At 54.5% G+C, this 57,671-nt stretch carries 48 protein-coding genes, 2 tRNA genes and 2 pseudogenes (1 of these 52 only partly in view); 26 read left to right on the forward strand and 26 right to left on the reverse strand.

What is annotated here, in order from left to right; all coding sequences use genetic code 11:
- Window positions 1–387, forward strand: the end of a protein-coding gene (locus R3C20_15205; protein ID MEZ6041853.1) for a pyridoxal-dependent decarboxylase. The gene continues 1,260 nt to the left of window position 1, outside the view; 387 of the gene's 1,647 nt are visible here — the last part of the coding sequence; its start codon lies beyond the left edge, outside the window; it ends in the stop codon at window positions 385–387.
- A 430-nt stretch (window positions 388–817) separates the two neighbouring features.
- On the opposite strand, the pseudogene R3C20_15210 reads toward R3C20_15205, so the two are convergent.
- The 3 genes and pseudogenes from R3C20_15210 to R3C20_15220 form a co-directional block, all read right to left on the reverse strand.
- Window positions 818–1,978, reverse strand: a pseudogene (locus R3C20_15210) (DUF1552 domain-containing protein).
- 320 nt (window positions 1,979–2,298) lie between these two features.
- The gene (locus R3C20_15215) at window positions 2,299–2,622 is read right to left on the reverse strand and encodes a four helix bundle protein (GenBank protein MEZ6041854.1); all 324 of its coding nucleotides are present in this window, start codon (window positions 2,620–2,622) and stop codon (window positions 2,299–2,301) included.
- A 91-nt stretch (window positions 2,623–2,713) separates the two neighbouring features.
- Complete coding sequence (locus R3C20_15220) at window positions 2,714–2,914, reverse strand: DUF1585 domain-containing protein (protein ID MEZ6041855.1); 201 nt, start codon at window positions 2,912–2,914, stop codon at window positions 2,714–2,716.
- A gap of 16 nt (window positions 2,915–2,930) precedes the next feature.
- Between R3C20_15220 and R3C20_15225 the strand changes: the two genes are divergently transcribed.
- Window positions 2,931–3,062 (forward strand): hypothetical protein, encoded by a 132-nt coding sequence (locus tag R3C20_15225; GenBank protein ID MEZ6041856.1) that lies wholly within the window; start codon window positions 2,931–2,933, stop codon window positions 3,060–3,062.
- Between the two features lie 68 nt (window positions 3,063–3,130).
- Here R3C20_15225 and R3C20_15230 read toward each other — a convergent pair whose 3' ends face one another.
- From R3C20_15230 to R3C20_15295, 14 genes and pseudogenes are all read right to left on the reverse strand, one after another.
- Complete coding sequence (locus R3C20_15230) at window positions 3,131–3,385, reverse strand: DUF1588 domain-containing protein (GenBank protein MEZ6041857.1); 255 nt, start codon at window positions 3,383–3,385, stop codon at window positions 3,131–3,133.
- On the reverse strand, window positions 3,360–3,491 hold the full coding sequence (locus tag R3C20_15235) for a hypothetical protein (protein MEZ6041858.1): 132 nt from the start codon (window positions 3,489–3,491) through the stop codon (window positions 3,360–3,362). Before R3C20_15235 ends, R3C20_15230 begins: the two co-directional genes overlap by 26 nt.
- 492 nt (window positions 3,492–3,983) lie before the next feature.
- Complete coding sequence (locus R3C20_15240) at window positions 3,984–4,466, reverse strand: hypothetical protein (protein MEZ6041859.1); 483 nt, start codon at window positions 4,464–4,466, stop codon at window positions 3,984–3,986.
- Window positions 4,467–4,620: 154 nt separating this feature from the next.
- Window positions 4,621–4,857, reverse strand: coding sequence for a hypothetical protein (locus R3C20_15245; GenBank protein ID MEZ6041860.1), 237 nt, complete (start codon window positions 4,855–4,857; stop codon window positions 4,621–4,623).
- Window positions 4,858–4,892: 35 nt separating this feature from the next.
- On the reverse strand, window positions 4,893–5,498 hold the full coding sequence (locus R3C20_15250; GenBank protein ID MEZ6041861.1) for a DUF1587 domain-containing protein: 606 nt from the start codon (window positions 5,496–5,498) through the stop codon (window positions 4,893–4,895).
- A pseudogene (locus tag R3C20_15255) lies at window positions 5,495–6,340 on the reverse strand (DUF1501 domain-containing protein). The gene R3C20_15250 and the pseudogene R3C20_15255 overlap by 4 nt, the downstream one beginning before the upstream one ends.
- Entirely contained in the window at window positions 6,280–6,645 is a 366-nt protein-coding gene (locus tag R3C20_15260; GenBank protein ID MEZ6041862.1) for a DUF1501 domain-containing protein, read from the reverse strand. Before R3C20_15260 ends, R3C20_15255 begins: the two are co-directional and overlap by 61 nt.
- Entirely contained in the window at window positions 6,578–6,916 is a 339-nt protein-coding gene (locus R3C20_15265) for a DUF1501 domain-containing protein (GenBank protein ID MEZ6041863.1), read from the reverse strand. The genes R3C20_15260 and R3C20_15265 overlap by 68 nt, the downstream gene beginning before the upstream one ends.
- Before the next feature lie 408 nt (window positions 6,917–7,324).
- The gene (locus tag R3C20_15270) at window positions 7,325–7,480 is read right to left on the reverse strand and encodes a hypothetical protein (protein MEZ6041864.1); all 156 of its coding nucleotides are present in this window, start codon (window positions 7,478–7,480) and stop codon (window positions 7,325–7,327) included.
- Window positions 7,481–7,517: 37 nt separating this feature from the next.
- Window positions 7,518–8,174, reverse strand: coding sequence for a DUF1553 domain-containing protein (locus R3C20_15275; GenBank protein ID MEZ6041865.1), 657 nt, complete (start codon window positions 8,172–8,174; stop codon window positions 7,518–7,520).
- Window positions 8,175–8,179: 5 nt separating this feature from the next.
- Window positions 8,180–8,623 carry a hypothetical protein gene (locus R3C20_15280; protein ID MEZ6041866.1) on the reverse strand — a complete coding sequence of 148 codons (444 nt, stop codon included), beginning with the start codon at window positions 8,621–8,623 and terminating at the stop codon, window positions 8,180–8,182.
- 208 nt (window positions 8,624–8,831) lie between these two features.
- A complete protein-coding gene (locus R3C20_15285) occupies window positions 8,832–9,356 on the reverse strand; it encodes a DUF1549 domain-containing protein (GenBank protein MEZ6041867.1) in 525 nt (174 codons plus the stop codon).
- A 236-nt stretch (window positions 9,357–9,592) separates the two neighbouring features.
- Entirely contained in the window at window positions 9,593–10,240 is a 648-nt protein-coding gene (locus R3C20_15290; GenBank protein MEZ6041868.1) for a c-type cytochrome domain-containing protein, read from the reverse strand.
- A 45-nt stretch (window positions 10,241–10,285) separates the two neighbouring features.
- Window positions 10,286–10,981, reverse strand: coding sequence for a FadR/GntR family transcriptional regulator (locus R3C20_15295; protein MEZ6041869.1), 696 nt, complete (start codon window positions 10,979–10,981; stop codon window positions 10,286–10,288).
- Between the two features lie 693 nt (window positions 10,982–11,674).
- Between R3C20_15295 and R3C20_15300 the strand changes: the two genes are divergently transcribed.
- Together R3C20_15300 and mfd are read left to right on the forward strand one after the other, a co-directional pair.
- Complete coding sequence (locus R3C20_15300; GenBank protein MEZ6041870.1) at window positions 11,675–15,604, forward strand: right-handed parallel beta-helix repeat-containing protein; 3,930 nt, start codon at window positions 11,675–11,677, stop codon at window positions 15,602–15,604.
- Window positions 15,605–15,645: 41 nt separating this feature from the next.
- Window positions 15,646–18,990, forward strand: a complete 3,345-nt coding sequence (gene mfd / locus R3C20_15305) for a transcription-repair coupling factor (GenBank protein MEZ6041871.1) — start codon at window positions 15,646–15,648, stop codon at window positions 18,988–18,990.
- A 46-nt stretch (window positions 18,991–19,036) separates the two neighbouring features.
- Here mfd and R3C20_15310 read toward each other — a convergent pair whose 3' ends face one another.
- Together R3C20_15310 and R3C20_15315 are read right to left on the reverse strand one after the other, a co-directional pair.
- Window positions 19,037–20,599, reverse strand: a complete 1,563-nt coding sequence (locus R3C20_15310) for a hypothetical protein (protein ID MEZ6041872.1) — start codon at window positions 20,597–20,599, stop codon at window positions 19,037–19,039.
- Between the two features lie 67 nt (window positions 20,600–20,666).
- Window positions 20,667–20,960 (reverse strand): hypothetical protein, encoded by a 294-nt coding sequence (locus tag R3C20_15315; GenBank protein ID MEZ6041873.1) that lies wholly within the window; start codon window positions 20,958–20,960, stop codon window positions 20,667–20,669.
- Between R3C20_15315 and R3C20_15320 the strand changes: the two genes are divergently transcribed.
- From R3C20_15320 to R3C20_15335, 4 genes are all read left to right on the forward strand, one after another.
- Entirely contained in the window at window positions 20,842–21,252 is a 411-nt protein-coding gene (locus tag R3C20_15320) for a YkgJ family cysteine cluster protein (GenBank protein MEZ6041874.1), read from the forward strand. The two genes, R3C20_15315 and R3C20_15320, sit on opposite strands and share 119 nt — an antisense overlap.
- 83 nt (window positions 21,253–21,335) lie before the next feature.
- Window positions 21,336–22,694 carry a histidine--tRNA ligase gene (gene hisS, locus R3C20_15325; GenBank protein ID MEZ6041875.1) on the forward strand — a complete coding sequence of 453 codons (1,359 nt, stop codon included), beginning with the start codon at window positions 21,336–21,338 and terminating at the stop codon, window positions 22,692–22,694.
- Window positions 22,695–22,745: 51 nt separating this feature from the next.
- Window positions 22,746–23,183, forward strand: a complete 438-nt coding sequence (locus tag R3C20_15330) for an NIPSNAP family protein (GenBank protein ID MEZ6041876.1) — start codon at window positions 22,746–22,748, stop codon at window positions 23,181–23,183.
- Between the two features lie 331 nt (window positions 23,184–23,514).
- Window positions 23,515–24,591, forward strand: a complete 1,077-nt coding sequence (locus R3C20_15335) for a hypothetical protein (GenBank protein MEZ6041877.1) — start codon at window positions 23,515–23,517, stop codon at window positions 24,589–24,591.
- Between the two features lie 475 nt (window positions 24,592–25,066).
- On the opposite strand, the gene R3C20_15340 is transcribed toward R3C20_15335, so the two are convergent.
- Window positions 25,067–25,255, reverse strand: a complete 189-nt coding sequence (locus R3C20_15340; protein ID MEZ6041878.1) for a hypothetical protein — start codon at window positions 25,253–25,255, stop codon at window positions 25,067–25,069.
- A gap of 66 nt (window positions 25,256–25,321) precedes the next feature.
- On the opposite strand from R3C20_15340, the gene R3C20_15345 reads away from it, so the two are divergent.
- From R3C20_15345 to R3C20_15380, 8 genes are all read left to right on the forward strand, one after another.
- Window positions 25,322–26,080, forward strand: a complete 759-nt coding sequence (locus R3C20_15345) for an isoprenylcysteine carboxylmethyltransferase family protein (GenBank protein ID MEZ6041879.1) — start codon at window positions 25,322–25,324, stop codon at window positions 26,078–26,080.
- A gap of 697 nt (window positions 26,081–26,777) precedes the next feature.
- Window positions 26,778–26,960: a hypothetical protein gene (locus tag R3C20_15350; GenBank protein ID MEZ6041880.1), complete on the forward strand. Its 183-nt coding sequence runs from the start codon at window positions 26,778–26,780 to the stop codon at window positions 26,958–26,960.
- 978 nt (window positions 26,961–27,938) lie between these two features.
- The gene (locus tag R3C20_15355) at window positions 27,939–28,481 is read left to right on the forward strand and encodes a hypothetical protein (GenBank protein MEZ6041881.1); all 543 of its coding nucleotides are present in this window, start codon (window positions 27,939–27,941) and stop codon (window positions 28,479–28,481) included.
- Window positions 28,478–29,002, forward strand: coding sequence for a hypothetical protein (locus tag R3C20_15360; protein MEZ6041882.1), 525 nt, complete (start codon window positions 28,478–28,480; stop codon window positions 29,000–29,002). Before R3C20_15355 ends, R3C20_15360 begins: the two co-directional genes overlap by 4 nt.
- A 28-nt stretch (window positions 29,003–29,030) precedes the next feature.
- Complete coding sequence (locus R3C20_15365) at window positions 29,031–30,266, forward strand: hypothetical protein (protein MEZ6041883.1); 1,236 nt, start codon at window positions 29,031–29,033, stop codon at window positions 30,264–30,266.
- A gap of 141 nt (window positions 30,267–30,407) precedes the next feature.
- Window positions 30,408–31,418: a hypothetical protein gene (locus R3C20_15370; protein MEZ6041884.1), complete on the forward strand. Its 1,011-nt coding sequence runs from the start codon at window positions 30,408–30,410 to the stop codon at window positions 31,416–31,418.
- A gap of 61 nt (window positions 31,419–31,479) precedes the next feature.
- Window positions 31,480–31,555 (forward strand) — tRNA-Leu (locus tag R3C20_15375).
- 734 nt (window positions 31,556–32,289) lie between these two features.
- Entirely contained in the window at window positions 32,290–32,880 is a 591-nt protein-coding gene (locus R3C20_15380; protein MEZ6041885.1) for an ATP-binding protein, read from the forward strand.
- Between the two features lie 340 nt (window positions 32,881–33,220).
- Here the strand turns inward: R3C20_15380 and R3C20_15385 are convergent, their stop codons facing one another.
- Complete coding sequence (locus tag R3C20_15385) at window positions 33,221–35,665, reverse strand: VIT domain-containing protein (protein ID MEZ6041886.1); 2,445 nt, start codon at window positions 35,663–35,665, stop codon at window positions 33,221–33,223.
- A gap of 247 nt (window positions 35,666–35,912) precedes the next feature.
- On the opposite strand from R3C20_15385, the gene R3C20_15390 reads away from it, so the two are divergent.
- Entirely contained in the window at window positions 35,913–36,698 is a 786-nt protein-coding gene (locus R3C20_15390) for a hypothetical protein (GenBank protein ID MEZ6041887.1), read from the forward strand.
- A 34-nt stretch (window positions 36,699–36,732) separates the two neighbouring features.
- Here R3C20_15390 and R3C20_15395 read toward each other — a convergent pair whose 3' ends face one another.
- The 4 genes from R3C20_15395 to R3C20_15410 form a co-directional block, all read right to left on the reverse strand.
- Window positions 36,733–41,019 (reverse strand): hypothetical protein, encoded by a 4,287-nt coding sequence (locus tag R3C20_15395; GenBank protein MEZ6041888.1) that lies wholly within the window; start codon window positions 41,017–41,019, stop codon window positions 36,733–36,735.
- A gap of 273 nt (window positions 41,020–41,292) precedes the next feature.
- On the reverse strand, window positions 41,293–41,772 hold the full coding sequence (locus R3C20_15400; protein MEZ6041889.1) for a DUF4419 domain-containing protein: 480 nt from the start codon (window positions 41,770–41,772) through the stop codon (window positions 41,293–41,295).
- Window positions 41,773–41,889: 117 nt separating this feature from the next.
- Entirely contained in the window at window positions 41,890–44,097 is a 2,208-nt protein-coding gene (locus tag R3C20_15405) for a HEAT repeat domain-containing protein (GenBank protein MEZ6041890.1), read from the reverse strand.
- Window positions 44,098–44,157: 60 nt separating this feature from the next.
- Window positions 44,158–47,664 carry a WD40 repeat domain-containing serine/threonine-protein kinase gene (locus tag R3C20_15410; protein MEZ6041891.1) on the reverse strand — a complete coding sequence of 1,169 codons (3,507 nt, stop codon included), beginning with the start codon at window positions 47,662–47,664 and terminating at the stop codon, window positions 44,158–44,160.
- 173 nt (window positions 47,665–47,837) lie between these two features.
- On the opposite strand from R3C20_15410, the gene R3C20_15415 reads away from it, so the two are divergent.
- The 3 genes from R3C20_15415 to R3C20_15425 all read left to right on the forward strand — a co-directional run bounded on the left by R3C20_15415 (window position 47,838) and on the right by R3C20_15425 (window position 49,778).
- A complete protein-coding gene (locus R3C20_15415; GenBank protein ID MEZ6041892.1) occupies window positions 47,838–48,455 on the forward strand; it encodes a sigma-70 family RNA polymerase sigma factor in 618 nt (205 codons plus the stop codon).
- A 254-nt stretch (window positions 48,456–48,709) separates the two neighbouring features.
- Window positions 48,710–48,904, forward strand: coding sequence for a hypothetical protein (locus R3C20_15420; GenBank protein ID MEZ6041893.1), 195 nt, complete (start codon window positions 48,710–48,712; stop codon window positions 48,902–48,904).
- Between the two features lie 352 nt (window positions 48,905–49,256).
- A complete protein-coding gene (locus R3C20_15425; protein MEZ6041894.1) occupies window positions 49,257–49,778 on the forward strand; it encodes a hypothetical protein in 522 nt (173 codons plus the stop codon).
- Here R3C20_15425 and R3C20_15430 read toward each other — a convergent pair.
- A tRNA-Pro gene (locus R3C20_15430) sits at window positions 49,760–49,834 on the reverse strand. The genes R3C20_15425 and R3C20_15430 overlap by 19 nt on opposite strands.
- Before the next feature lie 205 nt (window positions 49,835–50,039).
- On the opposite strand from R3C20_15430, the gene R3C20_15435 reads away from it, so the two are divergent.
- The 6 genes from R3C20_15435 to R3C20_15460 all read left to right on the forward strand — a co-directional run bounded on the left by R3C20_15435 (window position 50,040) and on the right by R3C20_15460 (window position 57,658).
- On the forward strand, window positions 50,040–51,557 hold the full coding sequence (locus tag R3C20_15435; protein MEZ6041895.1) for an AI-2E family transporter: 1,518 nt from the start codon (window positions 50,040–50,042) through the stop codon (window positions 51,555–51,557).
- 247 nt (window positions 51,558–51,804) lie between these two features.
- Window positions 51,805–52,320, forward strand: coding sequence for a hypothetical protein (locus tag R3C20_15440; GenBank protein MEZ6041896.1), 516 nt, complete (start codon window positions 51,805–51,807; stop codon window positions 52,318–52,320).
- Window positions 52,321–52,388: 68 nt separating this feature from the next.
- The gene (locus R3C20_15445; protein ID MEZ6041897.1) at window positions 52,389–53,711 is read left to right on the forward strand and encodes an NAD(P)/FAD-dependent oxidoreductase; all 1,323 of its coding nucleotides are present in this window, start codon (window positions 52,389–52,391) and stop codon (window positions 53,709–53,711) included.
- Window positions 53,712–54,137: 426 nt separating this feature from the next.
- A complete protein-coding gene (locus R3C20_15450; GenBank protein ID MEZ6041898.1) occupies window positions 54,138–55,178 on the forward strand; it encodes a sigma-54 dependent transcriptional regulator in 1,041 nt (346 codons plus the stop codon).
- A 413-nt stretch (window positions 55,179–55,591) separates the two neighbouring features.
- Window positions 55,592–56,302 (forward strand): molybdopterin-dependent oxidoreductase, encoded by a 711-nt coding sequence (locus tag R3C20_15455; GenBank protein ID MEZ6041899.1) that lies wholly within the window; start codon window positions 55,592–55,594, stop codon window positions 56,300–56,302.
- A gap of 18 nt (window positions 56,303–56,320) precedes the next feature.
- Window positions 56,321–57,658: an MFS transporter gene (locus tag R3C20_15460; protein ID MEZ6041900.1), complete on the forward strand. Its 1,338-nt coding sequence runs from the start codon at window positions 56,321–56,323 to the stop codon at window positions 57,656–57,658.
- The last annotated feature ends 13 nt before the right edge of the window (window positions 57,659–57,671 follow it).

Below are 57,671 nucleotides of genomic sequence, written 5' to 3' on the forward strand. Positions count from 1 at the left end.
CTGCGCAACCGACTTTCGGCTCAACCAGCCATCAGTGTGATGAACGCCGACAACTTTGGTCCCGTGACATTGTTTCGCGTCTATCCCGATGACGTTGACACGTTTGAATTCCCGCACCTTGAGCAAACAGATCAGAAATATGAACCGCTGCTGCATCAATTCAATGACTACAATCGGCGGATTTTCCAACGGGTTCATGCCGAAGCCCTGCGGGGAGAGGGCGTTGTTATTTCCATGACCGATCGATTTCGCGAGACCGATTACGGCCAGCCGGTCGTTGCGCTCAAGTCATACATCATGAGCCCGTTTTCTGACTCGCAGTATGTTCAGGCCGTCGTCGAATCCATCCAGCGGGCTCGTCTAGCAGAAGCGTCCCATCGAACCTGAAGATCGCTCAATCGCAGACAGGACAGTGTACACTTCTCTGGTATCGAACTGGGCAAGCCCCGCGAGTTCGCCTTCTGGGCAAAACCGCTGAGCTGGTCAGAACCGCAACAATTTGGGCGGTGGACGATAAAGAATGCAGGTACGTGTTTGCCCGGAAATCTGTCTTGAAAGATGTTGTCCGAAACAAGCAGCGTGTCACCGCCGGGAGGAATCGACTCCCTGCCGCCATCGTCCACCGCTTTTGCAAAGAGAGCCGCAATGGTGGCTCGGCCATTATTGTTGGGGGTGAACGTCCTGAGCCTGAATCACTTCTATCGGAAGCTGCAAGGCGACAGGAGCAGCATTCCAGAGTAGGACGGCCTTTCCAGGCCGTCGAAAGAAAACCGACGGCCTGGAAAGGCCGTCCTACGAAGTTGCGATCTCTATCGTCTCATGAATTCACCTCATTCAACGTGCTAGTGCTGCTTCCGAACGTGTCTGCTTCGATACCAAGCTGCTGCAGCATCGTGACAAACAGGTTGCACAGTGGTTTGTTCTGATCGCGCCGGAAGGCAGGTGCTGGCCGTGCTGGAAACCGCCACCAGCAAGAAGGATCCGGCAGGTTTGTGTTGTCGTGTGTGTTGGCGTCGCCCATGTTGCTGCCAAACAGGATCATTGTTCGGTCCAGTAACCGGTCTTCGCCTTCACGAGTTTCGGCAAGCTGTCCGAACAGCTTGCGGAGCAATGTCATTTGCTGATGATCGGCATCCTGCAGTTGCTGCACCTTCGATTCTGACTGGCCATGATGGCTGAGATTGTGGTAGCCATCGGTTGTGTTCTGATCGGGATGCAGCTTGAACGCGGGAGTCGCAAAGGCATCAACCATCAGCGTGACGATGCGCGTGGAATCTGATTCCAGCGCCCAGCCTCGCCATCGAAAGCATCAGGTCGAACTTCTCAAAGAACAACTTCTGGTCGTCAATGTCCTCCGGTGGCTGCTGATCGGTGGTTGGTTTCGGGCGCGTTCCCACTGTCGGGCTGTGTGCAGTCGCTCTTCGATTTCTCGGACAGATGTGAGGTACTGATCGAGACGCAATTGATCATCGCGACCAAGATGGCTGCGGAACTGCCGCGTATCGTCAAGCAACGTATCGAGAATACTGCCTCGTTCGTCGAGTTGATGGAGCTGGCGTTTTACAGCATCCTGATCGCCATGGACGAACATCTTTCGAAACAGAGCAGACGCACTGTCTTCGGCGAGCAACAGCACACCGTCGCGCGTCCGGGAAAGACTACGGTTCGCCTCGTCGATGTTCACGCCAGGTTGAGCGTAGGAAACCGCGTCACTGGTCCCAATCGTTCAGCGGCAAATTGATCGAGCGAGATGGTATTGCGAAAGCCGCTCTTTGTCGGGCCGCGAGCTGCCGTGAAAGCAGTTCTCCGTGCTGTGACCACCGTCAACATCCGGATGTGAGAGGCCACTGATCACGGTGAAGTCGTCGCGGAACTCAGCCAGATCAGCGAGGTACGGCGAGAGTTCGTAATCGCGTCCCGTCCCCTCGGGAAAAAACGGCCTGGGCAACACGCCAAGATTGTTGCAGATCAACAGCATCCGCCGCGGAAGTTCCGACTCCGGTTGGTTTGCTGATACTGAATGCAGGCTGTCCAGAAACGGTAGCTAGCGTGACTCCCGCCCGCGAAGAAAGCGACGACGGTTGAGAGAACGGACGGATTGATGATTGGCGATTGGTGATTTTTGATTGTTGAAGTGTTTCATGGTTGATGTTTCCACGCTGGTTCGTTGCGATTTCCTTCACTCCGAAAACCAACTGTCACCAATCGCCAAACATCAATCCGTTTCCCCTGCATCGATGATTCCTGATTGGTTAAGTTTTTCATCTTGCTGACTACGCTTCGGCTGTTTGACGCTCTTTACGAAGATCGCTGTGAGCTCGTTGCATTCTTTGATGATGTCCGCCAGTCGTTCGGGTGGACACAACTCTTTGCGTTCGATGATGCGCAGCAAATCAATGTCTCTCTGAGTTCCTTCAAACAGACCTTCATCTTGTGAACAAAGTCTCTACGGGACTCGGCAGCGCGAGCTTCTCCATAGTTCGGCGCGGCGATCATGCCTGACCGAACAAGCTGCCCTGCGATGTGATTCCCTGCCTTTGTGTTCGGTAAAGCCTCTGTCACGTTCAGTACGCGAACAGCAAAGTCAATCAGTCGATCTTCAATATCACCCGCTTTCGTCATTCTGCGACCTTACTTGCTGATTCCTTCTGATATCAAAAATCATCAATCGACAATCATCAATCATCAATCATCAATCATCAATCATCAATCATCAATCAATTGTTCCGCCGAGAAAGATCCGGCTCTGCACCAACGCATGCACAAGATCACGCGCTCGATATCCATCTGCTTCGCAGGCATCGAGCATCGATTCAATCTCCTCGCGATCCGAAAATCGGACCGGAGTTCCCGTCGCATAAAGTGTGAACTGATGCAGAAGATTGCCGGGCCAATTGTCGAGGATTGCCTGCAAGAACGGCCTTTAGTTCGTGGATGTTCTGAAAGCGGTGACCGTCCAGCAGTTGGCCGCTGGCATCGACGGGCTCAGCAAGTGCGTAGGCGAAATCGTGGCCGGCACGGTCTATCCCGGTAATACGTTCTCCGCTTCGAGTCCGCGATAACGTGTTCGCCAGCCGCCGAGGATGTCGAAGTTCTCCAATGCCAGACCAACGGGATCGAACGCCGCGCGTCAGCCGGCACAGGATTCCGATTTCGTATGCAGAGCCAACAGCTCGCGAATCGTCTTCGCCCCGCGAATGTCGGGTTCGACCGCAGGGACGCTCGCTGGCGGAGGCGGTGGCGGTCGCCCGATCAGACGTTCCATGATCCACGCGCCCGCGGACGACGGGTGGGTTGAAGTACCGTTGGCAGTCACTTTCAAAATGGCCGCCTGTGTCAACAGGCCGCCATGAGGACTTTCATTGGGCAATTGAACCTTTCGCATCTTCGACCCCGTGATCGGTTCCAATCCGTAATGCTGCCAGCCGATCATTGGCGTACACAAAGTCCGCATCGATCAGCACGCTCGACGGCAGGTTGTCTCGAATCATCGCAGTAAAGACTGTCCGCGTCTCGCGCTTGCATAGATTCAATCAGGTAATCATCGAAGCGATATTCAGGATGTAGCCGAATGTCAGGCTCGTCGCGTCGAATCTTTCGCAGGTCGAGCCAGTAGTCGGTGAAGTTTTGAACGAAGCGATCGAAGCCGGGAGTGTCGATCAGTCGGTCGGTTTCGCTGCGAAGCGTGTCGGCATCGCAGGTTTCTCGGTCGCAGCCAGCTCCATTAACGGTGCATCAGGACGGGTATTCGTCAGAAAGTGCGACAACCGCGAGGCGATGGCGTAGTGATCAAGGCAAGAACTGTTCGGCTCGTAGGACGGCCCTTCCGGGCCGTCGCTTGCATTCACTTTGTTGTCGACGGCCTGCAAAGGCCGTCCCACGACAGTGGACGGTTCGCGCAGATAAAGGAAGTGGCTGGAACACAGAAACGCCTTGTAACCGGTGAGCATCGCCTCAGGGAACGGGCTCCCTGCTCAAGCCGCTTAAGAATAGGCTGTTCGAACCGGAGCAGTGCATCTTCCGGTACAGGTTCGCGAGCAGCGATCTTTACGAAACGCCGAAATAGACGTTTCGCTTCTGTGGGAGAAGGCATCCTGCCTGTCTGGCTCGTTGGGAGCATCGACAGGCTGGAAGCCTATCCCACTATCATCAAACAGGACACGATGTGACGGAGGCGGCCATAACTCCGGCGCGATCGGCCCTTCAACTTCCAGCCATTGAAAAGCAACACCCGGCTGGCCGCCTTCAGGAAACGGTGGATAACGATACGTCGGCGGGCCACCGTTGACATTGCGAGCCAGCGGAACTAGCAGACCTAACAGGCTGTACTCGAACGTCTCCGTCGGAAGCAGGCGAATAGTGGTCTCATAGATTTCGGGCTCGGGCTGAATGTCGATGATTCCACCCGTTGCCCGAACGTCGCCAGAGACGTCCGGGCCCGACGGCTTTCGCGCGCGAAACGTCATCGGCACCGGCTTAGTTGCCGGTTTGAGCTGATACCCTTCCGTCTGCAACACAGCCCGCGGCTGGAAAAGCGGACCCGGTACTCGAAAGTGTTCCGTAGGACGGCCTTTCCATGCCGTCATGTCTGCTCTATCTGTGACGGCCGGAAAGGCCGTCCTACGTTATCTTTCGCCACAAATCCACGCGGATATCCGTAATAGGGCCAATGAGCCGACCGGAACAGCGCGGTTCAAGTGCCGGATCGTCTTTCAGGTTGTCGAGTTCCTTCGCGTCAACCGCCTTGTTGTCCTTCGCAAAGAACATTGCTTCGCGTTCACCGAACGTACTGGTGGCCGAAAACAGTTGCGTCCCCGCCGCTCGATATTTCGTGGCCGTTGGCAGCTCAGGGTGCACCGGCCATCGCCTGACACAACGCCGCGTCTGCGGCATCAGAGATACGCGGCCAACTGTACGCGGGACATGTCGAGTGCCGCGGCAGTCTTGTTGAACCGATGGGCCTCACGATCTTCCGGCAGCATGTCGCGAATATCCAGCAGCGGCAGTTTTAGTACGTCCCGCAAATTCTGTTCGTATTCGTCCCGATTGAGTCGTCGCAACGGCCCGCGACCGTTCTTTGTGACGTCGGTACGATCAGCGTCTGCGATCGTGTCGTACAGTGTCTTGAGCAGCGTTCGGCGATCGGGATCCGGTAACGCCTGCGGATCGGGCGGCATCTCACCAGAATCGATGCGATCATGAATCAGAATCCAGCGGTCGCGCAGCACTCGATCGTCTAACGTGAAAGCCAGTGAAGCAAGATCGAGCCCACCCTCTGCCGCTGCGCCAGCATGACAGTCGAGGCAGGTCTCCCGGATCAGTTCACCGAGCGGCTCGGGAAGTTCCGAGGCGGTTGATTCCGACGAGCCGAGCAACAGCAGCAGGCCCGCTCCGAGCTTGCGAAGGAATTGATGTGGGGCAGGTTTGCAACCTGCCAACCTCGTCAAAACAAGGCAGCTTACAAACCTGCCCCACAAGAAATCCACCGACCTGCTCACGCTAATATCTCCTCAATCACTTCGCCATGCACGTCGGTCAGGCGGAAGTCGCGACCGGCAAAGCGATAGGTGAGACGTTTGTGATCGTAGCCCAGCTGGTGCAGCATTGTGGCATGCAGGTCATGGACAGAAACAGGATTTTCGACCGCCTTAAAACCGAATTCGTCGGTGGCGCCGTAGATGGTTCCGCCTTTGATTCCGCCCCTGCCATCCACAGCCTGAATAGCCCCAGATGATTGTGGTCGCGACCTTGTGATGCGCCAGAACCGTTCTGTCCCATCTCGACAGACGGAGTTCTACCGAACTCGCCCGTACAGAATCAGCGTCTTACTCAGCAGCCCCCGTTGCTTCAGGTCGATGATCAAAGCGGCCAGCCCCTGGTCACACTGTTCAGCCACTTTGCGATGTTCGCCTTTGATGTTCGAATGGCTGTCCCACGGCTGCCCATCACCATGCCATGTCTGCACAAACCTGCACGCCGCGTTCCACCAGACGCCGCGCGTCAGCAATTGTCGATTCTGTGGTCCGTCGCCATACAGCTTCTGAATGTGCTCGGGTTCCTGTGTCACGTCGAATGCTTCCGTCGCTTCGGTCTGCATGCGAAATGCCATTTCGAAAGATTGAATACGTGCTTCGATGGCGGCTTCTCCGGGACGCTGTTCGAGATGACGCGAGTTCATCTTTTGCAGCAGGTCAAACTGCTGATGCTGTTGAGCACTTGTGAGACGTTCGTTGCGAATGTCTTTGATCAGCTTCGACGCATCTGTGCCCGAAGTGTCGATCAGCGTTCCCTGATATACGCCCGGAAGAAAAGCGGCTTCGCCAATTCCCTGCTCCGCCAACAGGCAAGCCGCCCGGACACAAGGCGACGAAGCCGGGCAGGTTCATCGTTCTCGCTGCCCATGCCCCACGTCAACCAGGAACCAAAGCTGGGACGCACCAACCGTTGATCGCCGCTGTTCATCAGCATCAGCGACATTTCGTGGTTGGGCAGTTCCGCATGCATCGACCGTATGACGGCCATATCGTCGACACACTTCGATAAGTGCGGAAACAAATCACTGACCGGAATTCCGCTTTCACCATGTTGCGCAAGGTGAATGGCGACGGCAAAGCGACACCGTTTTGCGTTCGGTTTGCAGGTTATCGAACGGCAACATCTGGCCGCCGCGTTTGGTCAGCTCCGGTTTTGGATCGAAGGTGTCGACCTGCGACATTCCTCCGTTAAGAAACACATGAATCACGTGCTGCGCGGGCCCTTCGAAATGGGTACGACCCGCAGTCAGTGGTTGATCCTCTGCTCTGCCATCGTCGCTCAGCAGGCCGGCGAGCGCCAGTGAACCGATGCCCATGCCACTGCGTGACAGAAATTGTCTCCGCCCAATGATGTGTGGCTTCTGCTTGCCAGGTTCGTTCATCTTCATTGCCTTTATCGGTAATGTCTTATGGTAGGACGTCCCTTCTGGGGCGTCACGTTGTTACCGACGGCCCGGAAGGGCCGTCCTACGGTGACATGTATTAAATTGTCTCCGCCGAATGATGTGTGGCTTCTGCTTGCCAGGTTCGTTCATCTTCATTGCCTTTATCGGTAATGTCTTGTGGTAGGACGTTCCTTCTGGGGCGTTACGTTGTTACCGACGGCCCGGAAGGGCCGTGCTACGGTGACACATGTATTAAATTGTCTCCGCCCAATGATGCGTGACATCTGCTTATCAAGTTCGTTCATCTTCATTGCCTTTGTCGGTAATGTCTTATGGTAGGACGTCCCTTCTGGGGCGTTGCTGTTACCGACGGCCCGGAAGGGCCGTCCTACGGTGACACATGTGTCAATCAACAAATACAAATTCATTGGCAGCCAGCAGCACGTGTGCTAACTGCTGCCAGCGGTCGCCTGCTTCTTCGTCTGCCTGATGGCTGACGAACTGCATCGCTGTTTCTAATTCTTCGTCCTGCGGCTCTCTTGAATACGCCTGCCGATACATGAATCTCACGCGTTGCTCGGCATCTTCGATGTTCGCGCTACGCTGGGAAAACGCAGCCGCCGCGGTCCTGAATGAACACCGAATTCAGAGCGAACAGGGTTTGTTGAGGAACAGTGGTTTCAGACCGCTTCGCCGTACACGAAGCGGCATTGGCTCCGTCAAACGTACTGGCCAGGCTGGAGATGATGTCGCGATTCACGAATCCATAAACGCTGCGTCGCGGCACGGCTGGGGTGGATAGAAAATCAAATGGACGACCGCCGATCGTGCTGACGTTCAGCTCGCCCGAAACTGCAAGCGTCGCGTCTCGCATGGTTTCCATTTCCATGCGCCCGACGAGGCATGCGCTCAACAGATGGTTGTCGGGGTCTTTTTCACGCGAGTCGGCGTTCTCAATCGCCGCCTGCTGATAAACGTCGGACAGCATGATTCGCTTATGCAGCTTCTTCAGCGACCAGCCGTCTTCCTCAAAACTCACCGCCAGATAATCGAGCAGTAAAGGATGCGTCGGTGGTTGGCTGCGAGCCCCGAAGTCGTCCGGCGTATTCACCAGACCTTTTCCAAAATGATGTTGCCAGACCCAGTTGACCAACACACCGCAACAACGGATTCCTGGATCGACAATGCTGCGTGCCAGCGCCGGTCGTCGCTGTCCATCGGGAAACGCAGGCGGTTCAGAAGTCGAGGAGTTCAACGACGTTAAGAAGTGCGCTGAACAACTTCACCCCGATCGATCAGGTTGCCTCGACGAAACACATGAAACGGCTGCTCGGGAATTCGTTCCTCCAGCACCATCGCACGTGGAGGCGAGCCGGGCGATGAAAGCTGCAGATTATGGATCGCTCCGTTCTTGCCACCGAGATTATCTCGCACGGTACAGTTCAGCAGCGTCGTCGCCAGGTCATCCGGCATCGCGGTTGGCGTTCCCGGCTCGTGAAGATGTCGCCTCAACTGGCTATTGACCGCGCTGTTGATGACTTCGTGGCGAGCGTCCTGATCGGTGATGATTTCTGCGCCGGCCGCTCCTTCCAGCGACGCTTCCAACAGAGACGTCATCCATTGTCGCTGTACGTCCGCAAACAGATTGCCGTAAGCATCAGCCACATCCAGCAAACTGGTGGGTTGTTTCTGAGTCAAGAGCATCCAGCACCCGGATTCCACTTCGGAGCGGCCGTGGACAGATTCTGAAGGTTCGCAAACTTTGCGGGATCACCGTTTTCCTTCGTCCAAGCCTCCACCAGTGCTGAACACCGCGTCGCAAAATCTTCGTCTGGCAGAGCGGCCAGTTGAAGCCACGGGCCAAAGACAGGGTCATCGGTCTGAATCTCTGCGAGATAGTCTCGCCAGCGATTCAGCACGAGCGGTCGCAGATCATCGGTGCGATACGACAGGAAGGTGGCTGACAGATCCTGTTCCGGCGTTCCTTTGGCGAGTTCACGAAGAATACAGCCCCACCTGCATTCGCAGCCGTCCACGCATGACTTCCGTCTGATCGCGCGCCCATGTCGCGATGAATCGTCTGTCGTTGGATCAGTTCTTTCTGATACTGGCGATAGGCCTCGGAATCCGGCGGCCGGCCCACGATCGGCAGCATATCGGGCTCTGTACTGCTGGCCAGAGTCGCGTACAGGGCGTAGTAGTCTGTCGTCGGAATCGGATCGTACTTGTGATCATGACAGCGAGCACATGCGACCGTCAGTCCCATCAGTCCGCGTGTCACAACGTCGATCTGGTCATCGATGACGTCATGTCGATTCCGAAACTGCATGCCGACCGTTAGAAAGCCCAGCCCCGCCAACGCAGGATCATTCTCGCCAAGTCCCAGTTGATCGGCCGCCAGTTGCTCGGTCACAAATCGATCATAAGGCGTCCGCATTCAATGCGTTGATCACATAGTCGCGGTAAGTATAAGAAAAAGGAAACTTCTTGAAGCCGATCGCACTGCCGCCATGAGTATCTGCGTAACGAGCGATGTCCAGCCAATGCCGCCCCCAGCGTTCGCCATAGCGCGGCGAGTTCAGCAACCGATCGATTAACTTCGCGAACGCATCCGGCGTATCATCAGCGATGAACGACTCGACTTCTCCCCATGTCGGTGGCAGTCCGATCAGGTCAGGAGGTGGCTCGGCGAATGAGCTGCTGTCGAGTGACCTTTGCAGAAAGCTTCAGCCCCTGTGCTTCCAACCTGGCGACGACAAAGCGATCGATTTCTGAAGTTGCTTTGGTTTGTGTTGTCGGCAGTTCCAGTTTGACGATCGGTTCAAATGCCCAGTGTCCCTGATAAGGCGCGGCGGCTTTGATCCACTGCCGCAGCAATTCAATCTGTTGGCTGCTGAGCGTCTTCCCGGATTCAACCGGCGGCATCCGTTCGTCCGGATCCTGTGATGTGATTCGGTGCATGAAGGTGCTCTTATCCGGATCACCTGCCACGATCACGGACGCTTTCGCAGCGTCCTCCGTGTCCAGCCGCAGTTCCCCTTCGCGATGCCTGTCATCCGGACCATGACAATGCAGACAATGTTCGGACAGAATCGGCCGAACGTGTTCATTGAAGCGAATCTCATCGGCAGAAAGCGGCGAACCCATCAAAAGCAGCAGGCACACACAGCTCCAGGCGATACCCTCAGCCACCCTCGTAGGACGGCCCTTCCGGGCCGTCGGCAATGCACGCACCACAGGCATGGTGTCGCTGGGCGGATTGACGGCCCGGAAGGGCCGTCCTACGAAACACGAGGCTCGGATTGCTGTTACGTTATTCATATTCGTATCCCTTCCAGATCTGGCAAGAGAGAAAGCGAAGTTCTTTCATGACCACTTCTCCAGACGCTCAAGGACCGCCTGCATATGTTTGCGCATTGCGAGTTCTGCCGCGTCGGGATCATGCTCGCGAATCGCTTTCAAGACCAGCTTATGCAGCTTACGTCCAAGTTGATTTTCACGCTGAGTCGGTGTTGTGCGAACCATCTGCGTCAACACGAATTCGTAAATCACTTCCATCAGGTTCTGCATCAAGACATTGCCTGCGATCTCGATCAACTTTCGATGAAAGCGGAAGTCGATCTCAAGCGCGTCGGCATAAGGCAGCTCCTCATCATCCAGTTGCCTGAGCAGCGCCGTGAGTACTTCGATGTCCTCCGTTGTGGCTTTCTCAGCAGCCTGTCGGGCGGCCTGAACTTCAATCGCCGAACGCAATTCTGCATACGACAGCAATTCCTGCGGCGAAATCGTCACTGCCGACTGCAGCAATCGCACACAGTTAGCCAGGCTGTTCGTATCCCCGACGAATGTACCCCGCCCGCGCTGTATGTCGACCAACCCGAGGCTTTGCAGTCTCGCCAATGCTTCACGAAGTACGGGACGACTGACCTGCAACTGTTCCACCAGTTCATGCTCGCCGGGAAGCCGCGAACCGGCGGCCAGCTTCTGATCTTTGATCACGCGCGCAATCCGGTCCACGACCAAATCCACCGTAGTCCGTCGCTCAATGGCTTCCAACTGCATCAACTCTCTCCCAATTCGAGGCCATTTGTCATCCAGTCAACTTGTAAGACAAACTAACAGGCTGCGGATCCTCGATCAAGCTGCGGGATCGTGATTCAGGCGTGGAATCACAGGCCATGAGTTCGAGAGCAGAAAGGAACCGTTTGTCGTGCCCGCAGCCTCGGCCGCAACCATACCTGTCTCGAGAGTCTTCACGAAAACGGTTGGTGCGATTCGATCCGGTGCATTCTCGTGCCGCGGCCTGGCAGGCCCAAAATTGCAAAACACAGCAAAGTCCCCGCCTTCCCTTGAAAAGGTGTGAACATATGAATCCATGACAAGTCCACTGCGTCGTTCCTTCCTTCGAATGGAGTGGCTGATTCTGCCGACTCCGTCACGGGACTGCGTTGAATCCGCAGGTTCAGCGCAACGCGGCTGTGCCTTGTGAAATTTTGGCTTTCGAATCCTGTCAAGCCGTGTTGCTGGCATTTTTAGCCACCGTTACAACCGCCGCGTCTCTCTCGGCAGGGATTCTGTACTCATCTCGGTGCGGGTCGTTGCCACTTGTCAGAGCCGGTTTGCTGGCAGGCAACATTTTGTCTTCAGTAAACCAGCTTACCCGTCATGTCGCATGATCAAGGGTGCTGTGTTTCAACACTTCAGTACCTGAATCGGCCCTGCTGATTCGTGTCATGGTCCAGTTTGAGGAACGTCATGAAGACTGTTCGCACCTACAAGAGCTGGCTGAAGAAACTGATTCAGTTCGCAACTGCATCCACACTGATGGTCTCGGCCAGCGCGGCGTATTCGCAATCGCCAACTTATGGACGAACTCCGTGGGACGGACCTGCATCTGGTGCGGCATCAGGTGTCATCGATTCGAATCAGCGCGGATTTGGCGTTGCGTTTCGAGCGGGGCATATTGCAGGACACACGGTAGGACGCCGTGAATCGATTTCAAACATCGCCCTGACGCCGTACGTAAGCCCTGTTGAAAACGGATTACTTTTCGGTGATTCTCGTTTGTCGATGGGAAACAACGGCAACCTGGTCTGGAGCTTTGGTAGCGGCTACCGTCATTACATTCCGGAACTGGACATCGTTGTCGGCGGTAACGGGTACGTCGACTACGATGAGCTGACCGGATCTCGTCTGAAACAATGGGGTGTCGGTGCTGAAATTCTGGCGAACCGATGGGAAGCTCGCGGAAACGCCTACCAGACATACGGGGTCACTTCTGCGATGACCGGCACCGCAATTGACCAGAACAGCGTGGCCTTCGTGGGACAGAACATCCAATTCACTCGCATCAATTATTTCGCGGAAGGTATGCGAGGCTTCGATTCAGAAATCGGCATGCTGTTACCGGGTGATATCGCCGAGCGATTTGACCTGCGGTTGTTCGGAGGCGGCTATTATTACGAAGGCCAGAACATCGATGGATTTGCCGGATGGAACAGCCGGTTGCAGGCTGACATATCTGATCGTGTCGAGCTTGGCCTGAATCTGACCAACGATCGCACATTCAACACCACCGTCTCTTTCAGCGTCGCGCTGCATTTCGGTGGATTCCAGAGTCAGGAACACACGCAGCGGTCTGCCATTCAGCGATTTGCTGATCCGGTTCGTCGTAACATGAATGTCGTGACGGCTGAAACCGGCGTTGCACTACCGGGCCAGGTGGCAACCAATCCACTGACGAACCTGCCATTCACGGTCGCTCATGTCAACAGCAACGATCTGATTGGCCCATTCACCGGTACTGTCACGGATCCGTTTAACTCGCTGACAACCGGCCTCGGGTCCGGAGCAGACGTCGTGTTTGTGCATGCAGGCAGCCAGTTTAACGCACTGCCAGACAATGTCGTGAACCTTGCCCCCGGTCAACAACTGCTCGGCGAAGGACTGATCACTGCAGTCAGCGGTGACCGAATCGTTCAGAACACCCTGAGCCTCGGTGGTCTGGGAACAATTCAGCTTCCCGGCTCGCCGACATTTCTTGCCAGCAACCAGACATTGGCGCGACCGACCATCCTGAACAGCGTCGGTAATGCCGTCACAATGAACAGCGATACGCAGTTGTCTGGCTTCATTATTGATTCGCCAACCGGACACGGAATATTTGCGAACGGTGCCAGCGACATCATTATCAATGACGTTCTGATTCAGAATGCTGGCGGAAGCGGAATCGAATTGCTGAACACTGCCGACACGACTTCAATTCGCAATACCATTATCGATAGTGTGGTTGGTCCGGCATTTCATGTGGATGGCGGGGATGGTCGAATCGGATTCACATCGACCAGCACGAATGAGGATCCATCGTTCGCAGCGATCATCAACAGTTCTCAACAAGCGGTGCTGATCGAGAACATGACTGGCGGCTCCGTCAACATGACAGGCAGCACCATTGACGATACAGGAGCCCTTGGAGTCCTGATTCAGAATAACGCGGGAAATGTCACCATCGACAACGCAAACATTGTTGGTGCGACGGGAACTGGTATCGCCGTATTGAACAGTTCGGGTGTTAACACATTCCGGGACACAATTCGGAGTGCAACCACGATCGATGGATCTGTCGGGAATTCTGTAGACATTCAGAACCTGGCAGCCGGCGGACAGGTCTTTTTCGAAAACCTGAGTATTCTGAATCGTCAGGCGGGCGGTATTAATGTCGTTAATAATGCAGGGCGCGTGAGCTTTAACGGTGTCAATAGTGGCGTTGTGATTGGTCCGGCCGCTGCCGGCACAAGCGCGGCCGTATCGGTATCGGGTTCACAGTCCGGAGGTACTGTCAGCTTTATCCGTCCATTGACCATCACTGGCAGCAACGGCCGTGGGATAGAGATCCTGAGCAATCTTTCCGGAAGTATTTTTGCTGCCAGTGGAGCAGTGAGTATCACCGGGTCCGCTAACGAATCAATCGCGATTGTGAACGATGCGGGTGAAACCAACTTTTCGGGCGGTACATCCATCGCTTCGCGTCAGGACATCGGTATCCTGATTCAAAATTCCAGCGGTCCCATCAGTTTCCAGACCGGAACGAACATCGACAACGCGGCATTAAGTGTCGAGAGTGGTGTTCGGATTGAAGGATCTCAGTCCTCCGTTTCCTTTGAATCGCTTGCGGTTACCAATGCAATCGGCAACCCGGCTGTTTCACTGGTCAACAATGTCGCGGGAGTCCTCGGCGATCCGCTTCTGGCATTCACGGATCTCGTAATCACGTCGACCGGCGCAGATGGTCTGTTTGGGTTTAACAACTCACGCATTCGCGTTTCCAACGGAACGATCACGACAACTGGAGCATCAGCCGTTGATATTGAAGAAAGCGGAATCAACATCACGCTGGAACAGGTCAACAGCAGTGCATCGCCCGACTTCGGCATTCGACTGGTCGAAACCAATAAAACCAACGGCTTCAACTTGTTCCGTGTCACCGGCGATCAAACGCAGCTCGTTGTCGGCTCGGGAGGGCTGATTTCTGCCGCTGGAGAAGCTGGCGTCCTCACGATGAATGGCGGACAGACAGAACTCAACTACATGCTTCTGGATGACAACCAGAATGGCATCGTGGTCATGAACTCCGGGCTCGCTGTTGACGATGATCAATACATGCGGCTTTACAATTCCCGCATTAGTCGTTCGGACGTTCGAGGCGTCTATGCCCTGAACCTGATCAGTCTGGACATTCGCGACAGCATCCTTGATGACAACGGTGATGACGCTGCACTCGGTCGAGAAACAGTCTTCTCCGAATACGACGAACGCCTGAACGACGACACCACCACAGTCTTTGACCAGTGGGACAACCCGTTTCTGGTCACGATGCTTCGTAACACGATCATCGACAATTCAACGGATGCGGTTGTCATCGGAAGTCTGAGCGGTGCGAATGGTGCCCACCTGGGTATCGATCTCGATCGCAACAACTTTACCCTGACGGACACAACAAATCCGACGACCCCGCTTGATCCGGCGTATCCGATCAACACATTCGACTCAAATCGTCTGCGTGACGATGCCATTGTTGTTCGATGGAATGGGCCAACGCTGCAAAACTACACAACCAACACCATCACTCTTTCCGGGACTGCACCTCAAACGGCATTTGATCTGCTGACGCTGTCCACAACGGACCAGCTGGACCTTAACCTGAGCGGCAACCAACTGCTGTCGACGGTCACCGGCACAATTACCGGTCAGCAAACAGGCTTGCTGATGCGAACGTTCGGTCAGTCGATCAGCAGTATCACGAGCAACAATTTCCAGTTTGCCGGGGGAGAAGGCCGCGGGATGGAATTCTCACTTGCCGCTTCCACCAACATGAGCATCGCAGGCAACTCGATTCTGGACGCAACGGACGGTGGGGCAGGTATCATCTTCACCTCTGTCGCTCAGCCTTCGACAATCGGAATCAACAACAACTCCATTGTTCTGTTTGACGTCAACACCACGGGAATCGAAGAAGGGATCGTGTTCAACTCTGTGTCCGGCACCGTGAATCTGATTGGTAACCAGAACAACCTGATTCAACTGGGGAATCCCAACAGCCAGAACGCGTTTATCGAAACGATCTTCTTCATGCCAGCCGGAACAAATAACGGCCAGATTATCGTGAACGGTATTCAGGTACCGTAACCCCTGGAAAATGCGAGGCGGATTCCTAGAATCCGCCTGCTATGTCTATCGACGGCTTACAGCAGGTCCCTGTTTCGCTTGCTGAACTGGCCACGCTGATAGGCGCACTTCCTGGCTTTCCGGATGTCACCGCATCGCTGACTGCCGGAAACAGTGCCGCCATCAACGGAGCCTGGGGCTCTTCCTGCGCGCTGAGCGTATCCGCTTTGGCCGCCCATTGCCCCCATCATACGCTTGTGGTTGTCCTTCCCACGATTCGCGATGCTGAAGAGTTCGCAGACGAACTCAGCGATCTGACCACCCGCACCGTTCGTCTGTTCCCTGCCTGGGAATCTCTGCCAACGGAGCATGATCTCAGCGACAGCACCTTCGCTGCTCGCATGAGTACGGTACGACGGTTGACCGAAGGCGTGGCAGATGACGAATCGGCCATGATCGTGGTCACCTGTCTGCCGGCATTGCTGCAGCCGGTTCCATCGCGGAAAATGATTGCAGAAGCGACGCGCACGATCTGTGTCGGAGATGAGCTTAATCTGGGGGAATTCACCGACTGGCTGATGGAGCGGGGGTTCGAACGCGTCACCGCTGTGGAACTGCCGGGCGAATTCAGCATCCACGGCGGAATTCTGGATATCTTCCCGCCAGCCGAATCCGACCCGTTTCGAATTGAGTTGTTTGGCGACGAGATTGAATCAATCCGCAGCTTCGATGTGGAGTCTCAGCGACGACTGCATGATCTCTCGAGTATCCCGCTGACAGCCACGCGGCCCATCCAGAGCACGACTGAAACGCCCAGCGAGTCTGCTTCAGCGGCTTCAATCCTTCAGGACGGTGAAAGCCTGATTGATGCAATGCCCGCGTTCAGTATTGTTGTGCTGAGCGACATGCAGCAATCCATCAGCGAAGGCAGGCTCTACCTGCAGCGTCTGGCGAGCCCGGTTGGGCTTTTTGGTGTCGACGCCACGATGGCTCGACTGGTCGAATTCCCCTCAGTCACAATCGATGCACTTGGCGCAGACAGCTACGAAACGACCTGTCATCTGAAGATTGAGCAGCTCGAACGATTCTCCGGCAGCCGACAGGATGCCCTGAATGAACTGACGGAACTCCTGTCTCCGGAAGATCAGGTGCTTCTTTGTTGCCACAACGCAGCCGAACAGCAGCGACTGCGTGAGCTCGTCGAAGAAGCCGAAAAAAACGTTCCATTAGGTCTCAGCCCGCGTCTGAACCTTTGCGTTGGCCGACTTCGCCGCGGCTTCCGCATGTTGCTGCCATCCGGTGGACTGGTCGTTCTCAGCGATAACGAATTGTTCTCGCGCGCTCAGGTCAGAACCATCGCCCCGAAGAAGCGGCGCACTCCTGACTCACGAGCCATTGACACATTTCTGGATCTGCGCGACGGAGATCTGGTTGTCCATGTATCGCACGGTATCGCCCGATATCGCGGGATGACCATGGTCGATAGTGAGACGCAGAAAGAAGAGCACCTGCTGCTGGAATTTCGGGACAATGTCGTTGTTTACGTTCCGGTATCGCTGATCCATCTCGTTCAGAAATACATTGGACCAGCCAAGACAACACCCGAACTTTCCAGATTTGGCGGAACAGCCTGGACCCGGAAGAAAGAGCAGGTGGCCGATGCCGTCATGGATATGGCGGCCGACATGCTCAACCTGCAGGCTCAGCGCGCATCGAAACCCGGACTGCAGTGCAAGCCGGATTCGCATATGCAGCAGGAATACGAACAGGCATTTCCCTATCCGGAAACTCCGGACCAGCTGACGGCCATCATCGACTTCAAAGGCGATATGGAAAGTCCGCGTCCCATGGATCGGCTGATCTGTGGAGACGTTGGGTTTGGCAAGACGGAAGTCGCAATGCGTGCCGTCTTCAAAGCTGTTGATAATGGGCGGCAGGCGGCCGTTCTGGTGCCGACCACAGTTCTGGCCGAACAGCACTATCGAACGTTTACTCAGCGGATGGCCGAGTTTCCGATCAATATCGAAATGCTGTCTCGATTTCGGTCGGCAGCCGAACAAAAGAAGATCATCGAAAAGGTTGCAGCCGGCGAGATCGACGTGCTGATCGGTACGCATCGCCTCGTCTCGAAGGATGTAAAGTTCAAAGACCTGGGCCTGCTTGTCATCGACGAAGAGCAAAAATTTGGCGTCAAAGTTAAGGATCGACTGAAACACCTGAGGCTCGAAGTGGACGTTCTCACTTTGACAGCGACGCCCATCCCCAGAACGCTGCACATGTCTCTGCTTGGCATTCGTGACATCAGCAACCTGACGACTCCCCCACGAGATCGCATGCCCATTGAAACTCGCGTCGGCCGGTTCGATGAAAGCCTGATTCGCAGTGCCATCATGCGAGAACTTAACCGAGGCGGGCAGGTCTACTTTGTTCACAATCGGGTCAACGATATTCAGATCATTGCCGACCGAATCAAAGCTATTGTGCCGGAAGCCACGCTGACCATCGCGCACGGACAGATGAAAGAAGATGAACTTGAATGCGCGATGCTGGATTTTGTCGGCGGCCGGGCAGATATCCTGCTGGCAACGACCATCATCGAAAGCGGACTCGACATCCCGAATGCGAACACCATGTTCATCCACCAGGCCGACATCTATGGTCTGGCCGACATGCACCAGCTGCGTGGTCGAGTTGGTCGCGATCGTCATCGGGCATATTGCTATCTTCTGCTGGAAGAAGGAAAGGCTGTCACACCCAAAGCAACTCGGCGTCTGAAAGCCATCGAAGAATACAGCGAACTGGGCGCCGGATTCCGGATCGCCATGCGCGACCTGGAAATACGCGGCGCAGGAAATATTCTGGGAACCGAACAGAGCGGTAACATTGCGGCTGTGGGATATGAACTTTACTGCCAGTTGCTGGAAAACGCCGTCCGGTCAGCAAAGAAACAGCCACTGCGTTATCAGCGGCACGTGAAGATTGAACTGCCTGTGGCGGCCTACATTCCCGACAAATACGTCAGCGAACCAAGACTGAAAATCGAAGTCTATCGACGCCTGTCTCAGGCAAATCGACTGGACCAGTTAAGCGAACTGGAAGAAGAGCTGCGAGATCGATTCGGCCCGATTCCGACGCCAACACGCCGGATGATCAATCTGCGGGAACTGAATCTGCGAGCCCTCGCCTGGGGACTCGAAAACATTCACGTTCAGGAGGGTTATGCCATTCTGCGTTATCGAAAATCAAAGCTCATCCATATGCTTTCACACCTGCATCGGGGACACCTGAAAGTCGTCGACACGCACGACGCCTACTGGCCCCTGGACGCCAATGAGCAAGACGGCCCGGCCGTGCTTGATGAACTTCTGGAAGCCTTCAAAGTCGCCGAACCGCCCATGCCCGATTGAGAAATGACCATCCATGGTCAACCATCGCACATCCTGCACGGGCCCATTAACTGAGTGCCGCCTGAATGCGCGTGATCAGCTTATTGTCAGGTTCCTGTGAGCCCCGAAAGGTGTTGGCGCAGGCCGCCAGATAAAACGGCCGCCTGGTCGGGCTGATATTGTAAAAATCCTCCATCGCCGCAGAGCTGAATTTGTAATCGTGTGCATCATTGCCCTTCAGGAAAACAAGGCGACGAGTCGCGTTGATGAAGTCCTGAGGGTCGTTTCCTGACGCAAGCCATTCCAGAGTACCATCGAATGCTGCTCCGGAATCTCGACGAATATTCGACAGAACTCTTTGCAGAGCTTCCTGGTTCGTACTGCCCGTGTTTGCGATTTCAAACGTCTCGAATCGTGTGTCGATTCGATCGTCTCTGAGTTTTCCACGCGACACCATTGCGTCGCGGAATTGCGGAAGAAACGCAGCTGCCTGAAGCAGTAACATACGTCGCGTTCGATCCGTGCCAACGTGATCGAACAGAAATCGCATGGCATTTGTTGTTGTGACAGCATGGAGGGCGACGATGCCCGATTGACGCATCATGAGTTCGCCGGCTGCCAGGTGAATCTGGTCCCAGATCGATTGCAGAGGTGAACCCGCGTTCAAAAGATCGACGACGGCGTCCACGGCATCTGTCGCACTGCCCGTTCGAATCGTTGAAAGAATGACGCGGGCGTCCGTCTTTACATTGTCGGAAGCAACGCTCTGAGTCCATCCCTCCCGAATATCGTCGGCAACTGTTTCGATGTATCGCCAGGATCGATCTGCCGCCAAATCCGCGTCCGACGGATTTGGTTCGCCGTTGTGATTTAACATGGCATATGCAAGCGACCGCATGACCGGTTCAGCGTGCTGCCAGCCGATGGTCTGCAGAGTGCGCCAGCCGTTCGCAAGATAGATGGCCTTGTGACCGATGCTTCGAAAGTCGCGTGCTGCGAATTCTGCATACAGTTCCAATACCTGACCAGCTCCCAAATGGCGTGTCACCGAAGCAGCCGCCACGTCAGCTGCAGCCTCATCCCATTTTTTCATGGCCTGCCGAAATGCATGCACAGTTACGTCCGGAGCAGGCAGTTGTGATTCCTTCACGGCTGCCATCGTCCAGTCGCCTTCATTCACGTCACGTGCCTGAGAACTCTTAAATTCATCCAGCGCCCAGAAGATTGGAAGCCAGCGGTCTTCGGCGGGTGAAGCAAGACTGGCCAAATGAGCCGAATTTACGACCAGTATGGCATGGAATTTAAATCCGACTGCCGGTCGAGGCTGTACGTTGCGGATACCTGCCAGGAACAAAGCGCCCAGAAGCTGCTGATAGTTCAGACCCGCCTTCACCTGCGATCCGATTTCTTCCATCAGCCGTTGTCGGGGGGTGTTTTCGATAAGCCGAACAAGTGGTTCAATTTCAGGTCGAAACTGAACTGTGGAAGCAGTTGAACGGGCCTCTTCATCCGTAACGGGGGCAAGACCGGTCAGAATTGGCGTTCCTGCCGCATTGGTGCGGGTCCCGGCAAATACAGAGGATGCCAGCGCCGACCCGACAAATACGCGGCGATTCATTCTTTGTTTCATGGTACTGGTCCTCCTAAACAGGATAAATTCGATGTTTCGCTGCAAATCACAGCGCGTGCATCTGCATCTACAAGGGATTAGAATACCCCCGCGACGGGATTGCGAACGTTGTTGACAGCCGGAATTCCTTCGTCAGGACAAATTCATTCAGAAGTTCATCCCGCATTCCTTCAGGGGCCAGCCGACTTTCGCTGGTTCCATTCGTCAGAAACAAGGCCGGAAATATGTCTGCGACAGCACGAATGACACGTGAAAAATTGCCACCGGGTGAGGTGTTGTGTTCGTACTGTACTGCCCGGTGTTGTCGATATTTTGCTCTTGGCATCGACAGCCCGACGACATGGGCAGATTTCGACAACATGAGATGGTACATGATGCATGGAGCTGTGTCAGTCTTTGTGGACGACGACACGTGGTATCTGCTTGTTCAGGGTGATTGCAAACATCTGCAGGAAGACAACCTGTGCGGCGCCTATGAAACGCGTCCGGAAATCTGTCGAAAGTACACCACTGACAACTGCGAATACGATGACGATGGACTGTACGACCAGTTCTTTGAAACTCCCGAACAGTTATGGGAGTACGCACACGCCGTTCTGCCAGCAAAGCCACGACGCAAACCCGGTGACCCGGTCAGCCTGACCGTTCTGTGAAGGTGTTGCAAACGACACCGCGCCGACCATTCTTCATTTGAAGCTGAATCTCAGTATCCTCATTCACGGCTGTTTCTTTCTTCATGACCAGTTCAAACGCTCGAAAAATCAAACCACAAACTCTCCGCGGATTTCGTGACTTTCTGCCCGACCAGATGATGGCTCGTGAACATCTGATTGATACAGCCCGGGCTGTGTATCGCAGCTACGGATTCGCTCCCATTGACACCCCTGCGCTGGAATACGCCGAAGTCCTGCTTGGCAAGGGAGGCGAAGAATCAGACAAGCAGGTGTTCAGATTTATGGATCAGGGCGATCGCGATGTCGCGATGCGTTTTGACCTGACGGTGCCTCTCGCGCGGTTCGCAGCTCAGCACGCCCAGGAACTGGGAACTCCGTTTCGTCGTTACCACATCGGTCCAGTCTGGCGCGGCGAACGACCCGCCCGCGGACGCTTTCGGGAATTTATGCAGTGCGACTTCGATACGATCGGAACGAAAAGTAACACCGCAGACATTGAAACGCTGTTCGTCATCAACGATTTGATCGAACGGATTGGATTCGAACGCTTCACCATTCGTATCAATAATCGCTGCGTACTGAATGGGCTGCTCGAGAAGAATGGGGTGATGGAACATGCCGTCGGTATCCTGCGGGCACTCGACAAACTGGACAAGATCGGTCGAGACGCGGTTGTCACCGAAATGGTTGAGAAAGTGGGTATCACAGAACAGCAGGCCGGTCAGGTCCTCGACATGGCACAACTGCAGGGGTCACCCGATGAGATCATGTCGGCTCTGGAAATTATGCTGGCTGGCAGCGCGACGGGCGAACCAGGACTGGCAAATCTGAGAGAATTGTTCAGTGCTGCAAAAGCGTGCGGGCTTCCCGCCGAACGTGTTTCACTGGATGTATCAATCGCACGAGGTCTGGACTATTACACCGGAACAATTTACGAAACATTGCTGGGTGACTTGCCCGGCATCGGTTCGATCTGCTCTGGCGGTCGATACGATAATCTTGCCGAACTGTTTACTTCGCAACAACTGCCGGGAGTGGGAGCCAGCCTCGGACTGGACCGTATGCTGGCGGCCATGGACGAGCTGGGAATGACTCGCAAAGCGACAACCCCGGCCCCCGTTCTGGTGACAATGTTTGATGAAGCCTGTTCAGCCTCGTACCTGGCCATGGGGCGACAACTTCGTCAGGCGGGTATTGGCGCAGAAGTGTATCCTGAAGCAAAAGGCATCGGCAAACAGATGAAGTACGCCGACAAGAAGGGATTTCAAATCGCCCTGATTGCTGGTGCAGATGAATTTGCCGCCGGACAATGGCAGATTCGGAATCTGGCGGATGGTTCACAGTCGGCATGTGACTCAGACAGCGTTGTCAGCACCGTCCAGACGATGCTGATAGAGTCTCCGCAGGATCGCCGTCACTGACAGTGTCTTGTTTCTCCCGGTCATTCGAAAACAACAGTAGAAAGAACTCAAATGAATCAAAAACAATTTGCAATGGGCCTGATCTGCGGAGTGATGATCAGCATCGCCGGACTTCAGCTAACACCGTTCACCACAGTCAACGCGGTCGAATCAAAAACAGAAGCGTCATGGCTCTACGAACTGCGAACATATACCACCCCGGAAGGCAAGCTGGACGCTCTGAATGCTCGGTTCCGCGAACACACGATGCGGATCTTTGAAAAACATGGGATGAAGAATATTGCCTACTGGAATCCAACAGATAAGCCAAACACTCTGATCTATGTGATTGCTCATAAAGATGCAGATGCGGCGAAGGCATCGTGGGACGCATTTCGACAAGACCCCGAATGGAAAAAAGTTGCAGAAGAAACACAGCGGGATGGAAAAATCGTGTCGAAAGTGGAGTCGGTCTATATGACAGCCACCGACTATTCGCCCATGAAATAGACCACAACAGACGCTCACCAGCCACTCAGGCAGCCTGAGAAATTATCCCACCCCGGACAGCCCATGGGCCTTCTGGTGTGGGATTTTTTTTGCCATACCAACACCGGCACTCCCGCAAGGCCTGCGATCAGATTGACGACGCTATTGTCATCCTGATGACGGTACCGGCAGTTTTCGCCGGAGTACAGAATCGACGTAACCTGTTCTTTATATGGAGGTTACACTGCAATCTATTCGGCTGGCATGGCGTTTGATCTCTTTGCTCCCCGACGTCGAACGATTTGTTCGACCAGCATTGGCAACTGTCAGACTTCATCGGGAGACGGCGATCATGACGACGCGAAATCCATCCTTCAAAGCCGCCCGGCTTGCTCTGGTCCTGCTCCTCTCAGCCTGTTTGTCGTCAGTCAGTCAGGCGAATGATCTCGAAAAGATTCTGCGAGCCATCGGCGGTACCGCTAACAGAGGCCACGCTCACCCAAACACCAACCCCGTGAATATGAGCAATCCACGGCATGGTTCACGTTCTGGTCCGGTAGTGAACGTTCCTGCGAATCGAGGCAACCTGAACGATTCGGCTCCTCACCATCAGCACTCTGCGGGCAATGTTCGACAACCCTTCAACTCATTACTTCCACCAACACGAAGTCTTGCGGTACCCGTCTCTCGCTCAACTGGTCGGACCAACGTCAGCGATCGACATCGCGATCACAACCACGACCGTAGCATAGCCTTGAACAACCCGTCGCATGCAGGACATGATCATGGACACAATGGTCGGAACTCACTGTCAATGGGCCAGGCTTACGGATATCCGTCCAGCCAGTCTGGGCGAAGTGGAATCAGCTTTTCGTTTACGATCGGTCAGGGAACTCGCCCTGGTTATCGATCTGGTTATCGCTCTGCCGGTTTTCCATCCATTGCTCCGGTTCCGGGATCAAACATTGTTGGTCCAAACCCATACGATCCCTGTCTTGTCCCGGTGTCACCGATTGTTCCTCCATTCGTTCCATCCCCCGTCACCATTGTCCATCCCTGGAGGCCAGGCATGATGGATTCAGCCACGCTGATGATTGCCCCGGCTCCGCTGGAGTTGCCCTGTGAACTCGGGCAGATTGTGGATGTCGCTGTTCCGCTGGAAACATGTGTAAAGGTTGAGGACCTTCATAATATCGCTCCGAACGCGGTACCAGTGGTCGTTGCTGTCAGAGATCCGCACATGAGCCCGTGGACAGCGGGATGCATCGAGCCGGACCGAATCGTCTTTGTCGAAGTCATGGCACCTCCATGCCCGCTCAAATCGCTGAAAATCTCTCCATGCCGAACTCGAATTGAAATGAAATTCGGTGATTATGAAATTGATATTCGCAGCACAAACGATGTCATTGTGATTGATTACGACGACTAGCGGATACCCTGAGTTCTGTACCACGGCGCGACCCCGATCGTAAACGTTTGCGATCGGGGTTATTTCTTGTTCTGAAGCCAATTTCATCGTCTGGACTTTCTGGCGGCAGAGTTTCTGTGTACGGGCCGTCGGCGTCATCGGACAACTTGCTGCTGCCCCATCGCGATCAATGTCACCAACGATGACTATCGGTCGATGGCCCCTGGAATGTGAGATGAAGAACCGCATCGTCCGGTGGGTCACGATTTCAGGCCTTGCCCTGCTCTGCGGACGCCATGGGCATACCTCACGCAGTACACGTCGGTCGGCCTTCACGTCACACGGTACAAGGATTCTCCGTGTATCCGGGGACATGACCACCTCTCGAAGTCGGCTGCCTTTCACGTCGAACACTCTGTTGTTAACTCGTGACCCGAATCCTGTCCGTAGTGCCCCAAAACTGGTTGTCGCCCGGCTTTGCGGAATCTCATCAAAGTCAGACTGAAAACAGAGGGTCCCGGATGTTCTCGCTGATCCATTTCATTTTGCGTAACTCTGTCGGCCCCGTGACTTCTGCAGAGTCCAGTATGCCGCGTGCAGAGTTCCGCAGGGCAGATGCAACCATCGAGAATTCTGCGTAACGCTTGCCGCTGAATTTCGCTGCGTTGTCAGAACAATCCGTCATAAGCAATTCCGCGAAACAATTTGGATGGTCCTGGTGCGTTGCGGCAGCAGACTGAGGAGTCATAGAATGAAACGTGCTTTATTTTTACTGTATGGTTTTGCCTGCTACGCCCTGTTTCTTGGGGTTTTCCTGTACACCATAGGCTTTGTGGGTGGATTCCTGACGCCAACTCGTCTCGATGCGTCCTTTCGATATCCCGATACCACCACCTTCCTCTTCGCCATATTCATTGACCTCCTGCTCGTTCTGCTCTTTGCCGTGCAGCACAGTGCAATGGCACGGCCGGGATTCAAGGCGTGGCTCACTCGCTGGGTGCCGCAGCCGATCGAGCGCAGCACCTATGTCCTGGCGACTAACTTCGTGCTGATTGTTCTGTTCTGGCAGTGGCGTCCACTGGGTGGAATCATCTGGGATGTCCAGTCTAACGCAGGAAAGATTGTCCTGTGGCTTCTCTTTGCTCAGGGGTGGCTGACGGTACTGATCACAACTTGCCTCATCAATCACTTTGATTTATTCGGCTTGCGTCAGGTGTGGATGCATTTCTGCGGCGTCCCGTACCAGCCACTCCCGTTTGTCACACCAGGTCCGTACCGACTGGTGAGACATCCGCTCTACGTTGGCTGGTTGATGGCCATCTGGGCGACGCCGACAATGACCGTTGCACACCTGCTCTTCGCCCTCGCCATGACAGCCTACATTCTTGTGGCCATTCATCTTGAAGAGAAAGACCTGCTTAGATTCCATCAGACGTACGTTGACTATCGTCGGATGGTACCGATGCTCATCCCCCGCTGGTCGCGATTCAGGAGTCGGACGACCGACTGAACCGCCGTTGATTCCAAAGCGGCGGATTGCCAGTGGCAAGACGATTCGGTGCTTCATTCCGTTCTTTGTCGTTGCCACCGCGAAGAAATCGGTTTACGTGCTGACACGGGTTACGAATGTCCGCCCAATTGAACGACTAAGCACGCTGTGTAAACTTGATCGCTGACCTTCAGCACCTCCAGCATCGGGATTAGCCACAACGGGCTGATGGTGGACTTTACGCGTCGGAGACGATTCATACCCCGGTCGATACGTGACCTGTTTGTCGAGAATTCCGAAGCCCCCCCAGGCACTCGAAAAGGAGTCACCGTCAGGACTTCCTGTAAGTCGATCTGCATGTGTAGAATTCAGACCGTTTCGCAGGTGCCCGCCACGCAGTCAGTGCGAGTGTGCAGACAAATAACAAGTGGGTCAACCGGGGTTGACGCTCTACTTTCACAAAACAACCACCGTGCTGCGGCCCGGTTATCCGATTCGATGTGACCTATGCTGTGCTGGATTCGAAAACTTCAGATGTACCCAATGCGGAAAGGAGAGCACGAACGTCGTTCCCACTTCAATCATCCCGATGGGTGGCAGTTGTGCTGTTGCCGGTACGGCCTGGACTCGAATTTTCAGAAACGCGATTTGGGATCACTGGGTTTGCAATTTCGCCGGTTTCGCGAGTGCCATTCTTCTACTTTGGGCAATCTATGAGGTGATTGAACGAGTCACCAACCGTGCTGTTCGAAACGGACGCTGCCCATTTTGCGAAAGCAAACTCGAGTCGACTGGTTACGGATTCTACGATGGCGTCATCCCAAACCCATGGGAACTCATCATCTATGCATTGACAATTCTTGCCAGCTTCCTGGCACATTGGCTCTACCGCATACTGTGACTAATCACTGCATAACCAATCGGTGAACCGAAGCCCGGAGCCAGCATTTCCCTGCGTCATGTTTTTTCTGAGCCAATGTATTTGCGGCGGCGCGGTCGCCCGCAATCACCACGGGCGTGAACTCGAGCGGGTCGAATTGACCGAGGATAAGATTCCGTCTCCTCTTCAAGGGACGTCGCCGTCATTCAGCATGAACCAACATCTCTGAACGGTTCGCCGATATGACGACCCGCCAGCTCGGGGGCATCACCCATTCACATCGAGAATGCCAGCCTCGAGGAACGCCGTGTTGAGAAGCCGGCTGGATAGTTCCGGGGCTGGGATTCCAACTCGCTTTGCGGCACCGGTATCTGGCCCGGCGTCTACAGTGGCCGATTTGCACTTGATTACCGATGAGTGAACCACTGATGTTTGTATTCGTACAGCCATCCGAAAGTTCCCGACCGGTACTCGAACCAAGCTGACAGGCACTGAAGGTGTCGACAGGATCTGAACCCCGTAAACCTTTGTCAGTCAGTAGATTCAGCAATTGCCCTTGTTCGCACCCCGAATTGTGTCACCACTTTGAACCAGCCTGGCAGGCCTGACCGATCTGCGTAAACTGCGTGAACCAAACGAAAACCAGCTCTCCGCAAATGACTGCGGCAAGCTGTACTGATTTCAAGTCGGGGTGACACGACGACTATTGAACTCTTATGGTTGGGATGGGGGAAACTGAAATTCGAGTTTGGCTATTCAATGGTAAGTCCCACGTTAATAGATAGTTACGACTCCATTTCTTAGTGGAGTCTGGCGGCTCGAAGAAAGCGAAGATGCTGTCGCATTCGGATCCAATAAGATCTCGGTCTAAACAAGACCGGAAGAATCAAAAGTTTTGAGCCCTTTCCCCCCAGAGTCGCTTTCCCTGTCGCTTCCTGAATGATGATCGAGTATTGGACTCGATAGACGATGAGTAGCGACTTCTCCTGGAGGCAACGCATGCGAACCATTTCCTGTCTCGCGATCCTGGCTGTGATTGTGGCAATCGGACAACCTGCCATTGGGCGAGCCGATGAACCCAGGCCGATCGATTTAAACTTGATCTTGCCGATTGATGTGGAGGAATCGGCAAAACCTGATCCAATTGACATCAACACCTATAGGAATGCGGCTGTAAGTGCTTACTGCCAGGCATTGCGCGACGGAAAGTATACGCTGGTGCTATTTTCAAGAAATCATCGTCTCAATGGTTTCGCCCGACGGTTGGCCGAACGAATCGAGGATCCGGTATTGGCAAAGTATTCTGACAAAGTTGTCTTTACCCTGACGGACCCGTACCTCGACGATGGCGGACGTGACCTTGCCGATGCAATGAAAGTGAACGCTTACCCAACCCTGGTTGTCCTGAAAACCGAACGCGACCGCATTCATGTGACGGGGCAAATGATCGGAGAACACGACCTGGAACAAGTCGATCGGTTTTTGCGAGACTCGTTGAAACCAGCGGCAGAAACAGCGAATAAGCCTGAGGCGAGAAAATGAGGCTGGGTAAAATTACAAGCTGCTCATCTTCGTTTGTCCTTGCCGTGGGGATTTTCCTTGCGGGGTCCGGTTCGTCTGCCGATCCGACCCCGCTGAGCGAAGCCGAGATGACGAGCATGGCAGATGCAATTGTGACCGTCGAAGTTGCCCGGGTGACCAAGACGTCGCAAATCAGTCACCAGGGAACGCCGGTATTTATCGCGTGTATGTGCATCCAGGAAGTTCAGCAAGGCCCTCTGCGTGTCGGTCAAGCGATCATGTGGGAAACTGCGCAGTACGAAGTGGGGGCAGGTGAGTCTGGCGGCGGTCTTCTTTATGCAGGAGATCGAATAAAGCTCTTCCTGAAACAACAATCCAACGGAGAATACCATCCGTGGAGAGACGATTGCATTCAATTGGTCCGGCGACTCCCTGACGGACAGCGAAGATTGCCCAAAACAGTGGGTGAGTCAATTTACATCCGGGCAGCCCGCAATTCAAGATTTCGACAGATTGCAAAAACACGTTCCTTTGGCAACTAGTATTTGATCTTGAGACTGGAGCATGATCATGGCTGGCATCAATATTCACACTCGCTGCTTGTTGGCCCTGTGTGGTGTTGCCATTGGTTGCGGATCGATTGGCTGCGGCGGTGGTGATGCGAAGATCGATGAACATCAACTCGCGATTCGCAAGCAACAGATGGAGATTGAGAAATCGCTAAAGCCGGTAGAGGTTCCCGACGGAGCTCGCGAAATTCCCACAAGCTTTGCGGGCTCCATTTCGGAATTCAAGATCAGCCCCGATCGATCCAGAATTCTGGTAGTCGCGACCGATCCGGCGGATGAACGAAGCAGGGACTTTTCCCCCAGCAAGACATTCATCGTCGATCCAACCGATGGCAGGCTCCTGTCAAAGTTTGATCTGCCCTTTTATCACGCTGAATTCAGCCTGGACGGACGAAGACTAGCGGCGATCGGAGAAATGCCAGCCTCCGTTGAAGGGACGACCTCGATCTATGACGTTCGCGTAGCAGACATTGCTTCAGGACAGTGGCAATTCATTGTTGGCAAATCCTTGGTCAGGATTCACGCGATCTGTTGGAGCGAAGATGGCCAGCACGTGATGACCGTGGCCATAACGCGTCCCGTCCTATCGAAAGAGGAATCGGAACAGTTCAGGCGGGAGAAGCCCGATGAATTGCTCTCGCTCGTCGGTGATTCTCAAGTTGAGTTCAAATTCTGGAACAGTCAAACGGGAGAACTTTGGAAGACGGTCGCCGGTCCCAAATTGGAGGGCGATAGAGCAATTCTCAGCCAGGATGGTCGCTTCGCAGCGATCTGGAATAGCACGAACGTTGGCGATGTTGTGATTTGCAGTCCCGCCACCGGAGAGGAGTTGTCTCGTTGTGTTGGACATGACCTTGCTGTTCAAGAGGTTATTTTTGGACCTGCCGGCAATCTCTTGGCAACGCGTGAGACATTAACAGAAGACACGACAGCCAACATTGCGATTTGGGAACGGAAATCGGGAGAACGCCTCTGTGAGTTTGATTCTCATGCCGTCAGAATGGCGTTTAGCCCAGACGAGCGGCTGTTGGCGACGGCGAATCTCTCGTTGGACGAACAGAAGCAACTCAACTGGGACGTGACGATTTGGAACGTTGATCGAGGCGAGATTACAAGAACGCTGGAACCTGGTGGAGAGAATGCTCGTGTTGCTTTTCTTTCCAATCGGGAACTCCTCACATCATCGATCCATTCAAGAAAGTCACGCATGCTTGTTCGGGATGTCGCCGAACCTTAGTAGACTACATAGGTCCTTGGCCGCTGTACTCAAAACTTAATCGCTTGATCCCGACCAGTCGCTTCTTTGCGAGTAAAGTGATTCAGATCGTTTAACTGTCGATGTATCCGAAGTGCTTTCCCAAGTAAAGGAGATCACCGAATGGCCTTTGAAATCATCGCTTGTCCAAAATGCGGACAAAGGGTCGTCCCCAAGAGCGACGGTCGGTGTCCTTCCTGCCAGGAGAGGATCACCAAGGGATCCAGGGACGACAATCCCTCCCCGGTGCAGGCGTCGTCTGGGCCGAGACTGGCAGCGTCTGGCTCCTCTTCGCCCCCGCCAAGTGCATCGCAGGACGAAGAAAAGTTGTACCCATCGCCAAATCGAGAGCCTCAAACGGCCAGCGGAGGGCGTGTCTCCAAAGGTCTTCTCGTCTTCGGAGTGCTTCTGGTTTTGGTGGGGGCCCCACTGTTGGTCGAGTCACTTTTGGGTGATCCCGGTCCGGCGATGCGCGCTTCGAGGCGTGCGCGCAGCATTGAGAATTTGCTGGGACCGCGAACAACTTTGTTGCTGTCGGGAGTCGTAACACTTGCGGTCGGCCTTTACATGACGCACAGTTCAGTGCGGCGGACAAAGCGTCGTGGCAGGGCTGTCGGATACGGGCTCGCCCTGGCAGCGGCCGTTACTGGCGCATCGTTCATCGCAGTGCCAAAGGCTGTCAAGGCGAGGGAACATGGGCGGCTCCATCAAGTGGTTGAGGAGATCCGCTTTCTTTGCAAAACGGATTCCGTTGCGGACGAGTGGCAGAAATTCCCTATCGGTGAAAAACTGATTATTTGGGACTGCGCAAATGACGACTTCCACCCCGCTTATGAAAAACTTCCTGATTCTCGGCGCGGAAGTTCGGGCGACCGAGAAGCCACGTACCTGCTGATTCTTGGACAGAACGACGAAAAAGACACAGAATACGAGTCGGGCGAATTGGGTTACCGACGCACTTTGCAGATCGGCCTGGTCGATTGGCCCGACAAGAACTTACTGGGGGTCTTCGAGATCGAAGGGAATCCGCCGCCGAGTTATCTCACTCGCAGAAAGGATGACGTTTCACGCATTGTCGGCGACACGACAGCTCCGATCCTCAGATGGATTGAGAGGCAGACGTCCTCCAAGTGAGCAGACGGCCTGTTTGTGGAAGTCAGGAATTTGTGGACCTGCGTCGATCGCGCCCCGTAATGCTTCAGATCGTTTAACTGGCAGGACGTACTTGCCCGAGAGGCAGTTTGTGTGGGTTCGAATCCCACTCTGAAGCAACCCCTAATCCGCTTACTGCAGTTGCCCCAGCTTCACCATTGCCCTTCCGGCACGAAATCTGGAACCACCAGAACGCCAATTTTCGCGAAAATTGGGAAATCTCTTCCCCGGACAGACGATTCCCGCCACGAAGACGACGCAGTTCTGCTTCCAGATCACTCTGAGCAACCTGTGTCTCTGACTTCTTTCCGTACGTCTGACGCCACTTCCGAAGCAGGTTCGCATTCACCTCCAAACGACGCCCGACCTCCGCTGTTGTCAAACCTTCCGTCTGTATCATATGCACTGCGTCACGACGGAATTCCTTTGTATATTTCTTATAAGCGTTACCAACACCTTTCTTCGCCATACCTTGCGATCCCTTTAGCCCCTGATCTACCACACTTCTTGATCGCCTACTTTCTTTGGGGAATTCCGGTCAGCACCTCAGTTCACCTTTCACGAGTCGCACGATGGACGACAACTCTACGATGGTCACGCTCGAAAGTAGCGACGGTCATGTCAACCAATGTAAACTAGTCCACGTATTCGTTTTTCAAGGGCGGCAGTATGGCACTCTCATCAAACAGCCTGACGTGAACGCGCCCAAGGAAACACTCTTGCTCACGCGACAAGTTCGCCAAGAAGGTAGCATGAAATTCCGGGTCATCGATGACCGGAGCGAATTCGCGGCGGTACTAGCGCACGTGGGACAACTGGCTGGAAATGCAATCGATATCCAAGGGCAATAGTCATGCAAAGAATTGTCTTAACCGGCGGGCCATGCAGCGGTAAAACGACGGTACAAAAAGTCCTTCGTGAAACATTCACGCATCAGCTTGTCCATGTACCGGAAGCCGCGACGATCCTCCTGGAAGGCGGGTTTCTTGCCCCTGGCCCCGCATTGCCGTGGAGCGAAGCTTGGCAAGCTTCATTTCAGCGTGCCGTCGTTGCGCTGCAATACTCACTCGAAGAAATCTATGCGAGCACCTCGGACACGGCGAAACTCATCGTTTTCGATCGAGGCCTCCTCGACGGGGCCGCCTACACGCCCGGCGGCGTATCGGAATTTCAACAAAGACATCGCATTGACCCGAAGGACGCCATGCAGCGATATGATGTCGTCATACATTTGGAATCGTTAGCGACCGCAGATCCCGCAAGGTACGGAAGGTCGAACAACGACCATCGGTTTGAGCCGCTTGAGCAAGCACAGCGACTAGAATACGCGGTTCGCGACGCCTGGGCCGCTCATCCTCGCCGTATCTTTGTGAAAGGGTGTCATGGAGTTGACGGGAAAGTCGCGGAAGTATGCCAGTTGTTTCGCGAATTTCTGGCTGAGTGAATGCGATGCGATGGACGTCGATCAGGGAGTGTCGACGCGTAGGCATTTCAGCGACTACGACGGGGCGTCCTGAAAACCGCCCCGCGCTGAGTCGACTTCACGGATAATTCGGCAGACCTTGGGATTGGGTTCAAACGGCGATTCCGAAAATTCACTTTCATCGTTGAATTTAAGCCGATCAATCGCAGCGGCTATTGCGGATGGACGATTCCCGCACCGCAGTGCACAAGAAAAGTATCCATCTCGTCCCAATAGCTGGTTACGAAGTCGAGAATGTCGTGTGCTTGATCGTCATGAAACAGTTGGTTGCCATCCAGCGGTGTCGTAATATCAGCGAAATCTAACTGGAGCAACGCGAATCAGCGATCATAGTCAATCTCAGCAGACATTGACTCCTGGCTGGAGGAATATGCACATCGATGGCGAGCGTTCGGCGGTCCAGTTCAAAGTCGACCGATTGCACGTGTTCGGTGTGGAATCGCTTGGCAATGGGAACTTCGATCATGATCCGAATCGCCTCGACAAGCAGCTTTGCCTCCTCCAATGTCAGCGGTTGGCTATGCTGCTGAACGGGCCGGCTTGAATGCTTCTCATTCTGTCTGAATGTTAACTCGGCCGTCGATCCGTCGCACCGCAATTCGACTTCCGTGGCTGAAAGCTGCAACCCCCTGCGAATCACCTGGATCACACGTGCCAATGTTTCAGATGTCTCCCTATTGGTAAAGACCGTTATCGTATTTGTTCGTCGAGGCGGTTTCACTTCTGCGAACAAGGACAAACCTCGATACGAATAGAGACTATCGAGCGACATACGAACGTTCGTATTCGTATTCGGCGTTGAACGTGCCGACATGGTTGGAGGCCCGCACTTTTCCCATCCTCCCGGCAACTCAACGGGTTGAACAAGCACACGATTCAAACCTCCGCCGTTAACGCTCTCGCTGCGATCAACCGCTACCATCGCCGTGAAGCGGCTGAGTACGTGGCATTCCAGCGATGTCGCCACAATCTGATTGTGTAACGCTTCCTGGTCATTGCCGATGGAAACACGATCTTCCAGTTGGCGGATCTTGCCGCGCCCCCAGAGACCCAACAGCGATTTATGTGCCTTCTCGTCTGGCGAGCGTGCCTCGACATCCATAGACCATGAGTGGCCTCCTGGATCGGTGCCGTGCAAGCGGATCGCCAGGCGATTCTCCTCTGCCGGCTGAAAACGTCCCATCAGCGTCACCGGCCGCCCTGCGAAAAGTGTCACTTTGCGTGACGGAACCAAGCTGCCGGGGACGGACACTCCCTGAAGCATTTCAATCCGCAGGTCGGTCAACACCGGTGGAGCGAGTATTCGTTGAATTCGGCCGAGCGCGTCATCCAAGGCCTGTTCCGATTCGACCAACTCACATGCGCCGTGAAACTGCTCGGCAAGTCGCCACAGAAACGCATCATTCACGGATTGGTCGATGCCCACGGGAAACAATTGAACATATTCGGAATTCTTTTCCGCGCGAAGTTGTTCAAGTACGCGATCTTCGCCAGCGACCTGACCGTCGGTAACCACCACGATGATCTGACGGCGAGACAGATCATGGCCATCGAAACACTTTAGCGCACGTGAAAGTGCCGTGGAGATTTCCGTGCCCCCTCGAGCTGTGATCTTGCCGATCCACTCGACCGCCTCCCAGCGCTGCTTGTTCCTTGCCGGCATGAGTTCCCCTGGTCTGGAGAAGCTCTCAATCCTGTCGTCAAAGGCCAGTAAATGGAAACGATCGTTGTCTTCCAACGCGTCGACCATGCGGCCCACGGCTCGCCGAGCAGCTACCATCTTCCAACCGTTCATACTACCGGAGCGATCGACCACGAACACGATATCGCAGAATCGCCGTGCGATCGATTCATCCCGTTTCGGCGGGACCACCGTCAGGGCGAACACGCCAGGGTGGCCCTCTCCGCAACGGCTAGCGACCAACGAGGTCTTCACCGATTCACCTGCGACCGGAAAGCGGAGGATGAAATCACGGTTCAAACGCTCTCCCGGCCGCAACCGGACCGTGACCGCCTCCCCTTCCTCCACGACCACGTTGTGTAAGCTGCATCTCATTTCCGTCATGCCAGTGATGGACGGGGAAATTGCCGCACGAGAGAACGTAACCCCCAGGGAAAGACGGACCGGATTGGGATATCCCGGCAGAAAGACGGGCGGAGTTACCCGCGATGCGTCCGGGACTTCGTTCGTATCATGGACTTCTCCCCAGCCAACGTCCATTCGATCGAGGGGCATGCCGGAAACATATCGAGGCGCAACGACGAGGGGAAACCGGAATTCGCCAATCCCTTCCGAGACGTCAATTGGCATGATCAGACCGAGTTCGATCTTCACGCGTTCGCCAGGGGGTAGGTTTCCGACCCGAAGGGTAAACACATTTGGTCGTTCCTGCTCGGCGATTGACGAACGATATCCATCCAGAATTGCTTGCTGGTAAGCCTTGCGGGCCGCTTCGCGTTCTTGCAATTCCGATTCGACAACGCGGCCGGCAACGCGCATCGTGAAACGCGTAACAGCAGCTCTCGACGGCAGCGGAAAGACATAGGTCGCTTCGACCGACTCCCGGGCGGAATTGACGAACACCTGGTGCACTGCGACCTCTGAGAATAAATCGTCTACCGTCGCCTGGATGTCGAGTTCCTGGAGCGGCAAGCATCCACTTGCAGACTGAAGTGAGCCCAGCTCACCATCTTCATCATCCCAGCCAGAGCGGCTTACATCGTACGTTGCAACTGAATTCGTCATGGCAATTCTCCTTACAAATTGATGGTCAACACCATCTAAAGCGACGACAAAGCCTGGTCTGGGGGAGGTTTCGAAGGAAGAGGAGCTGGAAAACGTCTGGGAACGCGAATAAGTGACCGAACGTCCCGGTGACGGCAGCCTCAACTATTTTCCAGGCAAATTCGTTTTCTCCGCCCAACCACGCCACTTCCACCGCTTTCCAGGTGTTCTTTAGTTTCACAACATCTGACTTTGGGAGACGATTGTGATGGTTCGATTCCTTCCGACGCTCGTGTTATTCACGCTTGTTTCGTGCGGCAATCAGGCGTCTGCCGAGCCAGCCGACTCGCGTGACGATGACTTCCTTCGCCAGGTCGCGTTGTCGACCGTCGTCGTCAATGGAAATTGTCCGGCGAGCGGCTTCCTGATTGATCGAGAACAACGCCTGGTCGTGACATCGATGCTTAGCGTTCTCGACAAAACCCACGTCTGGGTAATGTTTCCCGTGGTTGAAAACGGCCAGGTAATCACGGAAGGCCCCTATTACGGCAAGCGACTTCAGGAGTTGCTGATCCCGGCGAAAGTGCTGCTCACCGACTACCAGCGCCGAATCGCTTTGATTCAGCCGGTCCGTCTGCCAAAGTCCGCCCAGGCCATCTCACCAGCTTCCCGAGAACCTCGAATGGATGACCCGCTGTATGCCATCGGCGACAGCACAGCCGATGGTCACCTTTTCGCCATCTTCCGCGGCCGGCTGCAAAAGAAATTGGAGCGGAAGGACGGAGTGGAACTCCTCGCGACGACGCTGCGAACCAAGGAAAACGATTGGGGATGTCCGGTGGTCAACGCATCGTGTGAATTGGTTGGTATGGTTTCCAACGCTCCTTACAACAGCCCGACGAATGACTCACCTCACATCGTGACTTTGTCCGAGATTGCTGCGGTAACGAAAAAAGCCGGGTTCGACCTTCAGCCGAAGAAAAGCCCTGAGCCAGAATGGATGGAGATCATCGTACGCGGCAATTCTCTCTGGCGACAATACGCGGACGAATGAGATCGTCTCCGGGGGAACTACGGCGAGGAAGCGTTCATTCCTCGTCGAGTGATCCGGGATCTCCCAGTAACGGCGAGGACTCTTCGAGTGTTAATGGGAATGTCGGTTCCTGCGGAGATGCGGAAGGGGAGACTAGCACCTTTGCATCACGCAACGCGCGTTGGCCGGTTCCGGCTGGAATCAATCGTCCCAGAATCACATTCGAATCGAGACTATTGAGGTCATCGCTCTCTCCTGCCCACGCCGCGTTGGCAAAGACCGAACGCAATTCCCGAAATCTCGCTTCGGTCAGAAAATCACCGAGACCGATGCTGGCTTTGGTCATTCCCAGGAGAATTGTCTCTCCGATAACAGGTTCAGCGGCCGTGGATTCCGGAAGTTGTCCGCCGTTCTGTCGCACCTTCTCACGGGCTTGCTCGAATACGTCTGTAGAAACCAGTTCGCCAACTTGCAGACTCGAGTCACCGCAATCCGTTACGCGGCATTGGTTTGACAATTCGTGATTCACACTCCGCAGCCTGGATCGTTCGACCGTAGTACCGACGACAAGTTGCGAGTCGCCTGCGTCGATAACTTTCGCGCGACTAAGCAGACGAGAAATGGCCAATTCGATATGTTGGTCTGCGAGGTTAATTCGATCCCGAATCAGTATCCCTTTGATTTGTCTTTTTAGATAGTCGATCACCTTCGAGACACCGCCATACTTCAGCACGTCGAAGGGGCTTGGAGTGCCGTCCGTCAGTGGATCGCCAGCGCGGACTTCATCACCAGGAAACACACGAGGATTCATCCAGACACGCTCCTGCAGCAGCCTGCCGTCAGCCGTAGAAAGCAGGATGTGATGTGAACCACTCATCTGCCGCTCCACCTCGACAACTTTGGCATCCGCGGGGGCAAGCGTCATGCAATCCCAGGTATTCCATGCTTCCAACAATCCCATTAGCTTCTGTCGTTTTTGGAATGGGCTGAGACCGATGGAAGCGACATTGCGCGGTGCCGCCGTGGCGAGGACGTTGCCAGGAAACACTTTTGCCGGCCCGATCGACCACACAACCGAGTTACACACACGAAAACCGACGCCCAAATAATGAACTTCTAACGCGGCTCCAGAATCATCGGAGATGACAATCCGCGGATGACGTGGCAAATCATCCTTTTGGATGACGAGCCGTTCGTTGTCTACCCAGGTATTTGCGGCATCTTCGCCGTCAAGATGAAATGTTGCGATTCCACATGAGCGAGCAATAACGTATGCGACGGACGCTTCGAACTCGAACACCGATTGATGCCTAATCACCGATTTTCCGTGTTCAACTCTTAGAGTCGCGCCGTGCGGCAACGGATAACTCTCGACAACGCTTCTCCGCGAATCGAGCAACTGCAATCGCCCGCCGTGGTTCAATACTCTTCCGTCTGCGACATCCACGTTGGTCAAGTCGATCGTTCCATCCTGCCTGGCATGAACTTCAACCGTCTCTCCCGCCGCGTAGCCGTCATGCAGTGACCGGCGATACTCTTCAAACGTATCATAGTCCAGCGGAACAGGCACGCCGTTATCCATTTTGGAAGGGCTCTCCGGCGGCTTTCCGACACGCGCCAACGCACCGGAGATGGCGAATACGGCGTGAACTCCAACTGCCGCGCCCATTTCAACCAGCTCTTGCGCTGAGTAGTCCATTCCGTAGCATCGCTGACAAAGTCCATTCGAGGCTTCACAGGTCATCGGGCTGCGGACTTGCAGGCTCTTGAATCCGATGCGTTCCAGCTTTTTCACGATCTTGTACGTGACCAATTCATTGGCGGCTACCACAATTTCAGAAGTGACAGGATCAACAATCGTTTCCAATGCGACGCGTCCGTAAGCCTGACGAAGCAGAGATTGCCGCACAACATCTCCATCATAGAATGGCAAGATGGTCACTCCATGTTGTGTTTCGCAATCTTCCATCGTGATCACAATGCCCTGCAATAAACTACTGAGCTTCTCCCAGTTGCTTCTGTTCAAATGGCGTTCACGATGGGTCAGAGAACTCGGGCGATCTATCAGTAGATGGTTCCAATAGTCGGTGATCTGCAGGCCTTCGCGCAGGTTCGTTCGAATAGGCCGGATGCGACCTTCATGCGGGTTACATGCGATGCCACACATGCCGCACAGTTTGTCATATCGAATGACATTGCCACGCTCGCTGGTTTTCGCCAATAGCGATAATATGTTAGCCCCAGCAGTCAGTTCCCGCGTTAGATCCTGATTGATTTGTTCTCGCGCGCTCACCCAGGCGTCCAATTGCTTATAGTACGACTCATTCGACGTTAGATAACCTCGCTCAAGCCACTTCAAGCAGTGAGTTCGCACTTTTTCCGCATGGTTGATGTGGTTGGCTTTCGTCGAGGGAACCGGCAGGTCTTGTATTCCCAGCGAGAGCCCGCTGCTGGTTAGATGCTGTTGGGCCAGCCGCGTGATGGATTGCAGGACGTCCATCGTTCGCTCGCGCCCCACCTCTCGGAAGCAATCGCTAATTACGCACAACAACAAGGTTCTATCAAGTTCGTGGTCATAGTAATCCATCTCCTGCGGCAGAACGTCATTGAACAACACACGTCCCAGAGTCGTGTCAATGATGCGATTGCTGTCTGATGCTGAGTCGGTCACCCAGTCAGACGTTCCCGTCTGCGATCGCTTTCCCGCTGCAAGTCGCACCCTCACGACTGCATGCAAATCGATTCGGCCGTGTTCCCAGGCGGTCACCGCTTCGTCCGGCGAGGAAAACACCATCCCTTCGCCGCGACACCCCGTTTTGGCGATGGTCAGGTAGTGACAGCCGAGCAGGACGTCGTTTTCGGGGATCAGGGCAAATTGGTCGGCTTGTGCGTCAAACAGATTGTTCGCGCTCGAGACCAATCGTCTCGCCTCGGTTTGTGCTTCGATCGAAAGGGGTAGGTAGACCTTGAGTTGCTCACCGCTGAATTCAACGCCAAATTGCTGCCCTATAAGAGGATGGATGTGGATCGCGTTTCCCCCCACTAGCCGCGGTTGGAAGGCCTGAATTCGTTGGCGTTTCACTATCGGCGGCCTGGACAACAACACCCAGTGCTCGCGCAGAAGATTCTCCAGGGCTTCCCACACAACCTCGGACTTTCGAGCGAGCAGGATGCGGGCATAGTACGACGTTTGGGCGTGTTTGCGGGCCAGTAAGTAGCGAATGATCAGCGGTTCGTAGAGCGTCAGCGCGAGACTCCTGGGCAGCCCGCATTGGTCAAGTCGCAACTGCGAATTGGGTACCACGACAGACCGTCCGGAAAAGTCGACTGATTTCCCGAGCGGAAATGAGGTTCGAAGATCGTGTTGAAGTTTTCGAACCAACGAAGCTGCTATTTTGTCGGGCGAATTCTGGGAAGCATTCGCGATGTCATCAAACAGCCTATCGACCACCCACTGAAGTCGAAACTTGCAGTCACGGACGATGACCTCTGGTAGATCCATCTTCAGCGCGCGCCGCATCTTGTCGTTACGATTGAGAACACGCCGATACCTGGTATTGAGATCGCATTCGGTGACGCCTGCGCCTTGCGTTTGCCTGGACCGCATGTAGGGTGGAACAACCGGCAGCACATCCAGAACCATCCATGAGGGATTATTTCCACTGGCCCGCAGTGACTCGACAACATGTAACCGCCTTTGGAGATTCGCCTGCTTTTGTTCTGAATCTGTATGCAACCGTTGCTGCCGAAGTTTGCTTGCCAGTTCGTCCAAATCTAACCCTTCGATCAGTCGTCGAACTGCTTCCGCTCCGGAAAGCGTTTGCAGTTGGCTATCCCCAAGGTCGTCCCGCATTTGCCGGACTTGTTGGTCCGTTACAATCTGGTAATGTTTCAGCGATGTTTGACCAGCGTCGATGACCAGATGCGCATGGTACTGCACCAGTTGGCGTAGTCTTGCTTTGGGGATGTCCAACAACTGGCAAAGCAGGGGAGAGAACGCCGCGTAGAACAAGGGATGGACCACGGGGCAAGCGAGTTCAATATGGCCCATGTGCGTCTGGGGCCGCGGCTGGAACGACGGAAAGTGATCGCATACATCGCAGTATTGATTCTTTTGTTCTTCGCCGAATCGCTTCCCACATTGGCAACGCCATTCCTGCAGGGGACCGAAGATGGCCTCGCAAAAAAGTCCGCCTGCGATCGGCCCGTCGGATGCGTCGAAACCCGTCGCCTTAGTCACTTCGCCAGAAGACCAACTCCGAATATCGTCGGGGCTGGCCAGCGAAATATGGATCGCTTCGATTTCGTTGACACGGCAAGATCTCGCTGTTGGGTCCGTCATGTTGCCCTCGATCTAAAGAAAGTCATGCTATTCCGGAAGTGATTCGGATCTCTCACCAGGGGCTTGCGTTGCGTAATTGAGGGAATTCCACAGATAATGTCGGTCAACTGATATTCAAAATAGGTTTGCACACATTCCAGCAAAACAGCCTGAGCAGCCACTCGCTCGGCCGGCCCGGTGGTCGAGAACCGGGGTGTGAAAAGACCTTGAGCTTTCGGCGTCAGGCATTTCATGCACTCATGAGAAAGATGGTCAACGAAGGTCGGCCAGTCATTATTCGATGAACCTGGAATGAGAATCTGGTGTTGGACTTCGATTCGCTTCGCTGGAATGATCAACCAACTGCTTGCGAAACCGTTCGGAATGCTGGTTCACGTGATGCGAGACGCCTTGGCAGATCGTCAGCCAGATCATGTCTGGCGACAAAACAACCGGTCGATGCGATCGACAGGCGGCCGCAATCACATTGACCAGGAGATGGCAAGACATTCCACTACAAAGCTCACCTCTTGGCCGAGAGCACGTCTCGATTTTTGGGGTCGACTTTTTCGCAAGATCAGCACTCTGTAGATCACCGTGTTGCTTCTCGTCCAGCGTTGCGGAAGTGTTTCGCTGAACTTCCTCGGTCAGCCATGCAGGCGGCTGCAAGTAGTCGTTGATCGTGTCAACACTCGGGACGACCTCGAACGGGTCGCCTTCCGGAGTGACTTCATTGACGCGAAAGGTGATACCAGAGAAAGGAGTCGCCAGCATGTCGCTTGCTTGGGAACTTAGGCTGGCATCCGTGCGAGTTGGTTCTTCTTGCTTTTCACCATTCATAGGAATGCACCGAACCAGGAATAGAGACATCTCGATATCGCGTGGCGTTGCCTAACAGGGGTTTCGGACCGGGACCAGGGCTGGGGACGCTATGAACCGTTGACAAAACACTGTCAACAGGTCCGCCATGTTTGACGGATCGGCCGAATGAAGTGCCTTGCTTAATCGCCAGCGAACATAGTGGTTTCGCACGATGCGAGGGAGAACGTCGGACGTTGTGGCGGACAGGCCAAGGACCGAAACCAGAGCTTCGGCCACGCTTTCGCGCAGCTCGGTCACGGAGCAGTCGAAAACCGGATTTGAATCCTGATCAAGCTCGTCATCACGATCCAGCAAATCGACAACGAATGGCAGTGAATCAATGGCTTTAGGACCGATGGCCCGCAACACCTGGACGGCATAATTCGAACCAATGGGTGAGTCGTGAATCGTAAGTGCTGCTAGTTCCGCAACGAGAGGACTTGCATCCGAACCCAGCGAATACAGCAGTTCCAGTACGGCGCAACTTGAAGGACCCCACAAGAAATTGGTCCGTGGCAACATGGCACCGAGCAACTGGACCAACTTACCTCGGTCGTATCCTCGTTCGCTCAGCAACCGACATGCGTTAATGTGCTTGGTGTTTTCCCATCCAACAGGGCTGTCGACAATCTGTTCGAGTTCCCTTACCGCGATCAACGGATTCCGTTCCAACACGCTTCTTGCCAGTTGTAAAGGATGAGGCCACGCGCTGCACAGGGACTCAAGGGAGGGACCGTGATAGAAGTTTCGATTCTTGATTTCATAGAGATAGCCGCGACAAGCGTCATGGATAACGGCCTTCGCAATACGAGGATCGTCTGGCGCAAATTTCAGTAGCGCCTCCGCACTGGCTTCTCCGCCACGGTGAGTCATCAGCTCCAGCAGTTCATCAATGTAAATCGCCGCTCCATCCCCAAGGGCGTAGACAGCACGCTCCGTACAATCATCGTACGAATGGTGTTCATGCTGGCAGAGCCACGCTTTTACTTCCGGAGCCTCTGGTTCTAGCGCAGGCAGAATACTCGCGGACCAGGCCTCCAGTTCGTCATCACCCGAATGTGCCCACATACGAACCGCCTCCAGCACAATCGGCACGAATTTTCCCAGCGAAATCAAGAGTTCGCGCGGCGGTCGCTCAGGCCTGATGCTCTTCGTATTTTCAATCGTGAGTATGATCTCCATCGCCATGCATCGAGCTTCGCTTTCGGTTAGGTCATCACGCTCGAGGGCCGCTTTGATCTCATGAAATCGCCTGTCCAGCGGCCTCAGTGTCTTTTGGCTCGCGTTGGTCCATTGGTCCAGGGCGTGTTTTGCTTCGAGCGCCACGCTGGGTTCGGGCGATTGCACCAGCATGTTGAGCATGGAATCCAGCCAAATTAGCTCGCAACAATCTTTGTCTTCCACCAGACGAGACAACAGCGACAGCTTTTGCGGATCGCCAATTTGATTAAGGTCTTGAAGTGCTTCCACGACAGCATTGCGGACCCCGCGATCAGGATGCTCGCAGCCCTTCTGCAGTGCTGGCAGTGGGTCGTCAAACCACGAAAAGACTCTTGATCGCTCGTAGTACGGAATCGCTTTACAAGCAACGCAGTTCAAGACGGCATCAATCGCCGGCATCGGCACCCAGTGAATCTTGTCGAGCATGTTGACCAAATAGTAATCGCTCGAACCGTTGAACAGGAGCCGCTCAATAATTAGCGGAGACGCCGTTCGGCCGGCGAGCACAATCGCGTCTGCTACTTCGGAATGACGATTTTCGAACTCCGGATTCTGAACTACGTCCAGACAACTGTTAATGACATCCTCCGAATTCGCCCCGATCGTTATCAACGACTGGACGGCGGCTCGAAAAAGCCCTGTATCTTCGTTCGACAGGTAGGGAATCAGCGTGCTTGCAACACTGCACGCCGCAGCACCAAGGTTGCCAATCGCCTGAATCGCTCGAAGCGTTACGGCTCGATTGGGATGATTAGCGAGCGATTGCAGCGTTTCGCGAGCGTGACCATGGTCAGGGACTTGAAGCAAAACGGCTTCGCAAGCCGCGACGCGCGTCAACGCGTGGCTATCCGCGAGACGCTCGACAAGTGCGTCTCGCGCGGCAACCGCGCCGGCTTCGTGGTACCAGGCGACAAACGATTCCGCAGAGCGACGTCGCCTTCGCTGGTCCGGACTGGTAAGTTCTTCCCTTGCCGCGTTGAGATCGGGGCTATTTATGGGTCCACGAGAAGTATTCACGGTGTTTGCGAGTCTCCGTTTCGATTCGCCTCAAAATTACCTGGTGGAAGTCGGCATGGGTTAGTTAAGCTCGGGATCTCGCTGTTTTCCATTCCAGCGGCAAATTCCCTGACTAGAGCCTGCAATGATCTCCAGATCGTCTTTTCCAAAACCGACGAACCAAATTCCGTTTGATTCGCCGTTGGTGTTCAGCACCGTTGCGAAGAGACTTCCCGTTTGCACATCCCAGATTTTGATCGAACCATCACGGCTGGCGGTCGCAACCCGCGTCTCCTGATGGGAAAACGCCAGATCGGTGATCTCCCCCTGATGGTCGTCGAGGATCGCCTGGATTCGCCATTTCTGCGCGTCCCAGATCTCCACGCGAGAATCTTCTTCATACGCGACGATCGCTCTCGTTCCATCACGAGAGAATCGTACCAGCGACACAGGGCGAGCGGTCCCCGGAGAAGGGGATCGTACTCGCGTGATTTTGCGCGACCCCAGGGATAGCGAATATACCAGATCGCTCTCCCTACGACGCCTCATCCAGTGGTCGATGACCTTCGGAAAACCTACCAGGACATTTTGACTTTGGTTATAGGCGAGACGTGAGATGTCAACGGCTGGCGAGTCTGCTTCCCATGGCGGGAGTTCTCCTCTCACCTCGCCTGTCTGTGCATCCAGTCGCAACATAGACTGCGACGCTATTCGCCTCACGATCAACTCATCCCCGGCGAAGCACATTGGCGCGCCAAAAGCGTTCGAACTCCAAAGTGGTTTTCGATTCGCCACGTCAATCACCGTCAACTCGGTTTGGCTCTCCGGGACCGATCGAGAAACAATCGCAACGCGAGAACCGTTCTCCTGGAGCGCAACTTCGTATTCGGTTGTCCCGTCGCTAATAGGAAGTGCTTCCTGCAGAAGCATTCTATCCCCTTTCAGGTCCCACACCTGGAGCGATCGGTCCACGGTAACGAAAACGATCACGTTTCCATTCGCACTCTTTGCCACTCTTGCGACCTCGTCGAACGACATGGGCCAGCCCTCTGGCATTGCGTCGATCGTCGCTGGATTGGGCAACTCAGCGGTGAAGAATTCGTTAGCGTCACCCAATAGCGATTTTCCCAACCAGAGAAGCATGGCATTGACTTTTGCGTCGAATGCAAGCTGCTGAACCTCGGAGGAGTTCGAGTTGAACAGCGCAAATGGGGCCCCGTCAGGAACTCGCCATACACGAACGCTTCCATCCGACAGGGCCGTCGCGGCCAGGGTTCTCGTGGCGTTCAATGCAGCCGCCGTAATCCGGACATCGACCGGAAGACGCAACATGACGCTGCCTACCGGTTCGGTAGAGTCACCACGCTTCACCATGAATTGCACATTCCGGCGGGAAGCACCAGTTTGCTCGCGAATCGTGTCGCTCTCCTGCTCGCCAAGGTCTTGTTCTTCAATAGAAAACGAAACAGGTTCCGGTGTATTGGACGCTTCGTCTGGGGACGACTGTTGAGCCATGATAACCGCAATCTTTGGGAGATTCAGTCCATCCAAGCTGGACGAAGTACCTGAAATCTCCGCCATGAAGGATGCCATCTTGTTTTGATCGATCGTTTCGAGCACCGTGCCGTCCGCAGATTGCAGCACCAGAAAGACGAGTTCCACTGAGGGTGGTTGTTCCTCCGGACTGAAACGCTCACTCGCTTCTTTCGGCTCGTCGCTCGCCACTTTTTGTCCTCGATGCAGATCCCTCAACGCGTCCCCCAGAGAAATCGTGCTCTCGGCAGGATGAACTTCCGCTTCCACCAATAATCGGCCCCCATCTGGCAGAAAGGAAACCGAACGTACCAGGTTCTTCGTTTTGTGCTCCCAGAGCACCGAACGACTCGGGACGTCGACCACTCGAATGGCCCATGCATAACCGTTTTGCATGAGTGAGACGTTTCGCACGACGGCGGCAATGCGACTTCCATCCGGTGAAATGGCTCCCAGCGTCAGCGCGGGTTGCCCTAGCTGGTCCAGGGAATCGTTGCGGGCTCGAACAGATAACAAGCGTGGCTGTTGACAAGCGTTCTTCCAGAAGGACCATTCGTAGCCCCGCAGATCTTCGTCGGTCGACAGGAGCACACGGTCTGCGTCGTTCAGTTCGCCCAAGTCATACAGCGACTCAATGAGCCGAATTTGGCTTGCATACTGGGGACGACGGAGTCTTACGTTCTGCTCTGCCAAACCAGCGTTTGCTTTGGCAAGATCCACTTTCGCGGAAAGCTCCGCACGACGTGCCAAATCCAAACGGATCGCTCCAATCGTTAGCAGCACACTTGCCACAAGCAAAGTGGCGAACGTGCTGGTCACCAGCACCCGGCGCCGCTTGACCCAACGACGAACCTGCTCGGCGATTGGCTCTGGCCAGGCATGGACCGGCTCATCGGCCAGCCACCGTTCAATCTCGTCCGCGATCGCACCTGCCGTCGCGTATCGATTGCCTGGAGATCCTGACATGGCTTTGAGACAGATCGCTTCAAGTGCTCTGGGAGTCTCGGGGCGAATCACGCGCGGATTCACAAATTGCCCTGCTTGAACTTGCCGCAACAGTTCCGACACCGAATCGCCATGGAAGGGAGCTTGTCCCGTTAACAGGTGATAGAGTGTCGCGCCGAGGCTGAAAACGTCGCTTTCCACTCCCACTCTTGAGCCGCCGCTGGCTTGTTCCGGGCTCATATAGCCCAGGGTGCCCGCGATACCTGACGCGTGGGAAAACGTCACCCCAGCATCTGTGGGCAACTCTTCGGAGTCGGCTGGTAGCTCGTCCTCGCTGATCATTTTGGCGAGTCCCCAATCGGCGACGAACACCTCACCGAAGTTGCCAGTCATGATGTTGTCAGGCTTGATATCGCGATGGACGACGCCACGGAAATGGGCATAGTCGATCGTTCGACAGATGGTGGAAAACTGGCCGAGTAAATTGCGGAACGCAATCGCCCGTTCCGATTCATGCGTCATTTCGAGCAGCTGACCAATCGCCCGATCAAACGTGCGTTCATCACGCAAATATCGCATCGCGTAGAATGGTTGTCCGCTCTTGTCATATCCAAACCCGTACAGGGGAATCACGCCGGGATGTTCGAGCTTACCAGTAATCCTGGCTTCCTGCTCCAACCGGCTTTGAGCCGAGGCGTTCCAGCGCCAGCGAGCTTTCAGGAGCTTAACGGCGACTTCACGATCAAGGCTTTTGTCGCGTGCGCGGAGGACATGGCCTTGCCCTCCCTCTCCGACAAGTTCGACGCTGGCGTACTGATCCGAGACGAATGAGAGAGGTTCGGCTTCGGCTCTTGCTGAATTTGGCAGATCGATAAACTGTACACCGAATTGTTTCAATGATTCGATATCGTTGCGAAGCGCCTCCCAAAGTTCACGCGGGCCCTGAGGGCTGAGCTGTTCCGGCGACAGATCTTCGCCCGTATTGAGAAAGCGTTGTTCCCATTCCTCAAGCAGCCTGTTGAAACGTGATTCCCGGTCTGCAGGAATGTCGTTCTGATTGTCGTCTTGCATGGCCGACTCGATGGGTTCATTCAACGAATGAATTAACATTTCACGCGTCTGTAGCGTCGCTTGAAGCAGTCCCGGGGGCAGTTCTCCCTAAATTCTGGATAATTTCCGGCTGGATTGCCAAGCGAAATTTCGACAAGGGGAAGCATTGGTTTGGTATTTCCCGGCGTGATATACTGCCTGGTCGGCCGTAACTTATAGGGGAAGTGTTCCAGATGAATTCGCCTGGTTCTGTAACGTTGATGATCGAAGATTGCCTGCGTGACATTGATGCCGGCGATACCGCCGCTTTCGAGCGGTTGATAGACGTCGCGTATGATCGGTTGGTGGAAGTCACCGAGAGAATCGTAGGTTCCATGACCACTGTGAATCGTGGCGTTCGGGTGAGCGACGTTTTTCAAGACTCTTATTTGCGTCTTCGCAGCGCGATGGCGAAGGACAATGTCAAGCCGAAGACCGCGGGAGAATTCCTGGGGTTGGCCGCCCGGCACATTCGTTTTCAAGTTCTTGACACACTGCGTTCCAGCCAACGCACGAGAGCTGACGAACTGCCTGAGGGACGTGAACCGCCAGGGCGTCAGGAAGCGGAAGACAACAGGGAGATGTGGATTTCATTCTTTGAGGCATTCGAAGAATTGCCGGAAGAAGAACGACGGGTCGCTGACCTGCTTTGGACGTGGGTCGAAGGCAAGGGAAACGTAGCAGTTCCCAATATGACTCAGAATGAAGCCGCGGAAGTGCTCGGCATTACTCGCGATCGGGTAAAAGACTTATGGCGGAAAGCAAGAATCAAAATTGCCCGCAAGTGCAAGGACTTTGATCTAACCTCGTAAGCAACTCCCTGCTGCCGATTACTCATAACGAAGAGTGCTCGCCGATAACTGGAGACACTTGCGATGTCAGAAACATCCGTTGGTTGAAATTCACGCTAATCTGATGCGATTTTGCATCCTGTTGATTTCCCCGCTGGTCCGTCATCCTAAAGCCGCTCGCAATCTGGAGGCAAACAGATGGCGTTGGGACGGCGTCGAGAGCAGCGGCAGCAGACGTTTTGATTTCGGCGGACGTGGACGCGGAGCCGCGGAACGTGTTCTATAACCGGTTGAATCGCTTGCTGGCCGAGATCGAAATTGATCGCCGACTTGAGGCAGCGGCCAAGCCGTATTACGACACGTCGGGCCGCAAGTCGTTCCCTCCGGGCGTCTACTTTCGCATGATTTTCGTCGGTTACCTGAAAGACATCTCGAGCCAGCGAGGTGAGGTGAAGACAGCTGCTGGCTGACGCGGTTTCTCGGCAGCGGCCCAGGCGAAGCGACGCCCGATCACATCACGCTTTCTTTGACGCGCAATCGTTTGCCTATTGAGATTCATTATCTGGCGTTTGAATTGGTACAGGCCGCCGTGCAGAAACATGGCCTGCTAAAAGGCAAAACGACTGATCTGGAGACGAACGCTTCCTTGAAATCGATCGTTCGTCGCGACAACGGCGGCGATGCAGCCATCCGATCACGGGTGAGACCATCACCAAAAAGACGAAGAACGGCAACCGCTATTACACCTACCACCGCTGTACCTATTACAACAAACGCGACCATCCGCGTATCCGCCTACCGGAATCGAAGATTAAGCAACAGGTGCTGGCCATCTTCGACAAGATGAAGGTCGAAAACGAAGAGGTCCGCGACTGGTTCCGCCCGGTGCTTACCTCCCAGACGAAGGACGCACAAGCTGACTCACTGTCCCAGCGTGCCAAGCTCCAGCGGCAAGAGACGCTGCTCGTCCAGCAGCAGGACCGGCTCTTGAAGATGCGGCTTAGTGAGGACATCGATCAAGAGACGTTTGCCAGCAAGCACACGGAACTCAGGGACCGGCTTGCCGCCATCAAGCCGCAACTCGATGTGGTAGACCGCTCACACGATGTGGTAGACCGCTCACACGATGAAACGGCTGAGCTGGCGGCCAAGGTTTTTGAACTTTCGCAAACACTTAAGCAGCAATGGCTTACCGCTGATTATACCGCAAAACGCCGTTTGCTCGAAATCGTGTTCTTGAACTGCACGCTCGATGACGTAACTCTTTGCCCCACAATAAGAAAGCCCTTCGACGTACTCGCCGAAGGGCTTGTTTCTGAAAAAAGTCGGGGCGACACGATTTGAACGTGCGACTTCCTGCTCCCAAAGCAGGCGCTCTAGCCAGGCTGAGCTACGCCCCGTTTGAATTGTTCTTGTCTGAGGACACGATTTTCGGGGGTGAGTTCGCACGAATTCACCACCTGATCCTCAGGCGAGGCGGGAGTGTAGCAGTCAGCAAAGTTTAATGCCAGAGTTGCTGGCCAGTCTCATTCATGGAAAACTACATTGGTGCATGTTCGTCCAAAGTGAGTGAAACCGAGCTTCCGGCCGTTGAAAATCAATCTCATGCTGACCCAGGAAAATCCACAACGCGGCCTCTCCTTCCTACTGATGGCGGCCGCATTTGTCGTTGTCTCATTCGGAATGAGAGCCGCTCAGGAGATACTGCAGCCACTTCTGCTAAGTCTTTTCATATCCGTTGTTTGCATCCCGATTTATGCATCGCTGGTCCGCCGAAAAGTGGCATCCTGGCTCGCTCTGTTAACCGTAATTGGTGGCCTGATCGCGATGACACTGGTTGTCTTCTGGATCGTTATGACGTCGCTGGCTGACTTCACGCGTCAACAGGATCACTATGCTGAACAGTTGCGATTACGATCGCGGCCCCTGACAAAACTCATCGAAAGTCTTGTGCCGGAGCAGCCAGAAGCTCCCCAGGCAGAAGAATTCAATCCGGCCGATCCGACGGATTCGGTTGACGTTCCACCTGATGAACCTGATGTCGACGACAGTGTTCGCAGAATCGATGGCGATGATGCAACCGAGAGAAATTCGCCAGATACTGCGCGCCCGTCGGCAGGAGACCCGACTCCATCGCATTCGGATGAACAATCCGCGGAGCGCAACGATGATGCGGCTGGCTTGTCTGAAAATGTTGCTGGCGAGAGTGAACGTACTGATGCTTCCCCGGAGTTGGTCGCTAACACAGGGAACGACGATTCGTCGGCGAATTCCGGCGAAGATCCGGTTGGGGCAGGCTTCAGTCAGGAAGCAGAGAAGGTCGAATCTGCCGATACCGAGGAGGAACTGGACGCCCAGTTGGATCAGGCAACCAAAGGCGACTTTGCTTCGGGGCGTCTGTTTAAACAGAGTCGAAACACTCAGGCTCCAAAATCCAGGAGAACATGGCGTCAACTCATTATGGCGCAGTTCGATCCGGGCATGGCGTTGTCGCTGGCGGCAACCCTGGCAGCAACAGTCAGTCAGATCCTGAGTAATTCGCTACTGATCCTTTTAACAGTCGTCTTTATCTTGCTGGAAGCAAGCACCGTACCGCAAAAACTGACGGCTGCCTTCGGTGCCGAGAATCGTCCGGACATTAAGTATCAGGAAATTGTGGAGAACGTTCAGAGCTACATTGTTCTGAAAACCGTCGTGAGTATTGGGACAGGTCTGCTGATTGCTGTCTGGCTCAGGCTTTTCGGAGTCCCTTACGCGGGGTTGTGGGGCATGCTGGCATTTCTGCTGAACTACATTCCGAACATTGGCTCGATCATTGCAGCTGTTCCGGCACTCGCAGTGGCCTGGCTGGATCTGGGGCTTTCTCCCTGCATTGCATGCGGTATCGGTTACGTTCTTGTGAACGTGTTCGTAGGCAACTTTATTGAACCGCGATTGATGGGACGCGGTATGGGCCTTTCGCCACTCGTGATTTTCTGCTCAATGCTTTACTGGGGATGGACCCTCGGCCCTGTCGGCATGCTGTTGTCCGTTCCTTTGACAATGGGGCTTCGGGTAGGTTTGGAGGCGTTCAAGGATACGAAATGGATTGGCGTGCTGCTGGGTAACGCAGATTCGGAGTAGCTTGACAGGTCAGGTCATCATCGCACCCCGCTGGGGCACAGCATCTGTTGCCGGAAAACTTCTTATCCGAGTCATTGAACGCAAAAATTGTGGCGTCCCGGTCCGGTTGTTCGTCGTCTTCAGTTCTGTAGAATGAGGTTGGTCCGTGCGATGCTGCGGCTCCCGGAGAATTCTTACCGCGCTGCTGAGACAGCCAAATCCCCGAAATTTCGGTGCTTCGTTGAATCCAATAATCGAACTGCAACAATTGACTGGTCTTTTTCCGGAGAATGACCACGCCGCACTTTACGAATCGGCAGAGCATGTTGCTCGCGAAGCCACTCCCGAACCATACCATCGGATGCTGGTTCACGAGCATCACATGACGGTGACGATGGAGGCTTATTACGACTGTACGGTGGATGTCGAAGTTCTGGAATCACGATTTGAGGATGGTTTGTACCTCCGGAAGATCCTGTTGAAGAAAAGTGGCACAAATGATGTTGTTCAGTTCGGACTTGTGCGGTTTAACTTCGAGTATGTGACTCCAGCAGTGAAGGCGGAGATTCTGGCACAGCAGACGCCTCTGGGACGCGTACTAATTCAGCACAACGTCTTACGACATATCGACTTAGGAGCGATCATACGTTTTACTGCAGCAGAAGGGCTTTGTCGGTATCTGCCGATGCAACCGGGACAAGTCACTTTCGGCCGCATGGCAACGATTTTTTGCAACGGTGCACCTGCCGTTGATCTGCTCGAAATTTCCTCGCCTTTGAAGTAGCTGTTTAGACAGACGGCTTCACATTCGAACAAGCATCCGAACCAAGTGTGAATGAAATGGGGCCCTCAATGATTCAACCATCGCCAGACTCAACCGTTGCCTACCAGCCTTCGCTCGATCAGGAATACGATGTGGTGGTGATTGGGGGCGGACCCGCCGGGTCTTCTACCGCGGCCCTGGTTGCGGAGTACGGACATCGAGTGCTGTTGCTGGAGCGAGCTGCTGTCCCGCGTTTTCACGTTGGCGAATCCCTGATCCCTGAAACCTACTGGCCGCTGAAGCGACTTGGCTTGATCAACCGCCTCAAGGAGTCCGCATTTCCCCGTAAATTCAGTGTGCAGTTCGTTAGTGATGGACACAAAGAATCTGCTCCGTTTTACTTCGACAACTACAACCCGCACGAAAGCAGCGTGACCTGGCAGGTTGTGCGCAGTGAATTCGACAAGATGCTCCTGGACCGTGCGGTGGAACTGGGTGCAGTCGTGCATACATCTGCTCACGTCCAGCAGGTTCTGTTCGACGGGGATGCGGCCGTTGGAGTTGGTTGCACCGTGACGAATCCGGACGGCGTCAAACAGGATTTGACCATCAAAAGCAAGGTGGTTGTGGATGCCTCTGGCCAGTCCGCGTTTCTGTCATCCCGCCACGGAAAGCGAGACCGGGATCCGCGGTTGCGCAAGGCCACTGTCTGGAGTTACTTCCGTGGGGCTCGCAGGGATGACGGCAGGGACGAAGGCGCAACGCTGATCATGCAGACGGAGATGAAGAAGTCGTGGTTCTGGTACATCCCACTTCCGAATAACGTTGTAAGCGTTGGTTGCACAGGAAGCCTGAACTACATGTTTGGCGACACGAGGGATCCGGCAAAGGCCTTCCAGCGAGAACTGGAACGTTGCCCCGCAATGCAGGAACGTCTCAGGGATGCCGAACGCTGCGAAGATTTCTTCACTACCAGGGACTTTTCATATTACGCCCGGGAGGGCGCTGGGAAAGGCTGGCTGCTGGTCGGAGATGCATTTGGATTTATTGACCCGGTTTATTCCAGCGGAGTCTACCTCGCGCTGAAGGGTGGAGAATTCGCCGCCGACGCAATTCACGATGCACTTCAGCGGGAGGATCTTTCTGGTCCTCGACTTGGTCAATGGCAGCCGCTTTACAAGCAGGGACTGGAAAACTTCAGGAAACTGGTTTACGCGTTCTACACGCCCGGGTTCAGTTTCGGAACGTTCCTGAAGGAGCATCCACAGTTCAAATCGAACATGGTGGACATCCTTGTTGGCGATGTCTTCAAGCCCGGTGTTGGCGATATCTTCGACGCGATGGGAACTGTTGAACCACCGCTGGAAGCTCCGGCATGCGATCAACCAGAAACTGCCATCGCAATGGCGTAGATCAGGACAACTGCCGCAAGGTTCATCCCGGTTGACTGGCATTGCGATGATTGGGCATTGCGATGACTGGGGATTGCACTGGGCAAATGTCAACTTCTCTGATTCCTGCTCCGTTTCCCGGTGGGTGTTTCTCACACCAACGACTGTTTTGCAGGCACCGACGTTGATAATGCGCGACAAAACCGCAATTACTCAGTTGGCTTGGACGTAGCGAAGCTTAAGATACGTCGACATGCGACCTGAACTGACCGTTTGGACCGTAGTTGCGATTTGGCTCAGCAGTGACCTGCCAAAAAAACACGCAACCGACCGGGCGTTGATGGATGCCGGTTCAGAATCGCACCTGAAGTGATCGCCATCCTGCGAACGCGACGGGTTCAGATTGGCATGTTTTGTTGCGGGTGTTGATATGTGCGAGCGGATTGCATGAAGTCAGAGTCCGGATTGATTAGTGGTCTGATTGGCAGCTGCGATGCGATGCAGGACGTCTATCAAATCACTCGCAAAGTTGCGCCAACCACGGCAACGATCCTGCTCACTGGAGAAACCGGTTCTGGCAAGGAATTGATTGCACGCGCGCTGCATGAACTCAGCCCTCGGGCCACGGGTCCGTTCATTCGAGTCAACTGCGGTGCTCTTTCTGAAAGCCTGCTTGAGAGTGAACTGTTCGGACATGCAAAAGGTGCCTTCACCAGCGCTATCGAAACCCGGACCGGGCGATTCGAAGCAGCCCACGGCGGAACCATCTTTCTCGATGAAATCAACTCGGTCAGTTATCAACTTCAGGTGAAGTTGCTGCGCGTCCTTCAGGAACATGAATTTGAGCGAGTGGGCGACACGCGGACAATACGCGTGGATTGCCGAGTCATTGCTGCGACAAACGTCGACCTTCAGGATTTGATTCAGGCGGGGACGTTTCGAGAAGACCTGTTTTACCGTTTAAATGTAATTCCCATCTACCTGCCCTCGCTTCGCGATCGAAAGGATGACATCCCTGACCTGGTGTCCTTTTTCCTCGCTCGATTTGCCAAGGCCAACGGACTTCCGATTCCACACATGACGGCCGATGCATTGCGATTTCTGGTCCAGTATTCATGGCCCGGGAATGTGCGAGAACTGCAGAACTACATCGAACGAGCCCTGGTCCTGTCTACCTCGAGCGAGATTACGGCGGATTTGCTTCCGCCTCATGTTCGGGGCCTCGCCCCGGTTCGAATCGGACGCCGAAACTCAGATGATCTCGAGACCGTTTGCACGGATCTGATTGAACGTCTGATTGCACAAACGACGGAAGATTCGACAGACGTCTACAATCAGGTGATTGGAGTCGTCGAAAAAGAACTGATTCTTCAGGTAATGCGACAGTGCCAGGGTGTGCAAACGCGAACGGCAACCCGACTTGGCATCAACCGAAATACGTTGCACAAAAAAATAGAAGACCATTCGCTTCAGGGTGAATCCCGATAATTCAGTCCGACGGGCAACCCTGATCATTGGCAGCCTGTTGGAAAACGGGACTGGTTCGAGCAGGAGACCTCATAACACCATGGTTTCCAGTCATCTTGCGTGCTTGTCCCGGTTTTCAACGGACAGTCAGCACAGGCGGATGGAGTCTTGAATATTTGACAATCACTGGCTGGGCGAAATAAAGGACGGGTAGTCGTATCGAGAATATGCTGACCGTCGCAGGACTTCTGGAAACTTCGGGACATCTGACGAATTCGCGGCAGAATGAACGGTCAAAGGTGGTTCCTGACATGAAGGTTGAGGAACTCGCCGCAAGTTTCAGCTTAGGCCGCCGATGGGAGGCTGTTCGTCGCGATCCGGGATAGTCCGCCGCTGATCTGTTCGTTTGAAAAAGCACAAGTGAAGGAAACCTGATGTCCGGGCTCTACAGTCCACAGAACGATCCAAAGTACCAGAAGGGGGAGGTGCCGGATGCCGCGGCCGCGCCCCCGGATGCAGTCATTTCAGAAGATACTCGGCGAAAGAATCGAATTCCTGAAGGGCAGCATCGGACGCGTAAATGGCCTGTGTTACACGCTGCCACTGTGCCGGAGATCGATGCACGTGCCTGGAAACTGTCGATCGGGGGACTTGTTCGCGAGCCATTGGCGTTTACTCTGGCGGAATTTTCCGCGTTGCCCCGCACACGGGTCTTTGCGGACTTTCACTGCGTCACAGCCTGGTCGCGTCTTGGTAACCTCTGGGAAGGTGTTTCTATGAAACTATTGCTGGAAATGGCAGGGGTATCTCCCGATGCACACTACGCGGTCGTGAGTGCATGGGACGTTGTTGACCGCAATCAGAATCCGTGGACCACGAATCTGCCCCTGTCAGACCTGGCGGAACAGGACGTCCTACTTGCCGATACTCACGACGGCCTGCCTCTGGATGCCGATCACGGTGGACCGGTTCGGCTCGTTGTCCCAAAGTTATTCGCATGGAAAAGTGCGAAATGGGTGAGATCGATTGAAATCACGAAGGAAAATCACCCAGGCTACTGGGAGCAGGCCGGTTATCACAATGTGGGTGATCCATGGAAAAATGAACGTTACCGTGATGATCCGGAATGGCTTGCACAGCAATAGACTTCGAAGCACTGATCCTTGAACACTACGTCTACATCGCCCACTCCAGAGGCAGCTGATAAGAATAATGCATCGCCGGGCAACACTCCGGATGTCCTTGCGCAACGTCGCAACTTTGTGGCACTGGTCCTGCATCAAATTGTGTTTCGGGTTGCATGGATCTTCAAAACCGAAAGTGTGATCATGCCAGCTTTTCTGGACATGATTGCCGATTCCGGTTTTATTCGCGGTCTTCTGCCGCTGCTAAATCGATTTGGGCAAAGCATCGCGCCGTTGCTGCGTTCAGAACAAATCGCGACATCTCAAATGAAATCGAAGTTGCTTCTGCGTTCGACGATTTCCATGAGTCTGCCGTTCATTTGTCTGGGATCTGCAGTCTGGTTCTACCGCGAAGGTCTGCCCTGGTGGTTTACCTGGTTTTTTCTCGCAGCGTACACCACGTTTTTCTGCCTTCACGGAATCAACGAAACCAGTTTCAGCACCGTTCAGGGAAAACTGATTCCGGTCAACTGGCGAGGAAGACTGGCTGGGGCCAGCAGCACTCTTGGATCGCTCACTGCCGTCTCGCTTGCGTGGATGCTGATGGGACGGTGGCTGCAAACGGAAGATGCCACAGCTTATGCAAAGATCTTTCTGTTTGTGGGTCTCGTGATGTTTTCTTCCAGCGCAGCCATTCTGCTGATGAAAGAATCGCCGGACGAAACCGGTCGACCGAGACTTCGCCGGGCACATTTTCGCGAAGCCGCTGCCCGTGTCCGCGACGACAAAACACTGCGGGGCCTGTGTGTGATTGCCATTCTCTTTGTCTTTTCGCAGATCCTGTTTCCCCATTATCAGTCGCTGGGAATGAAGTTGCCGAACGCCAGACCCGTCTTTTTTATGCACTGGGTTGTTGCCCAGCACCTGGGGGCGGCACTCTTCAGCAGCATTTCAGGTCGAATGGCCGATCGATTTGGAACGCGGTCTGCATTGAGATTTCTAACGGCGTCCGCAGCTATCGCCCCGCTGCTCGCTTTGACCCTCGCACGTGTGGCTCCGGTTCACTGGTTCGCCCTGACGTTCTTCTGGATTGGACTGGTCCCCGTCACATTTCGAATGCAGGTGAACTACACGCTGGAAATCGTGCCGAGAAGCCAGCATCCGGCTTATATCAGCACAATGACCCTCGCGATGGCGATTCCTTTTCTTCTTTCTCCAGTGATCGGGGCGATGGTGCAGCAGCTTGGCTTTACCATACCGTTTGTCCTGGTCGCCGCAATCGTAAGCGTGGCCGCTCTGAAAACATGGACCATGCCCGAACCTCGTCATCCTGATTTCGTGACGGGCTGGGTAGAGAATCGCTCTTCGCCAGGTTAACGGCGAGTTTCGG

This window comes from Planctomycetaceae bacterium (genome assembly GCA_041398825.1).
Classification (GTDB): Bacteria; Planctomycetota; Planctomycetia; order Planctomycetales; family Planctomycetaceae; genus F1-80-MAGs062.

Bases quoted from the DNA above. Each gene is read 5' to 3' on its own strand.
- R3C20_15345 (MEZ6041879.1), top strand. From the start codon at position 25,322: ATGAAACGTGCTTTATTTTTACTGTATGGTTTTGCCTGCTACGCCCTG.
- R3C20_15370 (MEZ6041884.1), top strand. From the start codon at position 30,408: ATGGCCTTTGAAATCATCGCTTGTCCAAAATGCGGACAAAGGGTCGTC.
- R3C20_15240 (MEZ6041859.1), bottom strand. From the start codon at position 4,466: ATGACGTTTCGCGCGCGAAAGCCGTCGGGCCCGGACGTCTCTGGCGAC.
- R3C20_15235 (MEZ6041858.1), bottom strand. From the start codon at position 3,491: ATGATTCGAGACAACCTGCCGTCGAGCGTGCTGATCGATGCGGACTTT.
- R3C20_15340 (MEZ6041878.1), bottom strand. From the start codon at position 25,255: ATGACGGATTGTTCTGACAACGCAGCGAAATTCAGCGGCAAGCGTTAC.
- R3C20_15435 (MEZ6041895.1), top strand. From the start codon at position 50,040: ATGCTGACCCAGGAAAATCCACAACGCGGCCTCTCCTTCCTACTGATG.
- R3C20_15390 (MEZ6041887.1), top strand. From the start codon at position 35,913: ATGGTTCGATTCCTTCCGACGCTCGTGTTATTCACGCTTGTTTCGTGC.
- R3C20_15380 (MEZ6041885.1), top strand. From the start codon at position 32,290: ATGCAAAGAATTGTCTTAACCGGCGGGCCATGCAGCGGTAAAACGACG.
- R3C20_15455 (MEZ6041899.1), top strand. From the start codon at position 55,592: ATGTCCGGGCTCTACAGTCCACAGAACGATCCAAAGTACCAGAAGGGG.
- hisS (MEZ6041875.1), top strand. From the start codon at position 21,336: ATGACCAGTTCAAACGCTCGAAAAATCAAACCACAAACTCTCCGCGGA.
- R3C20_15415 (MEZ6041892.1), top strand. From the start codon at position 47,838: ATGAATTCGCCTGGTTCTGTAACGTTGATGATCGAAGATTGCCTGCGT.
- R3C20_15335 (MEZ6041877.1), top strand. From the start codon at position 23,515: ATGACGACGCGAAATCCATCCTTCAAAGCCGCCCGGCTTGCTCTGGTC.
- mfd (MEZ6041871.1), top strand. From the start codon at position 15,646: ATGTCTATCGACGGCTTACAGCAGGTCCCTGTTTCGCTTGCTGAACTG.
- R3C20_15320 (MEZ6041874.1), top strand. From the start codon at position 20,842: ATGACACGTGAAAAATTGCCACCGGGTGAGGTGTTGTGTTCGTACTGT.
- R3C20_15450 (MEZ6041898.1), top strand. From the start codon at position 54,138: ATGAAGTCAGAGTCCGGATTGATTAGTGGTCTGATTGGCAGCTGCGAT.
- R3C20_15360 (MEZ6041882.1), top strand. From the start codon at position 28,478: ATGAGGCTGGGTAAAATTACAAGCTGCTCATCTTCGTTTGTCCTTGCC.
- R3C20_15280 (MEZ6041866.1), bottom strand. From the start codon at position 8,623: ATGCTCTTGACTCAGAAACAACCCACCAGTTTGCTGGATGTGGCTGAT.
- R3C20_15270 (MEZ6041864.1), bottom strand. From the start codon at position 7,480: ATGTATCGGCAGGCGTATTCAAGAGAGCCGCAGGACGAAGAATTAGAA.
- R3C20_15330 (MEZ6041876.1), top strand. From the start codon at position 22,746: ATGAATCAAAAACAATTTGCAATGGGCCTGATCTGCGGAGTGATGATC.
- R3C20_15295 (MEZ6041869.1), bottom strand. From the start codon at position 10,981: ATGCAGTTGGAAGCCATTGAGCGACGGACTACGGTGGATTTGGTCGTG.
- R3C20_15300 (MEZ6041870.1), top strand. From the start codon at position 11,675: ATGAAGACTGTTCGCACCTACAAGAGCTGGCTGAAGAAACTGATTCAG.
- R3C20_15355 (MEZ6041881.1), top strand. From the start codon at position 27,939: ATGCGAACCATTTCCTGTCTCGCGATCCTGGCTGTGATTGTGGCAATC.
- R3C20_15265 (MEZ6041863.1), bottom strand. From the start codon at position 6,916: ATGAACGAACCTGGCAAGCAGAAGCCACACATCATTGGGCGGAGACAA.
- R3C20_15410 (MEZ6041891.1), bottom strand. From the start codon at position 47,664: ATGTTAATTCATTCGTTGAATGAACCCATCGAGTCGGCCATGCAAGAC.
- R3C20_15385 (MEZ6041886.1), bottom strand. From the start codon at position 35,665: ATGACGAATTCAGTTGCAACGTACGATGTAAGCCGCTCTGGCTGGGAT.
- R3C20_15285 (MEZ6041867.1), bottom strand. From the start codon at position 9,356: ATGCGGACGCCTTATGATCGATTTGTGACCGAGCAACTGGCGGCCGAT.
- R3C20_15395 (MEZ6041888.1), bottom strand. From the start codon at position 41,019: ATGACGGACCCAACAGCGAGATCTTGCCGTGTCAACGAAATCGAAGCG.
- R3C20_15315 (MEZ6041873.1), bottom strand. From the start codon at position 20,960: ATGTTGTCGAAATCTGCCCATGTCGTCGGGCTGTCGATGCCAAGAGCA.
- R3C20_15310 (MEZ6041872.1), bottom strand. From the start codon at position 20,599: ATGAAACAAAGAATGAATCGCCGCGTATTTGTCGGGTCGGCGCTGGCA.
- R3C20_15230 (MEZ6041857.1), bottom strand. From the start codon at position 3,385: ATGCGAAAGGTTCAATTGCCCAATGAAAGTCCTCATGGCGGCCTGTTG.
- R3C20_15365 (MEZ6041883.1), top strand. From the start codon at position 29,031: ATGGCTGGCATCAATATTCACACTCGCTGCTTGTTGGCCCTGTGTGGT.
- R3C20_15445 (MEZ6041897.1), top strand. From the start codon at position 52,389: ATGATTCAACCATCGCCAGACTCAACCGTTGCCTACCAGCCTTCGCTC.
- R3C20_15400 (MEZ6041889.1), bottom strand. From the start codon at position 41,772: ATGCTGGCGACTCCTTTCTCTGGTATCACCTTTCGCGTCAATGAAGTC.
- R3C20_15290 (MEZ6041868.1), bottom strand. From the start codon at position 10,240: ATGAATAACGTAACAGCAATCCGAGCCTCGTGTTTCGTAGGACGGCCC.
- R3C20_15215 (MEZ6041854.1), bottom strand. From the start codon at position 2,622: ATGACGAAAGCGGGTGATATTGAAGATCGACTGATTGACTTTGCTGTT.